This window comes from Nocardia sp. JMUB6875 (assembly GCF_041154655.1).
Taxonomy (GTDB): domain Bacteria; phylum Actinomycetota; class Actinomycetes; order Mycobacteriales; family Mycobacteriaceae; genus Nocardia.
This window is the reverse complement of record NZ_BAAFGR010000056.1, coordinates 1-43,225: the sequence shown is the minus strand read 5'-3', so window position 1 is coordinate 43,225 and position 43,225 is coordinate 1. Positions and strand designations below refer to the sequence as shown.

Sequence of the window (43,225 nt, the reverse complement as noted above, 5' to 3'; positions counted from 1 at the left end):
GACCCAACCCCCGCCACCCGCCAAGCTCTCCTCGCGGGCCGCGACCTGATCCTGCACCGCGCCACACTCGCCAACCCCGGCGACGTCGCAGACCTCCTCGAAGGATCGGGCCGGGCCATCGAAGGTGCCGCCTGGGCGGGTCAGTAGGGGATTGCCCGATTCTCCTTGGCCCAGGCGTGTTCGGCCGCACTACCGATCGGTGGTGGGAACAGTCCTGCGATCATCCAGGTGTCGCGTGGCACTTCGGTCACATTGAATTCCAGATGCAGCCCGCGGTCGTGCGTGTACGGCGCGAGCATCGCGTCCAGCCCCTGCGTCATCCGCTTGCGCATTTCCGGATCCTCGAGCGTGCGAGCCAGATGGTCCACGGTGATCCGCACCGAAGCGTCGGTGGCCCGCCCTCCCACATAGAACGAATCCGCCGGAATCTCGTGATAGAGCACCACCGCGTAGAACTCCGGGAGGCCGAACCGCGCGTAGTACGCGGTAATCTCCTTGGCCAGACTCTCCTTGTCCGAGGCGGTGTAGGTGTTCGCGGGATGGTAGATGTGCCACAGCGGCATGACAATCGACTCCTGTTTCGAAGGCTCAGCGCAGAAAGGGAAGGGTGAGGTTCTCGACGGGTCCGTTCAAGCCCGACTTGACCTGCCGGGTGAACTCGTCCACCAGCACCTCGGTGGCCCCGCCCTCGAGTCCGTCGGCCAGCGCCGTGGCGACCTCCGCCGGGCTGAGTTTCTGGGCCTGAATCCCCTTGACCATGTCGGTGTCCGCGAAACCGAGGTGCACACCCACCACCTGGGTCCCCTGCCCGGCCAGCTCGATGCGCAGTGAATTCGTCAGCGACCACAGCGCCGCCTTCGACGCCCCGTAGGCCCCCGCGCCCGAACTCCACGACAGCACCGAGTGGATATCCACCAGCGCCCCACCGCCGTTCGCCTCCAGAATCGGCGCGAACGCCTGCGCGATACGCAGCGGCCCGAACACATTGGTCTCGAATGTCTCGACCACATCGGCCATTTCGGCCTTCAGCAGGGGAGCCGACCGCAGCACCCCGGCATTGTTGATCACGATCTCCACGTCGGTGGCCACTTCCGCCATCGCCGCAATGGAATCCGGGTCGGTGACCTCCAGCTCCAGCGGCACCACGCGCGGATCCGCACTCGCCTCCGGCTTACGCGCCGTCACATAGACCTTCGCCGCACCCCGCGCCAGCAACTCCTGCGTCAACGCACGGCCGAGTCCGCGCTGCCCGCCGGTGACAAGCGCGACAGCGCCCTCGATCCTGACCATCTCTACCTCCCTGAGTTCCAGCCTGTCTAACTTTATCTAACTATAGTCAGACTCTCGGGTCGATGGCCAGGTCAGGGTTCTGGGTGGGGGCGGACCATGGCTGAGGCCCCGCCCCGGAGTGCTTCCGGGGCGGGGCCTCAGGTTGAAAAGTGCTGCCAGGAGCTACTTTTCAGAGGTTTCCAAGCTCGGTCAGACCGTCTTGTTGAAGGCCTTCGCCTCGCGGCGGCGGCGGTGGAGGATGGGCTCGGTGTAGCCGTTGGGCTGCTTGGTGCCCTCGAGGACCAGTTCCTTTGCCGCCTGGAAGGCGATGGAGGCGTTGAAGTCCGGGGCCATCGGGAAGTACGAAGCGTCGCCGGCGTTCTGGCGGTCCACGACGGGGGCCATGCGCTCGAGGGAGGCGATGACGTCCGCTTCGGAGACGATGCCGTGGCGCAGCCAGTTGGCCATCAGCTGGGAGGAGATGCGCAGGGTGGCGCGGTCCTCCATGAGGCCGATGTCCTTGATGTCCGGCACCTTCGAGCAGCCGACGCCCTGGTCGATCCAGCGGACCACGTAGCCGAGGATGCCCTGGGAGTTGTTGTCCAGCTCCTGCTGGATCTCCTCGGGCGACCAGTTGGTGTCGGGGGCCAGCGGGATCTCGAGGATCTCGTCGACGGTGGCGCGCGGGCCGCCCTTGGCGATCTCGGCCTGCCGCTTGAACACGTCCACCTGGTGGTAGTGGGTGGCGTGCAGGGTGGCGGCGGTCGGGGACGGGACCCACGCGGTGTTGGCGCCCGACTTCGGGTGGCCGATCTTCTGGACCAGCATCTCGGCCATCAGATCCGGCATGGCCCACATGCCCTTGCCGATCTGCGCCTTGCCGGGCAGGCCGGTGGCCAGACCGGTGTCGACGTTCCAGTCCTCGTAGGACTTGATCCACTGCTGGGCCTTCATCTCGGCCTTGCGGACCATCGGCCCGGCCTCCATGGAGGTGTGGATCTCGTCGCCGGTGCGGTCCAGGAAGCCGGTGTTGATGAAGACCACGCGGTCCTTGGCGGCGAAGATGGACGCCTTCAGGTTCACCGTGGTGCGGCGCTCCTCGTCCATGATGCCGACCTTGAGGGTGTTGACCGGCAGGCCGACGACCTCTTCGATGCGGCCGAACAGCTCGTTGGTGAAGGCCACCTCGTCCGGGCCGTGCATCTTCGGCTTCACGATGTAGATCGAGCCGGTGCGGGTGTTCTTGAGCTCGGTGTCGCCGTTCAGCGCGTGCTTGGCGATCAGGACGGTGATCAGGCCGTCCATGATGCCCTCGGGAACCTCGTTGCCGGCCGCGTCGATGATCGCGTCGGAGGTCATCAGGTGACCCACGTTGCGCACGAACAGCAGCGAACGGCCGTGCAGCACAAGCTCACTGCCGTCGAGGGCGGTGTACACGCGGTCCGGGTTCATGGTGCGGGTGAAGGTCTTGCCGACCTTGGTCACCTTCTCGGCCAGCGTGCCCTTCATCAGGCCCAGCCAGTTGTGGTAGCAGAGGACCTTGTCCTCGGCGTCCACGGCCGCGACCGAGTCCTCGAAGTCCATGATCGTGGTGACCGCGGACTCCAGCACCACGTCCTTGACGCCCGCGGTGTCGGTGGAACCGATCGGGGAGGTCGGGTCGATCTGGATCTCGATGTGCAGGCCGTTGTGCTTGAGCAGCACCGACGTCGGGTTGGCCGGATCACCCAGGTAACCGACCAGGGCGTCGTTGTCGGCCAGGCCGATCTCGGTGCCGTCCTCGAGGCCGACGACCAGCTCGCCGTCCTCGATCGAGTACTTGGTGGAGCCGACGTGCGAGCCGGTGATCAGCGGCACCGCGTCGTCGAGGAAGTTGCGGGCCCACTCGATGACCTTGTCACCGCGGACCTTGTTGTAGCCCGAACCCTTCTCCGCGCCATTGGCCTCGGAGATGGCATCGGTGCCGTACAGCGCGTCGTAGAGCGAACCCCAGCGCGCGTTCGCGGCATTGATGGCGAAGCGGGCGTTCATCACCGGCACGACCAGCTGCGGTCCCGCCTGGGTGGCGATTTCGGCGTCCACGTTCTCGGTACCGATTTCGAAATCGGCCGGTTCGGGACGGAGATAGCCGATCTCGGTGAGGAACTGCTTGTAGGCAGCCTTGTCGTAGCCTGCGCCCGGGTTCGCGCGGTGCCACTCGTCGATCTTGGCTTGGATGTCGTCGCGTTCTGCGAGCAGAGCTCGGTTGCGAGGGGCGAGGTCGTTGATGACGGCCTCGGCACCCGACCAGAACGCGGCGGAATCAACACCGGTGCCGGGGAGGGCCTCGTTCTCCACAAAATCGTGGAGCACCTTGGCAACCTGCAGCCCGCCGACCTGAATCCGCTCTGTCATCTACTGCCTCATTTCGAGAAGCCGGGTGGAAAAAGTACGCGCGTCATATTACTCGCGGTTACCGGGCGGTATTTCACGGCCTCGGGGTTGAGGCCTCGCACGATGGGTCTTGATTGTATCGATCGGTACATTTAATGTACTGGTTGGAACATTTTTCGGCGGCTCGTCGCGAAGGTGCGATTCATGGGAAATCCCTTGTCCGGCAAGGTCTCTGTGGTAACGGGCGGCAGTCGCGGGCTCGGCCGGGAGATAGTCCTGGCGCTCGCCGAGGCGGGCTCGGATGTGGTCATCGCCAGCCGCAAGCTCGACGCGTGTGAGGAATTAGCCTCTGACGTGCGTGCCAAGACCGGGCGACGGGCGCTGCCGGTGGCCTGCAACGTGGGGGACTGGGCGCAGTGCGAGGCGCTCGTCGAGGCGGCTTACGGCGAGTTCGGCGCGGTGGACGTGCTCGTCAACAATGCCGGGATGTCGCTGCTCTATCCCAGCTTGGACCAGGTTTCCGAGGCCATGTTCGACAAGGTGATCGCCACCAATCTGAAGGGGCCGTTCCGGCTCTCGGCCCTGTTCGGGTCGCGGATGGCCGCGGCGGGCGGGGGATCGATCGTAAATATATCTTCGATCGAAGCCGTGCATCCGGAGCCGACGGCGGTGCCCTATGCCGCCGCGAAGGCCGGACTCGAGGCGCTGACCATGGGTTTCGCTCAGACCTACGGACCTGCCGTGCGGGTGAACACGATTCGCTGCGGGGCCTTCGGCACCGATATCGCCAAGGCATGGCCCGCGGGGCTGGCCGAAGAGCTGGCCCGCCACACCGCGCTCGGCCGCATCGGCGCGCCTGCCGATATCGTCGGGGCCGCACTGTTCTTCGCCTCGGACGCCTCGGCCTACTGCACCGGCTCGACGCTCGCCCTGGACGGCGGGATCCGGTGACCGCCGCCGTCCCCGCCCGCCGGCGTGGCCGCCCGCCCGCCTCGGCCTCCGGGCCGGGGGAGACCCGGGAGCGGATTATGGCCGCCGCGCTGGAGCTGTTCTCCGAGAAGGGATTCCACGGCACCGGTGTCGCCGAGATCGGGGACCGGGCCGATGTGCAGCGCGGCGCGCTGTACTACCACATCGGGTCCAAAGAAGAACTGCTGTGGGAGATCCTCGCCGAGTACACCCGGCTCATGCTGGCCGAGGCCGAACTCATCGCGCGCGGCTCGGACTATCCGGTCACCAAGCTGCGCAAGCTGATCCACTCGCATGTGCGGCTCATCATCGAGAACCGCCGCGCCGTCGCGATCCAGCTGCGGGACGTCACCGCGCTCAGCGGCGAGCGGGCGCGCGAACTGCAGGAGCTGCGCGACCGCATCCAGGCCCTGTGGCAGAGCGTCATCGACGCGGGCAAGGCCTCGGGCGTGCTGCGCACCGCCGACCACGTGGTCACCAACAGCGTGCTGGGCATGCTCAATTCGGTGACCTTCTGGTACCGCGCCGACGGGCAGCACACCCCCGACGAGATCGCGGCCATTCTCTGCACCACCGTCCTGGACGGACTCATCCAACCGCGCAAGAGCACGAAAGGCTGATCATGGCTTGGGATTTCGAGACGGACCCGGAGTATCAGAAGAAGCTGGACTGGGTCGCGGAGTTCGTCAGGACCGAGGTGGAACCCCTGGACCTGATCTACCCCAACCCGTACGACCGCACCAATCCGGAGATCCGCGCGCTCATGAAGCCGCTGCAGGAGAAGGTGAAAGAGCAGGAGCTGTGGGCCTGCCACCTGGGACCCGAACTCGGCGGCCCCGGCTACGGACAGCTGAAGCTGGCGCTGCTCAACGAGGTGCTCGGCACCTCGATGTGGGCTCCGCTGGTATTCGGCTGTCAGGCACCGGATTCCGGCAATGCGGAGATCCTCGCGCACTTCGGGACTCCCGAGCAGAAGGCGAGGTACCTGCAGCCGTTGCTCGACGGTGAGATCGGCTCCTGCTACGTCATGACCGAGCCCACCGGCGGCTCGGATCCGACGTCCTTCCAGACTCGGGCGGTCCGCGACGGCGACGAGTGGGTCATCAACGGCGAGAAGTGGTTCAACTCCGCCGCCGAATTCGCGACCTTCCATATCGTCATGGCCGTCACCGACCCGGACGCGCCGCCGCACCAGCGGCTTTCCATGTTCATCGTGCCCGCGGACACACCCGGCGTCGAGGTCGTGAAGAACTTCACCGTCCCCGGCTTCAGCGAACACGAAGGCCACCTGCGTTTCTCGAACGTCCGCATTCCCGCCGATTCGCTCCTCGGCGCGGAGGGCCTCGGCTTCATCGTCGCCCAGACCCGCCTCGGCGGCGGCCGCGTCCACCACGCCATGCGCACGGTCGCCCTGGTGCGCAAGGCCTTCGACATGATGTGCGAGCGCGCCGTCTCCCGCCCGATGGGCAAGGGCGTCCTCGGCGGCAAGCAACTGACCCAGGAGAAGATCGCCGAATCCTGGATCGAAATGGAACAGTTCCGACTCCTGGTGCTACGCACCGCGTGGCGCATCGACAAGGAACAGGACTACCGCAAGGTCCGCCACGACATCGCCGCCATCAAGGTCGCCATGCCGAAGGTCATGCACGACATCGCCCAGCGCGCAATGCATCTGCACGGTGCTCTCGGTGTGAGCACCGACCTCCCGTTCACCGACATGATGACCTACGCGCAGATCATGGCCATCGCCGACGGACCGACCGAGGTCCACACGATCACCCTCGCCAAGGAGGTCCTCAAGACCTACGCCCCGGCGGATCCGGTGTACCCCAGCGGTTATCGCCCGGCCCTGCGCGAGAAGGCCCGCGAATTGGTAGCCACCCGCCTCGAACACACCATCGCCAACCTCTAACCGTTTCCGTCGAGCGGCACATTCTGGAGGCGAATTGCGGACTATCCAGGCAAATCCCCTCCAGGATGTGCCGCTCGACGGTTAGAGGGTTTTGGGTTCGATCCAGAGGGCCTCGGCGAGGGCGCACAGGGCGCCGTCCGGGGTCGAAAGGGCCACGCCGACAGTGTGTTTGCGGCCGTCGCGGTGCAGGACCCAGGCGTGGGAGATGTAGTCGGCTCCGGCCAGGATGGGGGCCGTTTGGGTGGCGGTGAGGGCGGCGGTGAAGGTGCCGCGGCCCATGCCGGAGAAGATGAATCCGGCCAGGCCGCCGGGGCAGTCGAGGGCGGCCCAGACGATTTCCGGTGGGAGTTCGCCGTTCTCGTCGGCGAGGGCGGTGTCGGGGGTCCAGGCGGCCGCCATCACCTCACGGCCGGGAATCCGCCAGGGGAACAGTCGCAAGCCCCGGCCCGGCTCGCACGCCTCGCCGCAGCCGTAGCAGTCGGTGATAGTGCGACCCGGGTACGACAGCCGCGTTTCGACCGCTTCTTTCGCCTCGGACCAGGACGGGGTGGGGATCGGGTCGATCGTGAGTGTGGCGGTGCTCGCCTCGACCAGCACGGTGTCGTCGAGGGAGGTGAAGGCGGCGCGGCCGGATTCGGGTCGCGACAGCTGGAACGGGGTGCCCACCATGACCGGGCTGCGGAAGTCGACGCGCACGGTCTCGGCGTCGGCGTGCGGCGCGAGTAGGCCCGCGATGTAGCCGCCGAACACGATGTCCGGGTAGCCGTGGATGTGTTCGGGGAGGGTGAGCGCTTCCGCCTGGGTCATGGTGAAGGTCAACCTTTCCCGGCCTGGCGGCCGATCTACACGATCGACGATACCCAGCGGCCGTACCCGTGGTCTCGTGAGATTTCGCACCTCAAGACAGGGGTTGCGCTCCGCGCTGGGCCAGCATGATGGTCATCAGTCCCGCCTCCTGGGACTGGGCGGTGATCATGCCGCGCGCGGATTCCTTCACCGGGCCCGAGGCGATGAGCTGATCGGCCGCCTTCGCCATGGCCACGCCGCCGCGGTGGTGACGCAGCATGAGCTGCAGGAACAGGACCTCGGCGTCCTTGCCCTTCGCGACGGCCAGGGAGTCGAGTTCGGCCTGGGTGGCCATGCCCGGCATCGCCGTCCCATTGGTGCTGGTCATGGTCATCGAATGGTCGTGCGCGGCATCGGTGTTCATCCACGCCATCGGATGCTTGGAATCGGGTAAGGCATTGGCCAGGCGCAGCCAGCCGAGCGTGGTGCCGATCTCCATGCGCTGGGTGTCGCCGATCTGCTGGGCCAGCTGCCGCACGGTCGGATCGACGCCGGAATCCAAGCGCTGCACCATGATCAGCGCCTGCTCGTGGTGAGACGACATGTCCTGGGCGAAGCCGATCTCGACCTGGCTGAGCACCGGCGTCGCGGAACTGTTCTCGGAGAACACGACCGGGCGCAGCAGCATCCCGGCCGCGATCAGCGCGAGGGCGAGCACGACGGCCACCAGTGGCCGCCGGACCCGATCACCCAGGCGGACAGTCGTTGTGCCCTTGGGTTCAGCGTGTTCCGTCACGAGCCGACCACGGACTGCTGATCGGCGGGCGGCGTGTACACGTCGTCGGCGAGCTGCAACACCATGAAGCCGTTGTCATTACACGTCGCCCACAGCTGGCTGCCGTGCCACTCCGGCGGCGAGAAGCACCAGTCGCTGGACAGGTCGCCGAAGGTCACCATGCCGGTCCGCGCCGAGAGCGCCTGGCTCGGATCGAACTTGCCCTCCAAGATGGCCCGGGCCGCCGACGGGAACTCCATGCCGGGGACGCCGATGATCGAGGCCAGCGCGTGCGGGGAGTTCCACAACTCCAGATTGCGGCCCTTGCGCGCCGGCGGGTTGAAGTAGCCGATCTCCTTGGCGTGGAACGGATCCCGCACGTCGAAGACGCGGATGCCGGATTCCTCCCAGGCGCAGGCCAGCGCGGTCGGGTTGGTCGGGCGGTCCGCGGCGCAGTAGTGCGCGTCGTAGGAGAACACCGATCCGCCCATGGCCGAGGCCATCGCCGAATCCTGGTTCTCCGGCAGGTTGATCTCCAGCTTGATCTTGGTCGCTACGAACGGATTCGTCTCGTCGGAGATGTCGATGAGCTTCACCCCGCCCGCGCCGCCCTCGTCCACGGTGAACAGGTACGGCTTGCCGTCATAGGTGACCGGGATGCTGTGCTGGGTCGCCCAGCCGTCGGTCCAGAAGACCCGGCCCAGATGGGCGACTTGCGGGTTCGGATCGCGGCGCTGCACGGCGCTGATGTCCAGCACGGTGAATCCGGCCAGTGCGGACAGGTACATGCGATTGCCGTCCGGGCTGATCCCGAAGCCGTGCGCCTCGATTCCGGTGAGGCCCTGCCAGATCACGTGGGGATTCGCCGGATCGGTGAGGTCGACGGCGCTGACGAAACCGGGTGCGATACCCGAGGCCCAGTAGGTCCGCCCGTCCGGCGAGAAGCCGCCCTCGTGCGTCGTGATCGGCAGCGGCATCAGCAGATTCGTGCCCGCACCCGGGTTCAGCAGCCGCGGATGCGCGCAGTCGGAAATGTCGTAGACCGACAGGTACCCCGCACCCTCACCGATCGGAACACCGGTGCCCACCAGCAGTTTCCGCTCCGCATTGACCTTGAGCGACTCCCAGGTCCCGGCCAACATGGCGGGCTCGGTGAGGCTCCCGGTCACCACCGGATTCGCCGGATCGGAGACATCGAGCACCTGCACGCCCTGCGAGGGCCCGAGGATGTTGCCCGGGAACAACGATCCCGTGTACGAGCAGTGGTCATAGGTCGTCGAGGTGATGCCCGCGCCCTTGCCGACATACCCGCCGACGAACGACAGATTGCACCGATACCCCAGCGTGCTGCGCCCGCTGTTGCGGTCGTCGGCCGGAACATCGCCCTGCATACCGTTTTCCGGCAACGCGTCCGCGCCGCAGTCCGCGCGCGGCACCGAGGTCCGCCCGACATCCAGGAATTGCTGCACCTGATTCGCGAGATCGTCCTGCAGATCCGCCGACGCACCGTGCATCGGCAGCACGGCCGCCCCCAACAGCGTCACCGCCAGCACCGACGCCGACTTGGATCGGCGCATGCGCGTGAACCGCCTCATCGCGGTACCCCCGTCTTCGTTTCCAGCACAAGCCCCGTGAGCTGCCGCACATCAGGTTGGCCGCTGTGGTCACGGTTACGTCTCGAAACGCTAACCCATAAACTGACCGGCCGGTAGGGGTGGAGACAAAGATTGTCTGTGACACCGTTGGGGGAGTAGACCTGAGAGGTCGGCACCTCGAAGGGATGGGTGAGCAATGCGGAGAACGGGATTCGCGACCCTCCTCGCCTGCGCGGTCGCGATGGCGGGCGGATGCGACAGCTCGACCTCGACCGGTCCCGCGCAACCCGGTGCGCCGACGACCACGACCGGAGCGTTCACGGGCGGGAACATCGGCGACGACACCGGATCGCCGACCTCGCCCGCGCCCCAGCCGACGACACCCACTGATACCCCGCTCGCCGCTTGTGCCTCGGGAGCGGTCGACGTCACCGCGCAGAGCATGGGCGCGGCCACCAGCCACTACGGACTGACCCTGGTCTTCTCCATCGCCAACCCCACCCAGGCATGCACCCTCACCGGCTACCCCGGCATGGACGAGATCACCGATACCGGCGAGGTCATCCACGCCGAACGCACGCCCCGCGGCTACATCGGCGGACTCCCCTCGGACAATGACAAGCCACCCACAGTCGTAGTCAAATCCGGCCACCCCGCCCGCGCCATCGCCGAATCCGTAGCCTGCGGCGTCCTCGACAAACCCGACCCCAAGATCGCGAAAGTCGAAGTGACCCCACCGAACTCCACCGACACCCGCGTCATCGACACGTCCCTGACCGCCTGCAACCTGAAGATCCACCCGGTCACCGAGTAGCCGCGCGGCCATCGCCCCCGCTTACGGGCGTCCGGACGGACAGGGCTTCAGCGCAGCCTCGACGCCGTCCGCCGCCACGGCCAGTTGAGCCCGCACTCATATGCCTCCGGCAGCACGGGCGAGATGTCGCGGCGGCGATCGCCAGATCCGTTGCGGGACAGGGACAGGATGAGATCTGATCCATGTGTGGCGGCAGGGTCGTCGCCTAACCGGTACCTCGACGCACGGTCTGCGTCAGACTGATGTGGTGACGAACCTCAGCAAAGGCGCCAATGTGCCGGTGACCGCTTCCGCTGTTCGTGCGGTGGTGGGCTGGTCGGGTGGGCCCGGAGTGCCCGATATCGATGCGTCGGCGCTGCTGCTGACCGCATCCGGAAAGGTGCGCAGTGATGCGGATTTCGTGTTCTACAACCAACCGCGGCATATCAGCGGGGCGGTGCAGTATCCGGGGAAGCAGGGTACCGCCGATGCGCTCGAGGTGAATCTGGCTGGGGTGGAGGCGGATATCGAGCGGATCGCATTGTGCGCGTCCGCGGATGGCGGGACCTTCGGGCAGGTGCCCGGGCTGCATCTGCGGGTGCTCGACGCTGCCGGGGGATTCGAGATCGCTCGGTTCGATATTGCCGCCGGGCCGGAGACCGCCATGTTGTGCGGGGAGCTTTATCGGCGGGCGGGTTCGTGGAAGTTCCGCGCGGTAGGCCAGGGGTGGTCCAGCGGATTGGCGGGGCTGGCAACGGATTTCGGGATCACCGTCGACGAGGCACCGCCACAGCCGATTCCGACCGCGCCTCAGCCCACTCCCCACATGCCGCCCGGCCAGTTCGCGCCGCCTCCACCTGTGGGCCAGTTCCCGCCGTCCGCGCCCCAAGGGCAATTCCCACCGCCCGCGCCTGCGGGGCAGTATCCGCCGCCGCCCGCAGGGCAGTTCGCGCCTCCGCCGCCCGCCGTGCACCCCGCGCCTCCGTCGCCCGGTGGTCCCGGGATTCGGATGACCAAGGGGGAGGAGCGGTTGCCGATCGATATGCGGAAGCGGTTGTCGCTGCGGAAGGAGCAGGTTGCGGTCAATTTGGCCAAGCGGGGGATGCAGGGGCTGACCGCGCGAGTGGTGCTGGTGCTGGATGCTTCGGGGTCGATGACACAGCTGTACAAGAAGCGGGTGGTGCATCGGGTGGTGGAGCGGATGGCGGCGGTGGCCGCGCAGCTCGATGACAACGGGAGCATGCAGGCGTGGACCTTCGCCACGGAGGCGGCGCGGCTGCCCGATCTGAATATCGGGGAGCTGCCGCAGTGGCTGGAATTGCATGTGCGGGTGGGGGAGATGGGGATCTTCGGGCGGAGACGGCCGCCGCAGCTGCATCCCGGGCAGGTGGATATGCGCGCCATCGGTTTCGCCAACGATGAGCCGAAAGCCATTGCGCAGGTGCGTGATTACGTGCGATGGGAGCCGCTGCCCATGCCGACGCTGGTGCTGTTCTTCTCCGACGGCGGGGTGCACAAGAACCGGGAGATCGAACGCGAATTGCGTGCGGCCGTGGAGGAACCCATCTTCTGGCAGTTCATCGGATTGGGTCAGCGGGGTGGCTACGGCGTGCTCGAGCAGCTCGACACCATGGGCGGTCGCCGCGTCGACAATGTCGGATTCTTCGCCGTGGACGATATCGACAAGATCAGCGATGCGGAGCTCTACGATCGCCTGCTGGCGGAGTTCCCGTTCTGGATCACGGCCGCCGCTCGTGCGGGGATCCTGCGCTGACGGCGAGCAGGTCTCGGCAGGCGGTCAGCAGGCGGGTTCGCAAGGTCTCGGCACGGGCGGCGATGTCCGCCTGCGCCCGGACGTATTCGGCCCGGCCGGAGGGGGTTTCGATGCGGATCGGTTCGTAGCCGAACTCGAGCAGGTCGTAGGGGCTGGCCTTCATGTCGAGTTCGCGGGCCGCACAGGCCAGTTCGAACGCATCGAACAGCAGGTCGGAACCGATCAACGGGGTCAGTTTGAAGCCCCACTTGTAGATGTCCATGTTGGCGTGCAGGCAGCCGGGTTGTTCGCGGTCGACCTGGAGCTCACGGGTGAGCGGTTCGATATTGAGCGGCACCGCTTCGGGGGTGAAGAAGCGGAAGGCATCGAAATGGGTGCAGCGCAATTGCATCGATTCGACCACCGCATCCGTGCCGGCGGACCCCAGCCGCAGCGGGACCTGCTGATGGCGGACATCGTCGGTGCGATAGACCATGGCCCACTCGTGCAGCCCGAAGCAGGACAGCTGCGCCGGGCGCGTGGCGGTGGCCGCCAGCAACCGGGCGACGAATTCGACGGTATCGCGGCGCTTTTCGAGGAACTCAGGGTCGGCGGTCCAGCCGGTGTACAGCCCGCCGTCCGGAGCCTCGGCGGAGATCCGGTGGTAGCCACGGAATTCCGTGTACTCCGGAGCCTCGGCCAGGATCGCGCCGAACCCGGGGTGCCAGCGCTTGAGCTGCGCGGGCTTGTGGCCGTAATAGGTGAACAGGAAGTCGATCACCGGATGCTTCGAACCCGCCGCCCGCCGTTCCAGATACGGTCCGACCAGGGCCTCGACCCGATCGCGGTGGGCGGCCGCCCGGCCCCGCCAGTCGGGGCCGGACAGCCATTCGGGTCCGGGTAGTACGGAAACAGCGTTGCGCACGTTCATCATTCGGCGAGGCGGTGGGTGGCGTCGCGGACGGTGCCCACGAACTCCTCCACCAGATCTTCCAGGGCCACGATGCCGACCGTATTGCCGCGACTGTCGACCACGCGGCCCAGATGGGAATTGGTCCGGCGCAGGCGAGCCAGCGCCTCGTACAACGTGGTGCCCATGGACAGGGTGGGCAGCGGGCGGATATCGGTGCGGGGGATCGGCGTGCCGGGGCCCGCGTCATCGTCCGCGGTCAGGTCCAGCACGTCCTTGACGTGCAGGTAGCCGACCAGCGAGCCGTCGGCGGCGCGCACCGGGTAGCGGGAGAATCCCGTTTCGGCGACGGCGGATTCGATATCGCCCAGGGTGGTCCCGTCCCCGCGCAGCGGCACCGAGCGGGTCCGCGCCAGCGGCACCATCACATCGGCGACAATGCGGTCGCTGGTGCCCAGCGCCTGGGTGAGGCGGCGATGCTCCTCCTCGTCCAGCAGTCCCTCCGAACGGGATTCGCCGAACATCTCCGCCAGCTCCACCGAGGACACCGTGGAATCCAGCTCGTCCTTCGGCTCGATCCGCAAGGCGCGCAAGGTCAGATTGGCCGCGAAGTTGTAGACCGCGATCAACGGCTTGGCCAGCCGCAGCCACATCAGATGCAGCGGAACCAGCAGCAGCGCGGAGCGTTCCGGCCCGGCCAGCGCGATGTTCTTCGGGATCATCTCGCCCAGCAGGATGTGCAGGATCACCACGATGGTCAGCGCCAGCGCGAACGAGATCGGATGCAGCAGCGACTCCGGCACGCCGAGCAGATCGAACGGCCGCTCCAGCAGATGCGCCACCGCGGGCTCACCCACCCGGCCCAGCAGGATCGAGCAGATGGTGATGCCCAGCTGCGCGGCCGCCAGCATCATCGACAGATTCTGGCCCGCCTCGATCACCGTGTTGGCGCTGCGCTTGCCCTGTGCCGCAAGCGCTTCCAGCCGGTCGCGGCGCGCGGAGATGAGCGCGAACTCCGCGCCGACGAAGAACGCGTTGCCCAGCAGCAGCAGGAAGGTCAGCAGGACCGCGTACAGGTCACCCATGGCTGTGCTCCCAGTTCGCGAGGGCCTCGGCGTCGACCGGGCGGATCAGGACGCGGTCGATGCGACGGCCGTCCATGCGCTCGACCGTGGCGATCCAGCCGCCGGTGGTCTCCGGATCGAGCAGATTCGCCGGTTGCGGCAGCACGACCTCGTCGCCAGCCACCGGGATCCGGCCCAGCCGGGTCAGCACCAGACCGCCCAGGGTTTCGTATTCTCCCTCGGGCGCGTCGTATCCGGTGGCGCGGGACACCTCGTCGATGCGCAGCAGGCCCGAGCAGTTCCAGCCGGTCGGGGTGCGGCGCACATCGAGTTCCTCCTCGTCGTGCTCGTCGCGCACATCGCCGAGGATCTCCTCGATCAGATCCTCCATGGTGACGATGCCCGCGGTGCCGCCGTATTCGTCGACCACCAGCGCCACCTGCATGCCGTCGCGGCGCACCCGATCGAGGACCTCGTCACCGTCGAGGCTGGCCGGCACCACCGGCACCGGCTTGGCGATGGTCTTCAGCTTGATATTGCGGCGATCCTTCGCCGGATACACGAACACCTGCTTGACGTGCACGAACCCGAGCGTGTTGTCCAGATCGCCCTCGATCACGGGGAACCGGGAGTAGCCGGTCTCGCGCGCGGCGTCGACCAGATCCGCCAGAGTGCAGTCCTGATCCAGGGTTTCGATGGTCATGCGCGGGGTCATGAGCTCCTCCGCGGTGCGCTCACCGAACTGCAGCGAGCGATCCACCACCTGCGCGGTGCGCTGATCCAGCACGCCGTGCAGCGCGGAAGTCCGCACCAGCGAACCCAATTCCTGCGGCGAGCGCGCCGAGCGCAACTCCTCCGCCGGTTCGATGCCCACCCGGCGCACCGCCCAGTTGGCGGCCCCGTTCAGGAAGTTGATCATCCACTTGAACACCGTCGAGAACGCGATCATCGGCCCGGCGGTGAAGCGCGCCACCTCCAGCGGCGCGGCGATGGCGATGTTCTTGGGCACCAACTCGCCGTAGATCATCGACAGCGAGGTCGCGATGATCAGCGCCAGCGCCAGCGAAATGCCATGGGAGGTACCGGCACTCACGCCGAAGGCGTTGAACATCGGCTCCAGCAGGCGGGCCAGCACGGGCTCGGCGATATAACCGGTGATCAGCGTGGTGATGGTGATGCCCAGCTGCGCGCCCGAGAGCTGGAACGAGAGCGTGCGATGCGCGTGCCGCACCTGGCGGGCCCGGCGATCGCCCTCGCGGGCGTGCGCCTCCACGGTGGAGCGTTCCAGGGCGGTGAGCGAGAATTCGGCGGCGACGAAGAGCGCGGTGCCGGCGGTCAGGGCGATGAATCCGAGCAGACTGAGAACGGTGAGCAGAGCCGACACGGTCAGCACCACCTGGCCGTTCGCACTACCGATAGAGCGGGGACGCCGGGTTTGTCACCCGGCTCGGTAGAGGAGCCCTCCTGTGAAGCGCCCTTGGACGCGGGTGACAACTGGTTCCTTTCGCAGGGTTTGCTTGGCGGATGTACGCCACGGGTACCCATTTTTGGGCCCGGTCAGCTCATGTTACCGGGCGGGTTTCGAGGTTTCCGCACAGCGGGGCCGTATCACATTGCGGAGCAGCCCGAATCAACGCGGACCCGCACACGCGAAACCCGGCGGATCCTTCGGACCCGCCGGGTTTCGGCTGTGCAGTACTAGCGGGTGATCACCAACCGGACGGCAGCGGACGGCCCTCGGCGAAACCGGCGGCCGACTGCACACCCAGCGTGGCGCGCTCGTGGAACTCCGCGAGCGTGCGCGCACCGGCGTAGGTGCAGGAGCTGCGCACACCGGAGGTGATGTGGTCGATCAGATCCTCGACACCGGGGCGCTCGGGATCCAGGCGCATGCGCGAGGAGGAGATGCCCTCCTCGAACAGCGCCTTGCGGGCCCGGTCGAACGCCGAGTCGGTGGCGGTGCGGGCGGCCACCGCGCGCTTGGAGGCCATGCCGAAGGACTCCTTGTAGCGGTTGCCGTCGCGGTCGACGCGCAGGTCGCCGGGCGACTCGTAGGTGCCCGCGAACCAGGAGCCGATCATCACGTTGGACGCGCCGGCCGCGAGGGCCAGGGCCACGTCGCGCGGGTGGCGGACGCCGCCGTCGGCCCACACGTGCTTGCCGAATTCCTTGGCGGCCGCGGCACATTCGGCCACCGCCGAGAACTGCGGGCGGCCGACACCGGTCATCATGCGGGTGGTGCACATGGCGCCGGGGCCCACACCGACCTTGATGATGTCCGCGCCCGCCTCGATGAGGTCGCGCACGCCCTCGGCGGCGACCACATTGCCCGCGACCAGCGGCACACCCAGATCCAGGGCGGCAACGGTGCGCAGCGCTTCGATCATCTTCTCCTGATGTCCGTGCGCGGTGTCCATCACCAGCACGTCGGCTCCGGCGTCGACCAGGGCCTTGGCCTTGGCCGGGACGTCACCGTTGATGCCGACGGCCGCGGCGATGCGCAGCTGGCCGTTGGCGTCGGTGGCCGGGGTGTAGATGCCGGTGCGGATGGCGCCGGTGCGGGTCATCACGCCCGCGAGGGTGCCGTCGGTGTTGACCAGCACGGCGATATTGGTGTGCTTGGCCTCGAGCAGCGCGAAGATCTCGCGGGGCTCGGTATCGGCCGGAGCGGACACGAAGTTGGTGTCGGCGACGGTGCTCAGGCGCGCGAAGCGGTCGACGTCCGAGCAGGACGCCTCGGTCACCACGCCGACCGGCTTACCGTTCTCGACCACGATGACCGCACCGTGGGCGCGCTTGTGGATGAGGGCCAGCGCATCGGAGACCGACTGCTCGGGATCCAGCACCACGGGGGTGTCGGCCGTGAGCGAGCGGCTCTTGACGAAGGCGATGGTGTCGGCGGCCGCGGGAATCGGAAGATCCTGCGGCAGCACCACGATGCCGCCCCGGCGGGCGACGGTCTCGGCCATGCGGCGGCCGGCGACGGCTGTCATATTGGCGACCACGAGCGGAATGGTCGTGCCGGTCCCATCCGTGGAGGAGAGATCGACATCGAACCGGGACGCCACATCCGTCCGGCGGGGGACGAGGAAGACGTCGTCGTAGGTCAGGTCATAGGGCGGAGTCTGCCCGGGAAGAAACTGCACGTTGGACCATGATAGCTGAATGCTGGAAGTTCGCGGTGCGTTGGGTGGAAGAAATATGCCGAGCGGCCGCCGACGGTGTGCTCTACCTTCGCCAGCGTGACTGATCTCGCGGCGCTCGCCGATCGACTGGACATCGGCGACACCATCACCAAACTCTTCGTCTACTGCGACCAGGCGCGCTGGTCGGACCTGCGCGAGTCCGTGCTCGCCACCGAGGTGTACTTCGACAGCGGCTTCGGCGGACCGGTCGGGCCGGGGCCCGGCGGCGACATCGTCGACGACTGGGCCACCGGGCTGGGCGGCCTCGACGCCGTGCACCACCAGGCGGGCAATCACCTCATCGAGATCACCGGCGACACCGCGCTGGCGCACGCGGACGCCATCGCCGTGCACGTGAAGAACGATGCGCAGAACGGCACCACCCGGTGGTTCGTCGGCAGCTACGTGATCGGGCTGGAGCGCGGCGAGAAGGGCTGGCGCATCAACCGTTTCGAGTACAAGTTGAAGGTCATCGACGGCAACGCCGACCTGACCTGAGCAGGGCTCACGCGGTGGGGATGAACAGCGCCTCGAACGGCGGTTCCCCCACCGCGACGGTCGTGTGACCGCGTCCCTCGGTGTCGGCGGCCAGCACCAGATCGCCGGGTGCGAAGCGCCGCCGCGCACCGTCGGAGGTGGTCACCTCGATCGCGCCGCGCAACATGACCACCCACTGCCGCGCGGGGGCGGGATGCGGCTCGCTGTCGAAGCCGACGCTGCGCAGATAGGAGACACCGGCGGCCGAGGGCATGCCGCCGACCGCCATCGCGGGCACGCCGGGCGCGAGAGACCGGTCCGCCAAAGGGATTTCGGCATCGGCGAACACGGACCCACCGTCGGTGGTGGAGTCGATCACGGTGTAGCGCAGGGTCTTTCGTTCGATCATGAAGTCGATGCTCGCCGGTCGGCGGGCCGTCCGCGATTCCCCGGAGGGAATGGCGCGGACGCGATGCCCATCGTCGATCCGGATGGTTCGGCCGGTGTGCGTGACAGCCCACCAGAAGAGTTTGCCAAAAGATTGCCAGAGCTGTGTGAGGGCTCCGAGTTATCTCAATCTCGTCCGATTTGCCGGAAAACTCGCCGGATTTCGCGGGCGTGTCGTAGGAACATCCAAACGTGTTGGCGTCAACGGGAAGTGCGGCGTGCGCCCGGCTTCCGCTTCTTGTTGTGCGGACGGCTCTCGCCCTTGGGCCGCGTCCACACCCGAGGCTGGTCGCGCGAATCCGATTGGGCGGCTACGGGCGTCGATGGATCGGATACCGGGCGACCCGAGGGGCGGCGGGCGCCGGTGATCTCGGCGAGCCGCCGATCACCCGGGCGAACCTCCACGTCGGTGAGCGTGAGACCGGCGAGCCGAGCCAGCTGGGCGGCCTCGTCGGCATTGTCGGGGGTGACGATGGTGACCACCGTGCCGGAGGCGCCCGCGCGGGCGGTGCGGCCGGTCCGGTGCAGATAGTCCTTCGGATCGGCGGGCAGGTCGACGTGCACGACCAGCGAGACGTCGTCGATATGCAGGCCACGCGCGGCGATATCGGTGGCGACCAGCACCGGCGCGGTGCCGTCCGCGAACGCGGCCAGGGTCCGGGTGCGCTGGTTCTGCACCTTCCCGCCGTGCAGCGCGACCGCCCCGATGCCCTCCTCGCGCAGCTTGCGCGCCAGCTTGTCGGCGCCGTACTGGGTTTTCACGAACAGCAGGGTGCGTCCCGACCTGGCCGCGATCTCGGTGACGACCAGCCGCTTGTCGGTGCGCCGCACCCGCAGCGCGTAGTGCGCGATTTCCGGGACCGCCGATGCGCGCGCAGCACCCCCGCTGCTGGCCTGTGCACCCGAATCTGCCACTGTGCCCGAATCCGCCGGTACGCCCGAATCCGCCTCGGTCCGAGCAGGGTCCGTGCCCTGCGTAGCTGCCGCGCCCGACTCGCCGCCGGAAGACTCCGTGCCGACCGAATGCCAGGCCGGATCGCGTAGATAACGCTGCGCCAGTTCGTCGATCGCGCCGTCGAGGGTCGCGGAGAACAGCAACTGCTGAGCGTCGCCGGGCACCTTGTTGAGCAGGGCCGTGAGCTGCGGCAGGAAGCCGAGTTCGGCCATGTGGTCAGCCTCGTCCACTGTGACCACCCGAATATCGGTCAGCGCCACGGCCTTCCGTCCGAGCAGGTCGGTCAGCCGTCCCGGCGTCGCGATGACCACGTCCACCCCGCGCGCGATCCGCTCCTCCTGCTTCTTGATCGGCAGCCCGCCGACCGCGGTGGCCAAGCGCAAGCCGAGCGCCAGCGCGGGCTCGTCCAGCGCCGATTCGATCTGCATGGCCAGTTCCCGGGTCGGAGCCAGGATCAGGCCGCGCGGGCGCTTGGGCTGGCTCGGGGCGCCGAACAGCCGGGCCAGCAGCGGCAGCCCGAAGGCGAGGGTCTTGCCGGAACCCGTGGCGGCCCGCCCCAGCACATCGCGCCCGGCCAGGATGTCCGGAATCACCGCGCGCTGCACCGGGAATGGCTTGTCGATCCCGTTGCGCCGCAGCGCCTGCACCAACACCACGGGCAGCCCGAGATCGGCGAACGTGGCCGGCGTCGACCCCTCCGCGGCGGACGAGTGCTTGGCGGTGGGCGACGCGGCGGTGTGGATTTCGGCCTCCTGGGCTGGATTCGAGTGTGTTCCGGACGCGGGTGAGCGCGTTCCGGACGTGGGCACGGCGGAACCCGCCGCGCCCGAGCCGGATTCGGGGACGTGCGGGTGGGTTTCAGGCACGGCTGACCAGTCGGCTGAGTTCGACCAGCCAGGGGATGGCCACCGCGAGGGTCGGGACCACGAGGATGGCCAGCGCCGCCAGATACGCGGCGACGGCGATGCGCAGATCGCCGATGGGACCGGCGAGGCGCTGGATGCGGATCAGGGTGGTGGGGCCGCCGACGGCCATCGCGCCCTGCGGGGCGGGCGAATTCGAGCAGGCCACCAGCGCGCGGGCCAGGGGCGTGGGCCCGGTGACCTTGACCGCCGAGTCGTCGGCGAGCAGCTCGATGAGCAGCTTCACCGAGTCCAGCGCGGATTTCGAGCGCACCACCCGCGGGAACGCCTCGTGCGCGGCGGTGAACGCCTCGAGCACCAGGTCGTGGCGGGCGCGCAGGTGGGAGCGCTCATGGCTGACGATGGCGGTCAGTTCCTGATCGGACAGGTTGGTGACGGTGCCCTGGCTCAGCACCACGCGCTGGCGAATGCCGGGCAGGCAGTAGGCGATCGGCTCGGTGGCCGCCAGCACCCGGATATCGGCCGCCTTGCGTTGCACGCTGGACTGATCGAGCAGGTCGACCAGCATGCGATGGCGGGCGCGGCGACGCCGGGTGTGGATGCCGACCCGGATCACCGACCAGATGAGCCGGGCGCCGACCAGCAGGGTGAGCGCGAAGACGAACACCAGCGCCAGCCACAGCGGCAGACCCAGCGCGTCGATCTCCTTGCTGGGCGTGGTGGTGGGGCGGCCGTCCGCGCCGGGCACCAGCAGCCGCGAGGCGATGGCGAGCCCGGAACCGAAGGCGGACAGCACCGCCGCCAGCGCGATCGCCTGCCAAAGCACCAGCGCCGCACGGGGACTGCGATAGGGCCAGGTGGCTCGGCTGAGCAGCGCTGGCACCGGTCCCGCCAACAACAGGGCGAGACCGGCGAATACCGGCGCTGTCCAGTCCAATGTCCTCAGCTCACTGCGTTGTGGGGCTCGGGCCGAGGATACGGCTATTTGGACTCGGGTTTGTCCTTGCGCGCGACCTCGGTGGCTTCGAGCTTAGCGAGTGCATCGCGCAATGCGGCAGCCTCATCCGCACCCACCTGTTCGACGAAGTGCACCAGGGCCGCCCGGCGGCTCCCGACCTCATCGGCTTGCTGCAGCGCATCGAACATCAGACTGGCGACGAGCTCGTCGCGAGTGTGCACCGGGGCGTAGCGATGCGCGCGGTCATCGCGCTGCTGGACCACCAGATTCTTCTTCGCCAAGCGCTGCAGAACGGTCATCACCGTGGTGTACGCGAGTTCACGACGCTCAGCGAGTGCTTCATGGACCTGCCGGACCGTTTGCGGTTCGTCGGCCGACCACAACTGGTCCATGACCGCTTTCTCGAGTTCACCAAGACCTGCCATTCCACAAGTTTACGGAGACAACGACAGGAATGCGTACTACAGGTCGTCGTAACCGGGTGGTAGCTGGTGTGGTATTCCTTATACCCCGGCGTCGACCGGCATATCTGTGAGCGCGGACGCGTGCACATGCCGGGTGCCGATCGGCACGATCATCGGTCGACCCGACACCGGATCCTCGAGCACCTCGGCGCGCAGGCCGAAAACTTCGCGCAAAAGATCGGCGGTGATGATGTCGGCGGGCAGACCCTGGGCGACGATGCGCCCGGCGTGCATGACGATCAGACGGTCGCTGTAGCGGATCGCCAGATTCAGATCGTGCAGCACCATGACCACCGTGCGGCCGAGGTCGTCGTGGAGACGATCGACCAGATCGAGCACCTCGAGCGAATGCGCGAGATCCAGGTAGGTGGTCGGCTCGTCCAGCAGCAGGATGTCGGTGCCCTGGGCGAGAGCCATGGAGATCCAGGCCCGCTGCCGCTGACCGCCGGAGAGCTCGTCGAGGGTGCGCCCCGCCAGATCCGCGATGCCGGTCTGCTCCAGCGCGGTCGCCACCTCGGCCTCGTCGTCGGCCGACCATTGCCGCAGCCACGACTGATGCGGATGCCGCCCCCGCGCCACCAGATCCGCCACGGTCAAACCTTCCGGCGCGACCGGGGTCTGCGGCAGCATGCCGACGATCCGGGCGACGTCCTTGGTCTTCATGGTGGAAATGGCCTTGCCGTCCAACAGGACTCGGCCGGACTTGGGGCGGAGGAGTCGACCCAGCGAGCGCAGCAGGGTCGACTTGCCGCAGCCGTTGGGGCCGATGACGGTGGTGATGAGCCCGGGCTCGATATCGACCGACAGCCCGTCCACGATGACCCGCTCGCCATAGCCGAGGGTGATGTTTTCCGCAGCGAGAGTCACAGGGTGGCCTTCCGGTTGGCGCGAACGAGCAGATACAGCAGAAACGGTCCGCCGACCGCCGCGGTGACCACGCCGACCGGCAGCGAGACGGGAAAGGCGGTGCGCGCGAGCAGGTCCGCGCCGACCACGGCGATGGCTCCGACCAGGGCGGAGGCGATGATCGGCTCACCGGGGGTGCGCAGCAGTCGCCGCGCGATCTGCGGCGCGGCCAGGCCGACGAAGCCGAGCGGGCCGACCGCCGCGGTCGCCAGGGCGGCACAGACGACCGCTGCCGCAATGAGAATCGCCTGCTGGGTTTGGATGCGGACGCCGAGGACCCGGGTGGTGTCGATGCCGAAACGCAGGGTGGCCAGGGTCCGGGCGGATCCGGCCGTGACCAGCAATGCCAGCCCGAGTCCGATCGAGGCGGGCACGAGAGTCGACCAATCGGCGGCATTGAGCGAGCCGGTCAGCCACTGCTGCGCATGCGCGGCATCGGTCAGCGTCGCCCGCGTCAGCAGCCAGCTCACCACCGACAGCAGCGCCGCGTTCACACCGATCCCGATGAGCACCAAGCGAAATCCCATGACCCCACTGTCGCCGGTCGTGGTCCGACCCCAGGCCAGCAGATAGATGAGCACGGCCGTGAGAAGTCCGCCGATCAACGCGGCCGCCGAAACACCCAGTGCCGCCGCGGTACCGGTGGCGACGCCGCCCATGCCGACGAGCACCGCGACCGCCCCGCAACTGGCACCCGAGGTGATGCCCAGCAGATCCGGGCTGGCCAGCGGATTGTGCAGAATCGACTGCGTCACCGCCCCGGCCAATCCGAGCGCGGCACCGACCACCACCGCGGTCAATGCTCGCGGCAGCCGCGAGTCCATGATGACGAACCGCTGCGCCCGTGTTCCCCCGCCGCCCAGCACATCCAGCACCTTGCCGATCGGAATCCTGAACTCGCCCAGCGCGATATCCAGCGCGAACAGCCCGAACAGCAAGGCCACGAGCCCGATCACCGTCAGCAGCGCACCGACACGCAGCACAGTCGAGAGTTTCCCGACCCGTAGCGCGGGCCGAACAGCGTGCAATGTCGCCGATTTCGTGCCGGAGGCAGCGTTTGCCGGCGGGTCGCCGGGGCTCACAGCGCCTGCTTCGCTGGTGGGAGGTGTTGGAAGACTCACAGGCTCACGAGCTTTCGGCGGCGGACGAGCAGGATGAAGAACGGTGCGCCCAGGGCCGCCAGGGTGATGCCCGCCTGGAGTTCTCCGGGGCGGGCGATCAGGCGTCCGGTGGTGTCGGCCAGGAGCAGGACCACCGCGCCGAGTAGACCCGAATAGGGCAGCAGCCAGCGGTAATCCGGGCCGGTCAGGGCGCGGGCCAGGTGTGGGACGATCAGGCCGAGGAAGGCGATCGGACCGACGGCCGCGGTCGCCGCGCCCGCGAGCAGGACGACGGCGGCCAGGCCCAGGGTGCGGGTGCGGGCGAGATTGACGCCCAGGCCGCGCGCCACATCGTCGCCGAGTCCGAGGAGATTGAGACCTGGGGCCGAGGCCAGGGCCAGGATCGCGCCCAGGATCAGGAACGGCAGGATCTGGCGGAAGGTGGAGGCGTCGTGTCCGGCCACATCGCCGACCACCCAGTAGCGGTAGGTGTTGAGGGCCGTGCCGTCCAGCAGGACAACGATATTGGTCATGGCCTGCAGGAACGCCGTGACGGCCGCGCCCGCCAGGACCAGGCTCAGCGGGCTGGCCTTGCCGCCGCCGACGGCGGAGACGCCGAACACCACCAGGCCCGCCAGCAGTGCGCCCGCGAAGGCGAACCAGATGTACTGCGCGGGCGTGGTGAGCGCGAGCAGATGGATGCTCAAAGCCGCCAGAAAGGCCGCACCGGCGTTGATCCCGAGTAATCCCGCGTCGGCCAGCGGGTTTCGGGTGTAGCCCTGGATCAATGCCCCGGCCATGCCCAGGGCCAGACCCGTGATCAGGGCGAGTCCGGTTCGGGGGAGCCGTAATTCGCGCACGATCTGGGTCGCCGAATCCGCGGCCGGACACGAAAGCGGTGTTCCACCAGGGCAAACGAGCGCGTCGTAGACGGTGCCCAGTCCCAGATTGCGGGATCCGAGGGCAATGCTGGCGGCCACCGCGACCAGCAATAACGCGGTGAGAACGAGAAGTCCGAGCAGACGTCGCCGTCTGTTGGTGACTACGGCGGGCACGGTGACGAACTACTCCTGACGCGTTCATTGCTCGATAAGTATGGTAACCCTAACCTATCTTCCCGTTCTCGTTGTCCATGCAGTGGTTCTCATTCGCTAATGCAATGGCCGAACAGTCGATGATGAGGAGGTTCGATGCTCGAACCCGTAACCGTGTGCCCGCCGCGCGATTCCCTGCTCGCCTTCGGGCTGGCCTGTAACCGCCTGCGCGCGCTGCAACCCGAACACCCGCGCGTCTACGCCGTCGCCGCCATGGCCGACCAGGGCAAACGCCGGTGGTGGCGGCTGGCCGACGGGATCCATGAGGGCCGCATCGAGTTGATGTACCGGCGTCACGTCGCGGAGATGAGCAATGCCGATATCGCCGCCGAGGTGGTGGCCACCGCGCTGATCCACGCGGTGGTCGGGCGGGTGCTGGCGCTGGTGGTGTCGGAGGGGCGGGCCTGGGATCCGGGCCTGGAGAACCTGTGGATCCACACCGACAATGACGGCGGCATCGACTGGGCGGGATTGTCCGACACCACGATCCGGGTGGTGGACGGCGATCTGCTGGCCCGGCAGGCCGGGGTGGTGGCGCTGCCGTGCGAGGCGGCGCTGTATGTGTGGCTGGCGCACCGCTGCATTCCCGCGCTGACCCTGGTGCAGGAGGCGATGGCCCGCTGCGCCGGGCTCGGGCAGCGCCGATTCTGGTCGCTGGTGGCCGAATCCGTGGTCGGGGCCGCCACCTATGTTCCGGCGCTGGCCCGTACCTCCTCGTCGGACGGCGCGCGCCGCGGCCAGGCCATGCTGGCGGCGTTCGAGGATCGCGGTCTACCGGTGCGCCGGGCCTGCTTCGTGCGCTAGCGGGTGCTGCCCGGGCACGGCATGGGTCAGGACGGACAGGTGGAGGCGAAGGGCTTGTCGGCGAACAGGTCCGAGATCCAGCCCAGCCACCGGTCGGCCACGGCGGCGGGTGCGTCGTGGCCGCCCGGGACCACCAGATCGTGCACGGGAGTGCCCAGCGTGCACATCTCGGTGACCGCGGCGGTGGACCACGCGGTGACCACGAGCCTGTCGTCATCGCCGCGTGCGATGTAGGTGGGGAGGGACGTCGCGGATTTCGGCAGGTTGGTGCGGTTCTGCAGGTCGGTGAACGGTTGCGCCGCCGCGTCGTCGACGAACGCGACCTCGTCGGGATTGCCCGCATTGGCGACGGCGAGTTCGTCCGGGGTCACCTGACCGGTGCACTGGGATTCCAGACGCGGTGCGGCGCTGAGCAAATCACCGTGGATCACCTGGTCGTAGCCGTATTCAGGATGGCTGTAGCGCACCGCCGCAACGAGATACGGCAGGATCAGATACTGGTCCGGGGCATTCAGACTGCGGCTGCGGACCGTATCGGCGAACCGGAGCTCCAGCGCGGGGGACAGCAATACCGTGCCGTGGATCTTCAACTCCGGCGCATAGGCTTTCGCGGTTTCCGACGCCGACTCCGCGGCCCGTCCACCCTGGGACGCCCCGACCAGCACCGTGTCCCCGGCCAGCGGCAGTCCGGTCGCGTGCGCGGCCCGAACCGAATTCAGCACGTCATACCCGGATGACGGCGTATCCAGGTACGGCGCCTGCCCGGGACCGTCCAGCCCCTGATAGTTGGTCATCACCACCGCTCGATGCCCGGCCAGCATCGCCTCGACCGAGGGCGCGGACCCGAACAACGTCGGCGAATTCGTCGGCGCGCACGCACTGACCACCCCGGAGGTCCCGTGCGCGAACGCGATCACCGGCCACCCACCCGCCGGCGCCTGGCCCTTCGGCACGAACACCGCCCCCGACACCTCGATCGGCTGCCCGGTCGGCGAGGTCGACTCGTACCGGACATAGGTCGCCGACCCGGCCGCCGCGGACAACGCCGAATCCAGGTTCTCCAGCGGCCGCTTCGAGATCAGTTTCCCGGGTGAATCCGGCTTCGGTGCGGGCGTTTCGGTGGATGTGCCGCACGCCGCGAGCAGCGCGACGGCCAGTATCGGGAGGATGACTCCTGCTCGCACGCTGCTCCTTCGGGTGGATTCAGCAACACGGATGGCCCTGTCGCATTATCGGCCCCGAGAGCGGTCAGCCCCCGGCATTTCCGGCCGACGAGTCACTCCAACGCTCGACGGTGTCGGCCACCAGGTAGGGATCCACGCGGTGTTCGATGCCTGGAATCTGCTGATTGCGCTGTCTGGCCACCGCGATGCGTTCCGCGGCCACCGCCAGGTCGCACCCGTATTCCGCCTGCACCGCGAGCAATCGCTGGACCGTCGTCAGCTCGGCCCACCGCTCGAGCCCATCCTCGAGCAGGATTTCGTCCCGGTCCTTCTCGGTGCGGCGACGAGCCTCCTTCACGGTCCAGTCGAGGGTGCGCCCGAGACGGGTACGGAAATCGGCCAGCTGATCGGGGAAGACGGGAGCGAGGGCCAGGATGAGTCGCCAGGCGAAGGCGTCCAATTGGCCCGTCAGCTCCGGACGAGACCAGATGAGCTCATCCCAGTCGACGGCGGCCGTCAGCTCCGGCAACTCGTGGAACCACGTCTCCGGGCTGACCGTGCGTAGCAGCTGGGCGTCGGGGCCGAAGCGTTCGGCGAGCAGCACCGCGTCGTAGAGATCCTTGCCCTCCGGATAGCGATCCTCGGTGAGCCACCGCACCTTCCACGCCAACGACAGCTCCGGGCTGGCCGCCAGCAGACGGACGGGGGCGCCGGGCGCGCCCAGGCGCGGGATCTCGGTCCATTGCGGCGGTTGCGGCAGCGGCTCGTTGAACACGAAGTCGGCCTGGGCGTTTCCCGACCGAATCCGGGCGTCGAGGGCGGTCCACCGCAGATTCAGACGCCGGCCGGGGACACGGTCGTAGGTCCAGATTTCGCTGTAGTCGACCTCGGACGCCTGGATCCGAATCGACTCCGACCGTTCGGCCGCCGTGGCCACCCGCTCGGCGATATCGCGCAGCATCGTCTCGGTCCGCTCACTGTGGAACGCCCACCCCTGCGGCAGCACAACGAAATCCACATCGCCGGGCTCGCGCGCGTCCAGGCCCAGCCAGCCCCGCAGCAGGATGCTGCCGCGCAGCATCAGATGCTCACGCCACGGCGAATCCGCGACCGCCTCGAGCACGATGTCGAGGGCTTCGCGGCGCGCGAGGATCGGGTCCGGCTCCGAGGCGTCCCGGGGTGTGATGGTCATGGGTGTTCCCCTCCTTCGATGATCCAACCGGCGTCGATCGATTCGTCGCTGTCGTGGACCACGAATTCCCGCTCGGCGGAAAGGATGTCGTAGCCCGCGGTCCGTAATGCCGCCAGCAGGGCCAGGTGCCGGGCGGCGGCTGTGGCATCGCCGACCAAGCGGCAGCGCTGGGTGACGAAACGTTCGGTGCGGCCGTCGGTTCGGGTGCGGCGGGCATTGGCGGACAGGTGTGCGGAATGGGCGACGGCGTGGGCGGTCAGTGCGCGCAGGTCGGTTTCCGGGGTGAGCAGCAGCTTGATGTGGTGCTCGAAGTAGCAGCGCGGACCCAGGACCGTGGCTTCGGCGTCGAAGGTGGGCACGCCGGTGGCCCACGGCGTCGCCTCGATCTTGGTGCGGACGACGGGAAATCCGGCGGCATCCAGCCGGGCGGTCAGGGCCGCGATCGAATCGCGCACCACGGCAAGGGGTCCGGAGGCGCGGATGGTCAGCATGGGCTGGGAGGGGACGCGTCCGCGGTCCAGCACGATGTGGGTGTACTTCAATCCGTTGGCGGCGGCGTACCGTTCGAGCGCCTCGGCGTAAGCGGAGCGCACGGTGAGGTGCGCTTCGAAATCGCCGTGGATCTTCGGTGGGGCCGTCGCGGTCATCGGGCCATGGTCGCAAACCGCGGCGGGCGGCGTCGCCCGGTTTTCTTGCGGCGGTCAGTCGTTCGCGTCGCGCGCGGATTCGATGGCGGCGGCGCGCAGGGCTTCGGCGACCCGGGCGACGGGGTCGGGGAGTGGGCCGGGCAGGCGGGCCAGGAGGAGGCGACGGGTCTCGGTCGGGCCGCCGCGGACGGGGAGGACGCGGACGCCGGGCGGGCAGGCCGGGGCGAGACTCGCTGGGATGGTGGTGATTCCGCAGCCGGCGGCAACGAGATTCAGCTTGGCCAGCCAATCCCGGACGGTGTGGGCGATGACCGGGCGTTCGTCGAGACCGGGCCAGACGCCCAGGGAACGGTCGTCGCCGGTGCCCGCGATCCAGGATTGGCCGCGCAGGTCGGCGATGTCGATGTGCTCGCCGCGCGCGAGGGGATGGTCGGCGGGGACCGCGATGCGCAGGCTGCGATCGGTGAGGATCTGCTCCTGCAGCGCAGGCGTTTCCGCATCGAGCGGCCGGTAGGGCGGTGGCGAGGCGACCAGTGCGAGGTCGATGGTTCCCGCTCGCAGGGCCCGGACGAGCGTGGGCGTACCGCCTTCCCGGCCCACCACGGTGATGCCGGGGTGTGTACGCCGCAGCCGCACCAGAGCGTCCGGGACCAGCGCGGCCCCGGCGCTGGCGAACCAGCCGAGCCGCACCGTCGCCCGCTCCTCGGGGATCCCGGCCAATTCCCGTGCGGTCGTGTCGATCTGGTCGATCACTGCCGAGGCCCGCCGGGCCACGATGCGCCCGGCGGGCGTCAACCGCACGCCGTCGTGATGGCGCTCCAGTAGCGGTGTCCCGGCGGCGCGCTCCAGGCTGGCGATCTGCCGCGACACCGCGGACTGGGTGTAGCCCAAGGCCATTGCCGCCGCCGTGAGCGTCCCGCGCTCGGCGACCTCCCGGAACACGCGCAGGGCGGTCAGCGAGGCGTCACTGAAGGTCATGACTTCTACGCATAGCAGCCCCGCCGATTTCGCGCCGCCGACATGATTGGCCGCTGCCCGCCGACAGGCTTGCTTTGTTAGGTAAGGCTGACCTACACTAGGAACCGGCGTCAGGACCGAGCGTCGATCCGGAGGGCTGCCGAGATCCCCGGTCCGCTGCCGCGGCGGGCCTCCCCGATTGGGGGAGCCCGCCGCTTCGTATCAAGATCCCGCGTGCGAACGTGGAGCCATGAGTGATGAGTTCGCCTCGATCAAGTCCATGGCCGATGTGACGCCGGAACTGATGAACAAGCTCAGTGCCGGGACCTTCACCGATCTGCTCGGGCTGAAGTTCACCGAGCTGAGCGGGGACGGGGCCACGGCGGAGTGGGTGGTGACCGCGCAGCAGCATCAGCCGGCCGGAATCGCCAACGGCGGCGTGTACTGCACGGTCATCGAGACGCTCGCCAGTGTGGCGGCGAGCGCGTGGCTGGGGGAGCGCGGGACCGTGGTCGGGGTCAACAACAACACCGACTTCCTGCGGGCGGTGCGGGAGGGGAAGCTGACCGGCGTGGCCACGCCGATCCACCGTGGGCGCTCGCAGCAGCTGTGGGTCGTGGTGATCACCGACGAGCAGGATCGGACGGTCGCGCGGGGCCAGGTGCGGCTGCAGAATCTCAACGCGCAGAACTGAAATCGGGCAGACCCGAAGGTCTGCTATTGCCGAAACATGCTGGTAACGCGGGCCGTGCCAGAATGACCGACGATCCGTCCCCGCGATTCGACGAGGAGTCCGAATGCGATTGTCGCCGCACGAGCAGGAACGCCTGCTGCTGAGTTACGCGGCCGAGCTGGCGCGGCGGCGACAGGCTCGCGGACTGAAGCTGAACCATCCGGAGGCGATCGCGCTCATCACCGACCACGTGCTCGAGGGCGCGCGGGACGGGCGCACCGTCGCCGAGCTGATGGCCTCGGGGCGGACCGTGCTCACGCGCGACGACGTCATGGACGGCGTGCCGGAGATGATCCACGACGTGCAGGTGGAGGCCACCTTCCCGGACGGCACCAAGCTCGTCACCGTCCACCACCCGATCGGATGACACCGATGATTCCTGGTGAATACCTCTGTGCCGACGGCACGATCGAACTGAACCCGGGTGCGGACCGCATCGAACTCGATGTCGTCAACACCGGCGACCGGCCCGTCCAGGTCGGCTCGCACGTGCACTTCCCGCAGGCCAACTCCGCCCTGGAATTCGACCGCGAAGCCGCCCACGGCCGCCGCCTCGACATCCCCGCGGGCACCGCGGTGCGCTTCGAACCCGGTCTGGGCCAGCGGGTTTCGCTGGTCCCGCTGGGCGGCGCCCGCGAGGTGCACGGAATCAGCCTCACCCCACCCGGAAAGCTGGATGCCTGATGGCCGAATTGTCCCGCGCCCGCTACGCCGAACTGTTCGGCCCCACCGTCGGCGACCGAATCCGCCTGGCGGACACCGATCTGCTCATCGAGATCACCGAGGACCGCTGCGGCGGACCGGGTCTCGCGGGCGACGAGGCCGTGTTCGGCGGCGGCAAGGTGCTGCGCGAATCCATGGGCCAGGCCCGCGCCACCCGCGCGGAGGGCACCCCCGACACCGTCATCACCGGCGTGGTGATCGTCGACCACTGGGGAATCATCAAGGCCGACATCGGCATTCGTGACGGCCGCATCACCGCCATCGGCAAGGCCGGAAATCCGGACACCATGAGCGGGGTGCACCCGGACCTGGTGGTCGGGCCCTCGACCGAGATCATCGCGGGCAACGGCCGCATCGTCACCGCGGGCGCCATCGACTGCCACGTGCACTTCATCTGCCCGCAGATCCTCGACGAGGCCATGGCGGGCGGCATCACGACCCTGGTCGGCGGCGGCACCGGCCCGGCCGAGGGCTCCAAGGCCACCACCGTCACCCCGGGGTCCTGGCATCTGGCCCGCATGCTGGAGTCCACCGACGCCTGGCCGGTGAACATCCTGCTGCTGGGCAAGGGCAATACCGTCCGCGAGGACGCGCTGTGGGAGCAATTGCGCGGCGGCGCTGGCGGTTTCAAGCTGCACGAGGACTGGGGCACCACCCCGGCCGCCATCGACCACTGCCTCACCGTCGCCGACGCGTCCGGTGTCCAGGTGGCCCTGCATTCGGACACCTTGAACGAGGCCGGATTCGTGGAGGACACCCTCGCCGCCATCCGCGGCCGGGCCATCCACTCGTATCACACCGAGGGCGCGGGCGGCGGGCACGCGCCCGACATCATCACCGTCGCTTCGCATCTCAATGTGCTGCCCAGCTCCACCAATCCGACCCGGCCGCACACCGTCAACACCCTCGACGAGCACCTCGACATGCTCATGGTGTGCCACCACCTGAGCCCGTCCATCCCGGAGGATCTGGCGTTCGCGGAGAGCCGGATTCGGCCCTCCACCATCGCCGCCGAGGATCTGCTGCACGATCTGGGCGCGATCTCCATGATCGGCTCCGACGCCCAGGCCATGGGCCGCATCGGCGAGGTGGTCATGCGCACCTGGCAGACCGCGCACGTCATGAAGCGCCGCCGCGGCGCGCTGCCCGGCGACGGGGCGGCCGACAACAACCGGGTGCAGCGCTACGTCGCGAAATACACCATCTGCCCGGCGGTCACCAATGGCATCGACCACGAGGTCGGCTCGATCGAGGTCGGCAAACTGGCCGACCTGGTGCTGTGGGAACCGGCCTTCTTCGGCGTCCGCCCGCACGCGGTCCTCAAGGGCGGCGCGATCGCCTGGGCCGCCATGGGCGACGCCAACGCCTCCATCCCGACCCCGCAGCCGGTGCTGCCGCGCCCCATGTTCGGCGCGGCCCCCAGCGTGGCAGCAGGTACGTCCCTGCACTTCGTCTCCGAGCAGGCCATCGAGGACGGCCTGGCCAACCGACTGCGCGTGAACCGAAAGCTGGCCCCGGTGGCCAACGTTCGCCGCCGCACCAAGGCCGACCTCCCCAACAATGACGCCATGCCCCGCATCGAGGTCGACCCGGACACCTTCACCGTCCGCATCGACGGCGAGGTGTGGGCCGAACAGCCCGCCACCGAACTGCCCATGGCCCAGCGGTACTTCCTGTTCTGACCGTCGGTTCCGAAACCCTCGGCTCGAGTACAACGCTGGGAGTGTGCGGAAAGCAGTGGCAGACTTCGGGTATGACGAAAGCCGAGTGGGCCGAAGTTGACAGCTATCTGGTGGAAACCCTGGTAGGGGACGGTGATTCGGAGACCCTGCGGGCGAACGCGGCGGCGGGGCTGCCCGCCATCGATGTGTCGCCGCCGCAGGGGAAGTTCCTGTATCTGATCGCGAAGTCGGTGCGGGCGCGGCGGGTGCTGGAGATCGGGACGCTGGGTGGGTACAGCACCACGTGGCTGGCCCGGGCGGTGGGGAAGTCCGGGCAGGTGGTGACGCTCGAGTACGAGCCGAAGCATGCGGAGACCGCGCGGGGGAATCTGGATCGCGCGGGTGTGGGGGAGCGGGTGGAGATCCGGGTGGGTGCGGCACTGGATTCGCTGCCGGTGCTCGCCGAGGAAGGGGCCGAGGCGTTCGATCTGGTGTTCATCGATGCCGACAAGGTCAACAACGCGAATTATGTGCAGTGGGCGCTGCGGCTGACCCGGCCGGGATCGGTGATCATCGTCGACAATGTGGTGCGCAATGGCGGGATCTCCGACGCCGATTCGGCGGACGCGGCCGTGCGGGCCAGCCGCGAGGTCATCGAATTGATCGCCGCCGAGCCGCGATTGGACGGGACCGTATTGCAGACCGTCGGCGGTAAGGGCTGGGACGGATTCGCCTACGCGGTCGTGCTGGACGAGGACGACTGAGTCGGAGCTCACTCCACGCGGATGAGCTGGGGATATCTGCCCGGTTCACCCGCTTCGCCTTCGATTGCTGAGTAGTTGCCTGGCATCCTGTGGGTCGGGTCAATACGGTCATAACAATGAACGATCCGTACGGCCCCACCTTCCCGCCGCCCGCCTTCATGGCCCCTCGGGAGCCGGAGCCGAAACAGGGTGCGCTCGTGCGGGTACGCAAGGCCGTATTCACGGTCGCACCCGTTGCCGCGCTGGTCCTCGTGGTCGGGGTCCTCGCGACCGTCCTCTATCGCGGCGAGCACCCGCACCGCGCCGATTCCGATCAGGATCAGCGGGCCAATCACTCCACCTCGGTGTCGATCACCCCGGTACGGAACTCGTAACTTCCCGGCGCACGGTCACTTTCGCGATCCCGGCGCTTGCTCGGGATTCGCGGCCAGTTCCTCCCAGTAATCCACGTACGCCTGCTCGTGCATGATGCCCAGCCGCAGCACCCGGGCCCGTGAGACCGCGCGGACGCTGTCGTCCGGATCGATCTCCTCGTACAGCTCGCGATAGAGCTCGAGCCAGCGGCGGTGCTCGGCGGCCTGATTGTGGGCCAGCGCCACCACGTCGCCGGGCTCGCCCAGATCGGCGAAGAACAGCTTCAGTTGCGCGGGATCGCGGGTCTCCGGCTGCGGTGAGCTCGGATCACCGAGCCAGCGGGTGAGTTCGGCGCGCCCGGCATCGGTCAGGTGGAAGACGCGGCGGCGGCGTCCGCTCTCCTCGGCCTCCTCGCGCAGCAATCCCTGTTCGGCCAGCCGCGGCGGCACCCGATAGAGCTGCGCGTGCGGGATCGGCCAGAACTTGTCGACGCTCTCCTCGATCCGGACCTTCAGGTCGTACGGGGTCAGCGGTCCGTGCCGGGCGATCAGACCCAGCACGATGTGGTCCTGCGGTCCGAGTTCGGCCATCGTTTGATCCCTTCCATTGACACCGTCTCACTGAGACTATACCTTGGTCTCAGCAAGACGGTATCAATGAGACTATGGAGTTGACATGCGTGACTACGGCATCGACCTGTTCACCCGCTGGACCGCCCTGTGGAACGGCGACCTCGACCTGGTCGACGAGATCATGGCGCCCGAATTCACCCTCCGCTATGCCCAGCCGGGCGCGTCCGACTTCGACGAGATCCGCGACCGCGCCGGTCTCGCGGCCAAGATCGACAAGTTCCGCGCCGAGCGGCCCGGTCTCGAGTACTCGGCGCAGGGCGTGCCGGTGGTCGAGATGGCCGACGCCCGAAGCGGAATCGTGGCGCGGCCCTACGGTGCCCGAATCGTCCAGGACGGCATCGTGGTTCGCGACCTCAGCGGCACCGACATCTTGCGCTTCGAGAACGGCCAGATCGTGGAGGTGTGGTCGGTGTCCGGCGGGGCCGAGGGACGCAGCTTCTACGCTTGACCCCATGTCGAAGCGCCGCAAGACCCAGCCGATCCCCGCAGACTGCCCGTGCGGACTGCCCGCGACCTACGCGGACTGCTGCGGGCGGCTGCATCGGGGGGAAGCGCAGGCGACGACGGCCGAACAGTTGATGCGCTCGCGGTTCAGTGCCTTCGCGGTGCACGACGAGGCGTATCTGCTGCGCAGCTGGGATCCCGAAACCCGGCCCGCCGAGGTGGATTTCGACCCGGGACTACGGTGGGAGCGGCTCGAGATCCTCGGCGTGACCGGGGGCTCGCCGTTTCACAGCGAGGGCACGGTGGAGTTCCGCGCCCACTATCGCGCCGGGGGTGCGGCCGGGCAGCTGCACGAGAACAGCCGCTTCCGCCGCGACAACGGGGCATGGGTCTACCTCGACGGCGACATCAAGGATTGACCGGGAAATCCGGGTAGAACACCACATGCGCATTTGCGCGCGCTGCGAATTTGCAGCGCGTGCAAGTGTGCATGCGATGTCGGACAAGGGGATTCGACAGCGCTGCCGGTCCCCGGTTTCGGCGAATTCAGCGAGCGGCGCGCGCCTCGAACCCGTCGCAGAGCGCGGCGAGTCCGGATTCGAGCAGGTGTTCCGGGTTCAGCAGAGCGGTATCGGTCGTACCTTCCAGTGCCGCGAGCGCGGGCGGTGTCGGCCAGCGGGGATCGCCGTCGAGCAGGGCATTGAGGCCGGAGCGGTCATCGCCGCTGCTGTCGCGGCCCTGCAGCAGTCGGGCGCTGACCTCCTGAAGCGCGACGCCGGCGATATAGCTCCACACCGACAGCGACATCCGCGTCGCCTCACGGGTGTCGACGCCGAGTTCGGTGAAGCCCTCGACCAGCCAGGCCAGCACGATCAGGCTGTGCTCGCCGAAGTTGTAGCGCGGCACCGCGAAGGTGAACAGCACCCACGGATGTTCCTGGTAGAGCCGCCAATCCACCTCGGCGGCAATGCGCACGCGGTCACGCCAGGTCCAGTTCTGCCCCTCGGCAGAGGGGTAGAGATTGCGGCGCGAGACCTCATCGGTCATGGCCGCCAGCAGCGTGTCCTTGTTGGGGATGTGCCGGTAGAGCGACATGGCTCCGGCATTCATGCGTTCGGCGATGCGGCGCATCGACAGGGCATCGAGTCCGGACTCGTCGGCCAGGGCGATGGCGGTGTCGACGATGGCGGCTCGGGTGAGCTTGGCCTCGGTCATCGGACGAATTCTTTCCTTCCCGCACCGGTTATGCGTACACTGTACCCGTTGCTGCGCGTACACCGTACGCGCGCCTTTCGTATCAGCCGCACATCAGCCCGAAGGATAGGTCATGACGAGTACCCTCGCGCGTCCCGACGTGAAGACGCCGCGCCGTGCCTGGGCCGGCCTGGCCGTGCTGCTGCTGCCGGTGCTACTGGTCTCGATGGATATGTCGGTGCTCTACCTGGCCATGCCGACGCTGACCCAGAGCCTGGATCCGTCCGCGACACAACAGCTCTGGATCCTCGACATCTACGGCTTCATGATCGCGGGCCTGCTCATCACCATGGGCAATCTCGGCGATCGGATCGGCCGCCGCAATATTCTGCTGGCCGGCGCCACGGTCTTCGGCATCGCCTCGGTACTGGCCGCGTTCGCGCCGAGCGCGAGCGTGCTGATCGCGGCGCGGGCGCTCATGGGCGTGGGCGGCGCGACGCTGCTGCCCTCGAGCCTGGCGCTGATCTCCACGCTGTTCCCCGAGGACCGGGCGCGCGCCACCGCCATCGGCGTGTGGACGGCGTTCTTCGCGGGCGGGTCGGCGGTCGGGCCGATCATCGGCGGTGTGCTGCTGCACCACTACTGGTGGGGATCGGTGTTCCTGATCAACACCCCGGTGCTGCTGGTGCTGCTGGTCTTCGGGCCGATGCTGTTGCCCGAGCATCGCGCGGCCGGGCGCGGGCCCCTGGATTGGGTGAGCGTGCTGCTGTCCATCGGTGGCATCCTGCCCATCGTGTACGCGATCAAGCATTGCGCCGCCGAGGGATTCGATCTGCCCGCGGTTGGCATCGGGGTCATCGGCGCGCTGCTGCTGACCGCGTTCATCCGCCGCCAGACGCATCTGGCCGAACCGCTGCTGGACCTGAGCCTGTTCCGCCGGGGCCTGTTCTCGGTGGCCATCGGCTCCAGCACCGTCGGCATGCTCGCGCTGGCCGGTATGAGCTACCTGACCAGCATGTACCTGCAGTCGGTCACCGGGCGCGACGCCTTGCAGTCGGCGCTGCTCGGTATCCCGATGGCGGTGGTGGTGTTCGTGTTCTCGATGAGCGGCGCGCGCATCGGCCGCAAGCTCGGCACCAAGACCACCTTCGTGCTGGCGTTGAGCCTGGCCGCGGTGGGCAACCTCATGCTGCTCGGGGTCGGCGTGGACGGCGGGATCGGCTGGTACATCGCGGGTTCCGTGGTGGCGGGCATGGGCTTCGGCATCGCGTTCACGCTCGTCTCGGAGGTGGCGGTCTCGTCGGTGCCCCCGGAGCGGGCCGGTTCGGCGGTCGGCATCTCGGAGACCAGCTTCGAACTCGGCAACGGTCTGGGCCTGGCGCTGCTGGGATCCCTGGCGGCGCTGGTGTTCCGCTCCGGCGGCGACTTCGGGCCCACCCTCGGCGAGACCATCAACGAGGCGGGCGGCAATACGGCGCTGGTGGATTCGGCCCGCGAGTCGTTCGTGGACGGCATGCACGTCGCCACCACCACGGGTGCGGTCCTGCTGGCCGCCATGGCGGCGGTCGCCTTCTTCGCTAACCGCCGGAAATCAGGCTCCACATCTCCGCGGCGCGAGCACGCCACGGCATGACGACGTTCTGATACGCCCAGCGGACCGGTTTCGCCAATGCCCGCCACGCGCGGGCGACGGCCGCGAAGAGCGGTTGCAGCACAGTGCGGTTCAGCCAGCGGCAGGGAGCCACCACCGTCACCGCGACGACGGTGGTGGCCACCTTCCAGCCGAAGACCACGACGGCGATCAACGTCAGCACGATCGGGCGCAGGATCCAGCGCCACAACTGCCGCAGCGGCCACACGATCAGCCAGGTGCCGAGAAATACGGTGGCGATGCGGACGGCGTCGTAGACCGGTTCGATCAGCCAGGTCCACGCGAAGACGACCGCGCGCAGCAAGCCGACGGCGACCGGACGGATCAGGGTGCGAAACACCCAGGGGATGCCGGGTTTCAGCACGCGCCGCCACACCCATTCCTCGATGGCGCGCTGCATCGGGCGCAGGAGATACGCCAGCAGGAACGCGCCCAACGGCGTGAGGACCAGGCCGAACAGCAATTGCTGGATCAGCAGCTGCCACAGGTAGTCGCGGACGAAATTGCGCAGCGGCCGGAACACCCAGTCCCGGAACAAGATCGCCAGCGGTCGGGCGAGATGGTCGGTGAACAGCCGGAACGCCGCGGCGAGCACACGCGGTATCGCCTTCAGCGCCTCCCACAGCAACCGTGGTGGCACGAATACCACCAGGGCCAGCGCCCGGGCGATCCACATCCAGATCGAGACGCGTTGCGGTGTCGCCGTTTCCGGCGCTTGCATTGTCATGTCTTCCTTCCCCCGTGCACCGCACTCCATCCTGGCCGGGGAATCCGGGTCGCGCCCAGGGTATTTCCACTCATTCCCGATTACGGACCGGCCCTGCGGTTACCCTCGAATCGTGGCTGAGCAAGACGCCCCGAACAGTGGGAATCCGGCCGGGTCGAACGGCCGCCCCTTGGCGGAGCGGGTGGCGACCAGGATCTTCTATCCGACCTCGCGCCCCCGCGAGAAATCCTTGCGCGAGGCCGCCTCCGATTCCGTCGTGCTGGTGACCGGGTCCTCGCACGGCATCGGCAAGGCGGCGGCGAAGAAACTGGCCGACGCGGGCGCGACGGTGTTGCTGGTGGCGCGCTCTCGGGAGGACCTCGAGGCGGTGGCCGCCGATATCCGCGCGGCGGGCGGGACCGCGCACGTGTACAGCTCCGACATCACCGATTTCGAAGCGGTCGAGGAGTTAGGGCGCACCGTGCTCGCCGAGCACGGGCGGGTCGACGTGGTGATCAATAACGCGGGCCACTCGATTCGCCGTCCGATCGACGAATCCTATGACCGCTTCCACGATTTCACCCGCACCATCGACGTCAACTATCTCGGTCCGGTCCGCCTGCTGCTGACCCTGCTGCCCGCCATGCGCGAGCGCGGCAGCGGGCACATCGTCAACATCTCGACCTGGGGACTGCGGATGCCGCCCGCCCCGCGGTGGGCGGCGTACGGTGCGTCCAAGGGCGCCTTCGATATTTGGCTGCGCACCGTGGCGACCGAGATCGCCGCGGACGGCGTCACCACCACCTCGGTCTACATGCCGCTGGTCCATACCCGCATGAGCGCGCCCACCGACTTCTCCGGCGTCCCGGGTCTCACCGCCGACGAGGCCGCCAACCTCATCTGCCACGCCGTTGTCGCGCGCCCCCGCGAGATCTCCCCGTGGTGGACCGGACCCGTGCAGGCCTGGACCGATCTGCGGCGCGGGGCCGCGCAACGCTTCATGGAACGCGGATTCGGGCGCCTGTCAGGGGACTAGCACGACCTTGCCGGTGGTCTCGCGCAGCTCCAGCGCCCGATGCGCCGCGGCCGCCTCCGCCAGCGGGAAACGCTGCACCGCCGGGCGCAGCCGACCGGATGCGGCCTCGGCCAGCGCCCGGGTCTCCAAGGCGCGCAAGCCGCCCGCGCGTTCGAGCATGGGCGGGCCGAGTACCACCTGGGAGGTCACGCCGCGCTCGGCGAGGGCCTGCTCATCGATGTCGATCTGCCCGCCGGACCATCCGAACACCAGGCGCAGGCCGCCCTTGCCGAGCAGATCGATTCCGGCGCGGGCGATCTCACCGCCGACACCGTCGAACAGAATCGTGGCGGGCCGCTCCCCGTACCTGGCCCGCACGGCCTCCGGCCACGACGGATCGAGGTAGTCCAGCGCTAGATCCGCGCCGTTCTCGAAAACCTGATCGGCCTTGGCCTTTCCGCCCGCGAGACCGATCACGGTGGCCCTGGCCGCGGCCAGGTACTGCACCAGCAAGGTCCCGATCCCGCCCGCCGCCGAGGGCACGATGGCGACCGTGTCCTCCGAGATGTCCGCGAAGCCGAGAATGCCCAGCGCCGTCCGGCCGGTCCCGATCATGGCGACCGCCGAGGCCGCGTCGAGCCCCTCCGGAATCTCGTGTAGCCGTTCGGCTTCGGTCACGACGAGTTCGGCGTACCCACCCGGCACCTGCCCGATATGGGCGACCACGCGCCGCCCCACCCAACTCGGATCGACCCCCGACCCGACCTGGTCGACCGTTCCCGCCACCTCACGCCCCGGAACGGTCGGCAACTGCGGCAGCGGCATCGGCCCGCCCGCGATCCCTTGCCGCAGTGAGGTATCCAGCAGATGCACCCCGGCCGCCTCGACGGCGATCCGCACCTGTCCCGCCCCAGGCTCCGGGTCGGCGATGCTCTCGTATCGCAGATTCTCCGCAGGACCGAACTCATGAAGCCGAATGGCGCGCACGACAACTCCTCTGGCTGAAGACTTCCTCTACTGCCCTGAACTCTGCAACCTCAACATATGTTCAGGTCAAGAACGAGTAGATTCCCCCAGGTAAACGATCTTGTCGGCATCGACTATCGAGGCATGACGATTACTGCACCCCGTGTCCGCCGGGTCGGCGGCCGGCTGCTCGCCGGGGTCGCCATGGTGCTCTGGGTCTATCCCGTCGGTATCTCCCTGCTGCTGCTCAGCGCGTTCTCGGTGGCGGACACCCGATGCGACGTCGACGCGAATCTGCACCCGCGGTTGAATCCGGCCGGGATTCCCTGGGTCATCGGGTCCGGATTGTTCTGGGCCGCACCCTTTCTGGTGGCGGTCGCGGTGCGTCGCACCCGGTTCACGATCGCCCTGGCCGCCACCGCGTCCGCCGTCTCGCTGTTCTTCGTGGTTGCGTTCCTCGCCTATCCGCAGCAGGGCATCTGTTGGTGATCGACCCGTGCGGTGCGGGAGGTCACGCGGGCAGATCCAGCGCGGCGAGCCGGGCCGGATCGACGAGGATGGCGATGGTGGCGATGCGGTTGTCCGACACCGTGAACGAGGTGAGCGAGACAGGCGTGCCGTGCTCGTTCCAGGACAGGTAGCCGGGGCGGTCGTCGACGAGCACCGGTTGGTAGCGGGCGACCTCGCCGGAGAACATCTTGGCGCGGGCCGCCACCTCGGTCGCGCCCAAGGTGACGAAGGTGCCGCCGGGAGTGTCGACCGTGAGCCGGACATCCGGGTCGAGCACTCGCAGCAGCGCCTCGAAATCGCCGCCGACCGCGGCCGCGCGGAAGGCCTGGGTCACCTCCCGCTGGGCGCGCCCGGAGGCTGACGGGCGATCGGTGGTGCGGACCTTGCGGCGGGCGCGGCTGGCGATCATCTTGGTGGCGTCGGCGGATTTGCCGAGGATCTGGCCGATTTCGGCGAACGACACCCCGAACATGTCGTGCAGCACGAACGCCACCCGCTCGCTCGGGCCGAGCGAGTCCAGGACGACCAGGAGAGCCAGACCCACCGAATCCGCGAGCGCGACATGGTCTTCCGGCTCCGGGCTGTCGTCGATCACGACGACCTCCGAAATGCCGTCCCCGAAGGACTGTTCGGGCCGTGCGCCGCGAGAACGCAGCAGGTCCAGGCTGATTCGGCCCACCACCGTGGTGAGCCAGCCGGCCAGGTTCTCGATGGCGGCCGCGTCCTGCCGGGCCAGGCGCATCCACGCCTCCTGGACCACGTCCTCGGCGTCGGCGTGCGAGCCGAGCATGCGGAAGGCGACCGCGCGCAATCGATCCCGATGCGCTTCGAACGTCGCGGTCACCGGATTGGCGGGCCTGGTCTCCATCCGGTCACCGTCCCTTGGGCTGCTGGCGCAGCGAGATCCGGTTGCCGTCCGGGTCCACCGCCTCGATGCGGAGACCGAACGGGTATTCCTCGGGCGCGTCGCCGAGGAAGGTCACGCCGCGCTCGCGGAACACCTCGAAGTCCTTTCGCAGGTCGTCGGACTCGAGGATAAGCGGGCCCGGCGCGAGTTCGTTTCCGGCCCCGAGCGGCTGTCCGGCCGACGGCCCATGGGTCCACAGGATGATCTCGAGCGGGCTGCCGGGGACCCGCACGGTCAGGAATCGCCCGTCCGGGCCCGGGAAATCGATGTGCTTCTCGAGTCCGAGGCCCTCGGTGTAGAACTTCAGCGCGCGATCCTGGTCGGTCACGTAGACCGTCGCGTACATCACGTTCGTCAGCATGCTGTCCTCCATTCGTCGATGCGACGACCTGGTGTTTTCGGGCCGTCGCTCATATGACGAGGAGGTGCGCGCGAAGGTAACAACACCTTTCGCTGCCAAGCCGTCGCCCCTGCGTCGCCAGTCACCGATTCGGCTGTAGCGCAGGTGAATCCGCGTCGCCTACGGTGGGTGCGAGTGCGCGGGAGGACACGGTGAAGCGGCTACTTTTCCTGGTGATCGCGATGGTCGTCGCCGGTTCGACCTACGACTACGCCGTCTCCGCGGGCCATGTGGGAGTCGTGGTCGTGGCGGGCGTGATCCTGTCCCTGCTGCTGATCGGCAAGGTTGTGGAATAGCGCGGCCCCGCGGCGCGCACACTGGTGAGATGGACCCTGTCGTCGCCCTGCGTCAGATCGCGTTCTTCAAGGACCGCGCCCGCGAGGACCCCCGGCGAGTCATGGCCTACCGCAATGCCGCCGACATCATCGAGCGACTCGACGACGCGCAACGGCAGCAACTGGGGCGGGCCAACGACTGGCAGTCACTGCCGGGTATCGGGCCGAAGACCGCCGCGGTGATCGCGCAGGCCTGGTCCGGGCGCGAGCCGGACGCCCTGGTCAAGCTGCGCACCTCGGTCAAGGACCTGGGTGGCGGCGAACTCCGCAAGGCGCTGAAGGGCGACCTGCATGTGCACTCGAACTGGTCCGACGGTTCGGCGCCCATCGAGGAAATGATGGCCGCCGCTCAGGCATTGGGTCACGAATACTGCGCGCTCACCGACCACTCACCCCGGCTGACCGTCGCCAACGGCCTGTCCCCGGACCGTCTCCGCCGGCAACTCGACGTCCTCGACGAACTCCGCGACCGATTCGCACCCATGCGGATCCTGTCCGGCATCGAGGTCGACATCCTCGACGACGGCTCCCTCGACCAGGAACCCGAACTGCTCGACCGCCTCGACATCGTCGTGGCCAGCGTCCATTCCAAGCTCAAGATGGAATCCGCGGCCATGACCCGGCGCATGGTCCGCGCGGTGTCCAGCGGTCAGGCCGACATCCTCGGCCACTGCACCGGCCGCCTGGTCGAGGGCAATCGCGGCACCCGCCCCGAATCCAGCTTCGACGCCGAAGCGGTCTTCACCGCCTGCCGCGACCACGGCACCGCCGTCGAGATCAACTCCCGCCCCGAACGCCGCGACCCGCCCACCCGCCTCC

General features: G+C 68.2%; 47 protein-coding genes. 20 read left to right on the top strand and 27 right to left on the bottom strand.

Annotated elements, in window-relative coordinates; translation table 11 throughout:
* Positions 1-140: 140 nt before the first annotated feature.
* The 3 genes from ACAM49_RS16760 to ACAM49_RS16750 all read right to left on the bottom strand — a co-directional run bounded on the left by ACAM49_RS16760 (position 141) and on the right by ACAM49_RS16750 (position 3,663).
* Entirely contained in the window at positions 141-563 is a 423-nt protein-coding gene (locus tag ACAM49_RS16760) for a tautomerase family protein (protein ID WP_369636437.1), read from the bottom strand.
* A gap of 25 nt (positions 564-588) precedes the next feature.
* Positions 589-1,290, bottom strand: a complete 702-nt coding sequence (locus ACAM49_RS16755; protein ID WP_369636436.1) for an SDR family oxidoreductase — start codon at positions 1,288-1,290, stop codon at positions 589-591.
* A gap of 189 nt (positions 1,291-1,479) precedes the next feature.
* Complete coding sequence (locus ACAM49_RS16750) at positions 1,480-3,663, bottom strand: malate synthase G (RefSeq protein ID WP_369636435.1); 2,184 nt, start codon at positions 3,661-3,663, stop codon at positions 1,480-1,482.
* A 183-nt stretch (positions 3,664-3,846) separates the two neighbouring features.
* Here ACAM49_RS16750 and ACAM49_RS16745 point away from each other — a divergent pair, with 183 nt between their 5' ends.
* From ACAM49_RS16745 to ACAM49_RS16735, 3 genes are all read left to right on the top strand, one after another.
* Positions 3,847-4,593, top strand: a complete 747-nt coding sequence (locus ACAM49_RS16745) for an SDR family NAD(P)-dependent oxidoreductase (RefSeq protein ID WP_369636434.1) — start codon at positions 3,847-3,849, stop codon at positions 4,591-4,593.
* A 77-nt stretch (positions 4,594-4,670) separates the two neighbouring features.
* Positions 4,671-5,231 (top strand): TetR/AcrR family transcriptional regulator, encoded by a 561-nt coding sequence (locus tag ACAM49_RS16740; RefSeq protein WP_369636441.1) that lies wholly within the window; start codon positions 4,671-4,673, stop codon positions 5,229-5,231.
* Positions 5,232-5,233: 2 nt separating this feature from the next.
* The gene (locus ACAM49_RS16735; protein ID WP_369636433.1) at positions 5,234-6,523 is read left to right on the top strand and encodes an acyl-CoA dehydrogenase family protein; all 1,290 of its coding nucleotides are present in this window, start codon (positions 5,234-5,236) and stop codon (positions 6,521-6,523) included.
* A gap of 81 nt (positions 6,524-6,604) precedes the next feature.
* Here ACAM49_RS16735 and ACAM49_RS16730 read toward each other — a convergent pair whose 3' ends face one another.
* The 3 genes from ACAM49_RS16730 to ACAM49_RS16720 form a co-directional block, all read right to left on the bottom strand.
* Positions 6,605-7,330, bottom strand: a complete 726-nt coding sequence (locus tag ACAM49_RS16730; protein WP_369636432.1) for a hypothetical protein — start codon at positions 7,328-7,330, stop codon at positions 6,605-6,607.
* Between the two features lie 91 nt (positions 7,331-7,421).
* On the bottom strand, positions 7,422-7,997 hold the full coding sequence (locus ACAM49_RS16725; protein ID WP_369636440.1) for a DUF305 domain-containing protein: 576 nt from the start codon (positions 7,995-7,997) through the stop codon (positions 7,422-7,424).
* A 104-nt stretch (positions 7,998-8,101) separates the two neighbouring features.
* Positions 8,102-9,679, bottom strand: coding sequence for an LVIVD repeat-containing protein (locus ACAM49_RS16720; protein WP_369636431.1), 1,578 nt, complete (start codon positions 9,677-9,679; stop codon positions 8,102-8,104).
* 196 nt (positions 9,680-9,875) lie between these two features.
* On the opposite strand from ACAM49_RS16720, the gene ACAM49_RS16715 reads away from it, so the two are divergent.
* Together ACAM49_RS16715 and ACAM49_RS16710 are read left to right on the top strand one after the other, a co-directional pair.
* Complete coding sequence (locus ACAM49_RS16715; RefSeq protein WP_369636430.1) at positions 9,876-10,493, top strand: DUF4232 domain-containing protein; 618 nt, start codon at positions 9,876-9,878, stop codon at positions 10,491-10,493.
* Positions 10,494-10,740: 247 nt separating this feature from the next.
* Entirely contained in the window at positions 10,741-12,246 is a 1,506-nt protein-coding gene (locus ACAM49_RS16710; protein ID WP_369636429.1) for a VWA domain-containing protein, read from the top strand.
* Here ACAM49_RS16710 and ACAM49_RS16705 read toward each other — a convergent pair.
* The 4 genes from ACAM49_RS16705 to ACAM49_RS16690 all read right to left on the bottom strand — a co-directional run bounded on the left by ACAM49_RS16705 (position 12,212) and on the right by ACAM49_RS16690 (position 17,345).
* On the bottom strand, positions 12,212-13,111 hold the full coding sequence (locus ACAM49_RS16705) for a 3-methyladenine DNA glycosylase (RefSeq protein WP_369636439.1): 900 nt from the start codon (positions 13,109-13,111) through the stop codon (positions 12,212-12,214). The two genes, ACAM49_RS16710 and ACAM49_RS16705, sit on opposite strands and share 35 nt — an antisense overlap.
* A gap of 44 nt (positions 13,112-13,155) precedes the next feature.
* On the bottom strand, positions 13,156-14,220 hold the full coding sequence (locus tag ACAM49_RS16700) for a hemolysin family protein (RefSeq protein ID WP_369636428.1): 1,065 nt from the start codon (positions 14,218-14,220) through the stop codon (positions 13,156-13,158).
* The gene (locus ACAM49_RS16695) at positions 14,213-15,583 is read right to left on the bottom strand and encodes a hemolysin family protein (RefSeq protein WP_369636427.1); all 1,371 of its coding nucleotides are present in this window, start codon (positions 15,581-15,583) and stop codon (positions 14,213-14,215) included. Before ACAM49_RS16695 ends, ACAM49_RS16700 begins: the two co-directional genes overlap by 8 nt.
* A gap of 325 nt (positions 15,584-15,908) precedes the next feature.
* On the bottom strand, positions 15,909-17,345 hold the full coding sequence (locus tag ACAM49_RS16690) for a GuaB1 family IMP dehydrogenase-related protein (RefSeq protein WP_369636426.1): 1,437 nt from the start codon (positions 17,343-17,345) through the stop codon (positions 15,909-15,911).
* Between the two features lie 96 nt (positions 17,346-17,441).
* Between ACAM49_RS16690 and ACAM49_RS16685 the strand changes: the two genes are divergently transcribed.
* Entirely contained in the window at positions 17,442-17,882 is a 441-nt protein-coding gene (locus tag ACAM49_RS16685; protein ID WP_369636425.1) for a nuclear transport factor 2 family protein, read from the top strand.
* A gap of 7 nt (positions 17,883-17,889) precedes the next feature.
* Here the strand turns inward: ACAM49_RS16685 and ACAM49_RS16680 are convergent, their stop codons facing one another.
* The 7 genes from ACAM49_RS16680 to ACAM49_RS16650 form a co-directional block, all read right to left on the bottom strand.
* Positions 17,890-18,270, bottom strand: coding sequence for a hypothetical protein (locus ACAM49_RS16680; RefSeq protein ID WP_369636424.1), 381 nt, complete (start codon positions 18,268-18,270; stop codon positions 17,890-17,892).
* A gap of 239 nt (positions 18,271-18,509) precedes the next feature.
* Positions 18,510-19,910 carry a DEAD/DEAH box helicase gene (locus ACAM49_RS16675; RefSeq protein WP_369636438.1) on the bottom strand — a complete coding sequence of 467 codons (1,401 nt, stop codon included), beginning with the start codon at positions 19,908-19,910 and terminating at the stop codon, positions 18,510-18,512.
* Positions 19,911-20,121: 211 nt separating this feature from the next.
* Positions 20,122-21,063 (bottom strand): M48 family metalloprotease, encoded by a 942-nt coding sequence (locus ACAM49_RS16670; RefSeq protein WP_369636423.1) that lies wholly within the window; start codon positions 21,061-21,063, stop codon positions 20,122-20,124.
* A gap of 44 nt (positions 21,064-21,107) precedes the next feature.
* Positions 21,108-21,509, bottom strand: a complete 402-nt coding sequence (locus tag ACAM49_RS16665) for a BlaI/MecI/CopY family transcriptional regulator (RefSeq protein ID WP_369636422.1) — start codon at positions 21,507-21,509, stop codon at positions 21,108-21,110.
* A 78-nt stretch (positions 21,510-21,587) separates the two neighbouring features.
* Complete coding sequence (locus tag ACAM49_RS16660; protein WP_369636421.1) at positions 21,588-22,415, bottom strand: ABC transporter ATP-binding protein; 828 nt, start codon at positions 22,413-22,415, stop codon at positions 21,588-21,590.
* Positions 22,412-23,437 (bottom strand): FecCD family ABC transporter permease, encoded by a 1,026-nt coding sequence (locus ACAM49_RS16655; RefSeq protein WP_369636420.1) that lies wholly within the window; start codon positions 23,435-23,437, stop codon positions 22,412-22,414. The genes ACAM49_RS16660 and ACAM49_RS16655 overlap by 4 nt, the downstream gene beginning before the upstream one ends.
* 134 nt (positions 23,438-23,571) lie before the next feature.
* On the bottom strand, positions 23,572-24,609 hold the full coding sequence (locus ACAM49_RS16650) for a FecCD family ABC transporter permease (RefSeq protein WP_369636419.1): 1,038 nt from the start codon (positions 24,607-24,609) through the stop codon (positions 23,572-23,574).
* 135 nt (positions 24,610-24,744) lie between these two features.
* Between ACAM49_RS16650 and ACAM49_RS16645 the strand changes: the two genes are divergently transcribed.
* Positions 24,745-25,452 carry a hypothetical protein gene (locus ACAM49_RS16645; protein WP_369636418.1) on the top strand — a complete coding sequence of 236 codons (708 nt, stop codon included), beginning with the start codon at positions 24,745-24,747 and terminating at the stop codon, positions 25,450-25,452.
* 26 nt (positions 25,453-25,478) lie between these two features.
* On the opposite strand, the gene ACAM49_RS16640 is transcribed toward ACAM49_RS16645, so the two are convergent.
* The 4 genes from ACAM49_RS16640 to ACAM49_RS16625 form a co-directional block, all read right to left on the bottom strand.
* A complete protein-coding gene (locus tag ACAM49_RS16640; RefSeq protein ID WP_369636417.1) occupies positions 25,479-26,636 on the bottom strand; it encodes a lipase family protein in 1,158 nt (385 codons plus the stop codon).
* A 64-nt stretch (positions 26,637-26,700) separates the two neighbouring features.
* Positions 26,701-27,807, bottom strand: a complete 1,107-nt coding sequence (locus ACAM49_RS16635) for a nucleotidyl transferase AbiEii/AbiGii toxin family protein (protein ID WP_369636416.1) — start codon at positions 27,805-27,807, stop codon at positions 26,701-26,703.
* Positions 27,804-28,454, bottom strand: coding sequence for a hypothetical protein (locus ACAM49_RS16630; protein WP_369636415.1), 651 nt, complete (start codon positions 28,452-28,454; stop codon positions 27,804-27,806). Before ACAM49_RS16630 ends, ACAM49_RS16635 begins: the two co-directional genes overlap by 4 nt.
* Before the next feature lie 54 nt (positions 28,455-28,508).
* Positions 28,509-29,432, bottom strand: coding sequence for a LysR family transcriptional regulator (locus ACAM49_RS16625; RefSeq protein ID WP_369636414.1), 924 nt, complete (start codon positions 29,430-29,432; stop codon positions 28,509-28,511).
* 229 nt (positions 29,433-29,661) lie between these two features.
* Between ACAM49_RS16625 and ACAM49_RS16620 the strand changes: the two genes are divergently transcribed.
* The 6 genes from ACAM49_RS16620 (at position 29,662) to ACAM49_RS16595 (ending at position 33,666) form a co-directional block, all read left to right on the top strand.
* A complete protein-coding gene (locus ACAM49_RS16620) occupies positions 29,662-30,105 on the top strand; it encodes a PaaI family thioesterase (RefSeq protein WP_369636413.1) in 444 nt (147 codons plus the stop codon).
* A gap of 103 nt (positions 30,106-30,208) precedes the next feature.
* Positions 30,209-30,511: an urease subunit gamma gene (locus ACAM49_RS16615; protein ID WP_369636412.1), complete on the top strand. Its 303-nt coding sequence runs from the start codon at positions 30,209-30,211 to the stop codon at positions 30,509-30,511.
* Positions 30,512-30,516: 5 nt separating this feature from the next.
* Complete coding sequence (locus tag ACAM49_RS16610) at positions 30,517-30,828, top strand: urease subunit beta (protein WP_369636411.1); 312 nt, start codon at positions 30,517-30,519, stop codon at positions 30,826-30,828.
* Positions 30,828-32,549 (top strand): urease subunit alpha, encoded by a 1,722-nt coding sequence (locus ACAM49_RS16605; protein ID WP_369636410.1) that lies wholly within the window; start codon positions 30,828-30,830, stop codon positions 32,547-32,549. The genes ACAM49_RS16610 and ACAM49_RS16605 overlap by 1 nt, the downstream gene beginning before the upstream one ends.
* 71 nt (positions 32,550-32,620) lie before the next feature.
* Positions 32,621-33,292 (top strand): O-methyltransferase, encoded by a 672-nt coding sequence (locus ACAM49_RS16600; protein ID WP_369636409.1) that lies wholly within the window; start codon positions 32,621-32,623, stop codon positions 33,290-33,292.
* Between the two features lie 116 nt (positions 33,293-33,408).
* On the top strand, positions 33,409-33,666 hold the full coding sequence (locus ACAM49_RS16595) for a hypothetical protein (protein WP_369636408.1): 258 nt from the start codon (positions 33,409-33,411) through the stop codon (positions 33,664-33,666).
* A gap of 15 nt (positions 33,667-33,681) precedes the next feature.
* Here ACAM49_RS16595 and ACAM49_RS16590 read toward each other — a convergent pair whose 3' ends face one another.
* Positions 33,682-34,236, bottom strand: coding sequence for a PadR family transcriptional regulator (locus ACAM49_RS16590; RefSeq protein ID WP_369636407.1), 555 nt, complete (start codon positions 34,234-34,236; stop codon positions 33,682-33,684).
* Between the two features lie 85 nt (positions 34,237-34,321).
* Here ACAM49_RS16590 and ACAM49_RS16585 point away from each other — a divergent pair, with 85 nt between their 5' ends.
* Complete coding sequence (locus ACAM49_RS16585) at positions 34,322-34,726, top strand: nuclear transport factor 2 family protein (protein ID WP_369636406.1); 405 nt, start codon at positions 34,322-34,324, stop codon at positions 34,724-34,726.
* A 4-nt stretch (positions 34,727-34,730) separates the two neighbouring features.
* Complete coding sequence (locus tag ACAM49_RS16580) at positions 34,731-35,141, top strand: YchJ family protein (protein WP_369636405.1); 411 nt, start codon at positions 34,731-34,733, stop codon at positions 35,139-35,141.
* A 127-nt stretch (positions 35,142-35,268) separates the two neighbouring features.
* Here ACAM49_RS16580 and ACAM49_RS16575 read toward each other — a convergent pair whose 3' ends face one another.
* The gene (locus tag ACAM49_RS16575) at positions 35,269-35,937 is read right to left on the bottom strand and encodes a TetR/AcrR family transcriptional regulator (RefSeq protein ID WP_369636404.1); all 669 of its coding nucleotides are present in this window, start codon (positions 35,935-35,937) and stop codon (positions 35,269-35,271) included.
* A gap of 112 nt (positions 35,938-36,049) precedes the next feature.
* On the opposite strand from ACAM49_RS16575, the gene ACAM49_RS16570 reads away from it, so the two are divergent.
* Positions 36,050-37,549 (top strand): MFS transporter, encoded by a 1,500-nt coding sequence (locus ACAM49_RS16570; protein ID WP_369636403.1) that lies wholly within the window; start codon positions 36,050-36,052, stop codon positions 37,547-37,549.
* Here ACAM49_RS16570 and ACAM49_RS16565 read toward each other — a convergent pair.
* The gene (locus ACAM49_RS16565) at positions 37,494-38,294 is read right to left on the bottom strand and encodes a hypothetical protein (RefSeq protein WP_369636402.1); all 801 of its coding nucleotides are present in this window, start codon (positions 38,292-38,294) and stop codon (positions 37,494-37,496) included. The two genes, ACAM49_RS16570 and ACAM49_RS16565, sit on opposite strands and share 56 nt — an antisense overlap.
* Before the next feature lie 112 nt (positions 38,295-38,406).
* Between ACAM49_RS16565 and ACAM49_RS16560 the strand changes: the two genes are divergently transcribed.
* Positions 38,407-39,309, top strand: a complete 903-nt coding sequence (locus tag ACAM49_RS16560; RefSeq protein ID WP_369636401.1) for an SDR family NAD(P)-dependent oxidoreductase — start codon at positions 38,407-38,409, stop codon at positions 39,307-39,309.
* Here the strand turns inward: ACAM49_RS16560 and ACAM49_RS16555 are convergent.
* A complete protein-coding gene (locus tag ACAM49_RS16555) occupies positions 39,298-40,275 on the bottom strand; it encodes a zinc-binding dehydrogenase (protein WP_369636400.1) in 978 nt (325 codons plus the stop codon). The two genes, ACAM49_RS16560 and ACAM49_RS16555, sit on opposite strands and share 12 nt — an antisense overlap.
* Before the next feature lie 123 nt (positions 40,276-40,398).
* On the opposite strand from ACAM49_RS16555, the gene ACAM49_RS16550 reads away from it, so the two are divergent.
* Positions 40,399-40,743: a hypothetical protein gene (locus ACAM49_RS16550; protein WP_369636399.1), complete on the top strand. Its 345-nt coding sequence runs from the start codon at positions 40,399-40,401 to the stop codon at positions 40,741-40,743.
* A gap of 22 nt (positions 40,744-40,765) precedes the next feature.
* Here the strand turns inward: ACAM49_RS16550 and ACAM49_RS16545 are convergent, their stop codons facing one another.
* Positions 40,766-41,632, bottom strand: a complete 867-nt coding sequence (locus tag ACAM49_RS16545; RefSeq protein ID WP_369636398.1) for a sigma-70 family RNA polymerase sigma factor — start codon at positions 41,630-41,632, stop codon at positions 40,766-40,768.
* Between the two features lie 4 nt (positions 41,633-41,636).
* Positions 41,637-42,032, bottom strand: a complete 396-nt coding sequence (locus ACAM49_RS16540; RefSeq protein ID WP_369636397.1) for a VOC family protein — start codon at positions 42,030-42,032, stop codon at positions 41,637-41,639.
* 191 nt (positions 42,033-42,223) lie between these two features.
* On the opposite strand from ACAM49_RS16540, the gene ACAM49_RS16535 reads away from it, so the two are divergent.
* Both ACAM49_RS16535 and ACAM49_RS16530 read left to right on the top strand, forming a co-directional pair.
* On the top strand, positions 42,224-42,367 hold the full coding sequence (locus ACAM49_RS16535; RefSeq protein ID WP_369636396.1) for a hypothetical protein: 144 nt from the start codon (positions 42,224-42,226) through the stop codon (positions 42,365-42,367).
* 29 nt (positions 42,368-42,396) lie between these two features.
* On the top strand, positions 42,397-43,225 hold an 829-nt coding region (locus tag ACAM49_RS16530; RefSeq protein WP_369636395.1), incomplete at its 3' end, for a PHP domain-containing protein.

Excerpts from the sequence above, each read along its gene's own strand:
- ACAM49_RS16760 (WP_369636437.1), bottom strand. The coding sequence starts at position 563 with ATGCCGCTGTGGCACATCTACCATCCCGCGAACACCTACACCGCCTCG.
- ACAM49_RS16755 (WP_369636436.1), bottom strand. The coding sequence starts at position 1,290 with ATGGTCAGGATCGAGGGCGCTGTCGCGCTTGTCACCGGCGGGCAGCGC.
- ACAM49_RS16750 (WP_369636435.1), bottom strand. The coding sequence starts at position 3,663 with ATGACAGAGCGGATTCAGGTCGGCGGGCTGCAGGTTGCCAAGGTGCTC.
- ACAM49_RS16745 (WP_369636434.1), top strand. The coding sequence starts at position 3,847 with ATGGGAAATCCCTTGTCCGGCAAGGTCTCTGTGGTAACGGGCGGCAGT.
- ACAM49_RS16740 (WP_369636441.1), top strand. The coding sequence starts at position 4,671 with ATGGCCGCCGCGCTGGAGCTGTTCTCCGAGAAGGGATTCCACGGCACC.
- ACAM49_RS16735 (WP_369636433.1), top strand. The coding sequence starts at position 5,234 with ATGGCTTGGGATTTCGAGACGGACCCGGAGTATCAGAAGAAGCTGGAC.
- ACAM49_RS16730 (WP_369636432.1), bottom strand. The coding sequence starts at position 7,330 with ATGACCCAGGCGGAAGCGCTCACCCTCCCCGAACACATCCACGGCTAC.
- ACAM49_RS16725 (WP_369636440.1), bottom strand. The coding sequence starts at position 7,997 with ATGCTGCTGCGCCCGGTCGTGTTCTCCGAGAACAGTTCCGCGACGCCG.
- ACAM49_RS16720 (WP_369636431.1), bottom strand. The coding sequence starts at position 9,679 with ATGAGGCGGTTCACGCGCATGCGCCGATCCAAGTCGGCGTCGGTGCTG.
- ACAM49_RS16715 (WP_369636430.1), top strand. The coding sequence starts at position 9,876 with ATGCGGAGAACGGGATTCGCGACCCTCCTCGCCTGCGCGGTCGCGATG.
- ACAM49_RS16700 (WP_369636428.1), bottom strand. The coding sequence starts at position 14,220 with ATGGGTGACCTGTACGCGGTCCTGCTGACCTTCCTGCTGCTGCTGGGC.
- ACAM49_RS16680 (WP_369636424.1), bottom strand. The coding sequence starts at position 18,270 with ATGATCGAACGAAAGACCCTGCGCTACACCGTGATCGACTCCACCACC.
- ACAM49_RS16665 (WP_369636422.1), bottom strand. The coding sequence starts at position 21,509 with ATGGCAGGTCTTGGTGAACTCGAGAAAGCGGTCATGGACCAGTTGTGG.
- ACAM49_RS16645 (WP_369636418.1), top strand. The coding sequence starts at position 24,745 with ATGCTCGAACCCGTAACCGTGTGCCCGCCGCGCGATTCCCTGCTCGCC.
- ACAM49_RS16635 (WP_369636416.1), bottom strand. The coding sequence starts at position 27,807 with ATGACCATCACACCCCGGGACGCCTCGGAGCCGGACCCGATCCTCGCG.
- ACAM49_RS16630 (WP_369636415.1), bottom strand. The coding sequence starts at position 28,454 with ATGACCGCGACGGCCCCACCGAAGATCCACGGCGATTTCGAAGCGCAC.
- ACAM49_RS16625 (WP_369636414.1), bottom strand. The coding sequence starts at position 29,432 with ATGACCTTCAGTGACGCCTCGCTGACCGCCCTGCGCGTGTTCCGGGAG.
- ACAM49_RS16620 (WP_369636413.1), top strand. The coding sequence starts at position 29,662 with ATGAGTGATGAGTTCGCCTCGATCAAGTCCATGGCCGATGTGACGCCG.
- ACAM49_RS16615 (WP_369636412.1), top strand. The coding sequence starts at position 30,209 with ATGCGATTGTCGCCGCACGAGCAGGAACGCCTGCTGCTGAGTTACGCG.
- ACAM49_RS16610 (WP_369636411.1), top strand. The coding sequence starts at position 30,517 with ATGATTCCTGGTGAATACCTCTGTGCCGACGGCACGATCGAACTGAAC.
- ACAM49_RS16605 (WP_369636410.1), top strand. The coding sequence starts at position 30,828 with ATGGCCGAATTGTCCCGCGCCCGCTACGCCGAACTGTTCGGCCCCACC.
- ACAM49_RS16600 (WP_369636409.1), top strand. The coding sequence starts at position 32,621 with ATGACGAAAGCCGAGTGGGCCGAAGTTGACAGCTATCTGGTGGAAACC.
- ACAM49_RS16595 (WP_369636408.1), top strand. The coding sequence starts at position 33,409 with ATGAACGATCCGTACGGCCCCACCTTCCCGCCGCCCGCCTTCATGGCC.
- ACAM49_RS16590 (WP_369636407.1), bottom strand. The coding sequence starts at position 34,236 with ATGGCCGAACTCGGACCGCAGGACCACATCGTGCTGGGTCTGATCGCC.
- ACAM49_RS16585 (WP_369636406.1), top strand. The coding sequence starts at position 34,322 with ATGCGTGACTACGGCATCGACCTGTTCACCCGCTGGACCGCCCTGTGG.
- ACAM49_RS16580 (WP_369636405.1), top strand. The coding sequence starts at position 34,731 with ATGTCGAAGCGCCGCAAGACCCAGCCGATCCCCGCAGACTGCCCGTGC.
- ACAM49_RS16575 (WP_369636404.1), bottom strand. The coding sequence starts at position 35,937 with ATGACCGAGGCCAAGCTCACCCGAGCCGCCATCGTCGACACCGCCATC.
- ACAM49_RS16570 (WP_369636403.1), top strand. The coding sequence starts at position 36,050 with ATGACGAGTACCCTCGCGCGTCCCGACGTGAAGACGCCGCGCCGTGCC.
- ACAM49_RS16565 (WP_369636402.1), bottom strand. The coding sequence starts at position 38,294 with ATGACAATGCAAGCGCCGGAAACGGCGACACCGCAACGCGTCTCGATC.
- ACAM49_RS16550 (WP_369636399.1), top strand. The coding sequence starts at position 40,399 with ATGACGATTACTGCACCCCGTGTCCGCCGGGTCGGCGGCCGGCTGCTC.
- ACAM49_RS16545 (WP_369636398.1), bottom strand. The coding sequence starts at position 41,632 with ATGGAGACCAGGCCCGCCAATCCGGTGACCGCGACGTTCGAAGCGCAT.
- ACAM49_RS16540 (WP_369636397.1), bottom strand. The coding sequence starts at position 42,032 with ATGCTGACGAACGTGATGTACGCGACGGTCTACGTGACCGACCAGGAT.